We start from the raw sequence: 45,433 nt of genomic DNA, 5'->3' as shown, positions 1-45,433 counted from the left end.
TCGCCTACCTTATATTCCCGGTCATTGTCTGTTTCGCCTAGAATAAACTCCATACCTGTAGTTCCCAGCCGAAATACGCCTACACAGTAGGTAATACCTTCACGTTTCTTGCTCTTTTTGAGAGCTAAAAGATAAATTCCTTGTTTTTCTGAATCCATAAGATTACTCCTTTTTTATTTAGTTATTAATCAATTATTTCAAATGTTACTTTCACTTTTTTACAGCGAAAGCCTTTCTTATACACCTGTTTCCATGTCAAATTAGTTCCGTCCAGCCAGCACCTAACGCAATCTCTTCGGTAATATTTTTGAGTATTCATCACAAATGTACCATCTGGGTAGGTTATCATGTACATTATATCTTCACGCATATTAGCTCCTTTCTGTATTGGTTATTAGTTAATCTTTAAAAGTCAGTTCTCCATTCATGAGTAATGGTAGCATCGAATCTCTAAGTTCAGCGAGAAGTCTATTTTCTTCATCATTAAGATAATAGATGTGTTGTTTATACATATTCATAAAGAAAGGCATGATACTTGACAATATCTCCTTATCCGTATTCTCAATACAAAATACTTTAGAATTGGAAGATTGGATGTATTTATTCTCAATAATCTTTTCCTTTACATCGTAATTTTTGAAAGATGCAAAGCTTTCATTCATAGACTTCACGATTTCGTTAGACGCTTCACAATCCCTTATTACTTCTACAAGCCCAAGTCTTTCAGCCCATACTTTATTAACGGTAATTTTAATAACATTACGTTCACGGATAATACGGTTAATATCTGATATGATAGCGTTAAAGTCACGATGAATAGTTCCTTCGAATTCGATAGGAAGATACGGACCAATGGTCAGACAATATTCGTGTTGCTCCAACTCTTCCTGTGAAATTCTTTTGGAGAATGATTCTTGCTCTTTTGTCACAAGCTCACATATAGCAGCAATCTGTTCGTCAGAGAAAGTATTAAATTCTTTTTTATAAATACGGTTGTAATGAGAAGCGTCACCTTCTCCACGTTGCTCTCTCACCTCAACAGATTTCATCCCTTCCGCATCAATAACCATCACATCCTTACTTGTTTTCCTCTTATCAAACAAAAGTATGCAAGTCGCTACAGATGTAGATTCAAACATCTTTTCCGGTAAAGAAATAGCTGCTTGCAGCCATCCCTTTTCAACAAAGTATCTCCTGCACTCTTTCTCTTCCTTGCTTGTCAGGACACCTCTGGGAAGAATCAACGCACATCTTTCACTTCTTTGCAAGCAATGAGCCACAAAGGCAAAATTACAGGTATATTGGGAAGGTAAATCATTGGTTATTATTCCGGATACCGGAACCCTCAAATTAAAAGGAGGATTAGATACACCTACATCAGCTTTTAGCAATTCTGTTTCCGGGAACATCGAACGCTGTACAGTCCCATAAACCGATCCTCTAATGACTGTATATGAATTGATAATATCACCTGTGAGTATATCTTTATTTACTACAGTCGCTTCTATGTTTCGGATGCACAAGTTAAACAATAGAATAGGTATAACTCGTTCATCCAGTTCCTCGCATACAAATTTAAGGTCTGGATTTACACACCATTTTTGAATGGTCAGAGCACCGGACCCGCAACAACAATCATATACTACTTTCTCGCCAGGCATACAGCTAAGATAAGAAACGAGTTTTGCGAGAGAGATTGGCGTGTAATCCTGTTTTTTATTCTCACGATCCGCATGATAGAACTGATATACTCTTTGCAACCAGTCTACGGTCAAATCGGGGCACAATTCTTTGTATCTATCAAAATAAAGAATTGGATTTTGAGAAAGCAAAGCTAATGCAATCTTATCCGGGAACGTCTCAATACTGACACATCCGAACAGATCACATATCTTCGCTGTTAATTCTTTTAATTCCATTTGATTCCTTTCTGATTTGTAATGAATTAATTTATGCTGCCACTTTTCTCAATTCTCGTAGTTTCCTGCTGACAGCTTCGCAGAGAACCCGTGCCATCGTTACCTCTACTGCATTACCTATAAACTTCTTTTGGTCGGCTTGTGTGCCAATTAACTTATAATCTTCGGGGAACCCCATGATGCGCTTTAGCTCTGGAATCTTTAACATTCGCATCAGGATGTCAACCATTCCATACACAGCCATGAACTCCTTTATCTTCCGGGTCATGGGGCTATCCGTTTCGTACACCTCGATAACAACTTCTCCTTCTTTTGTACATACCAGATAAGGAGGCATCTTATCCATGCGTGCAATGAGTGTAAAGCATGGGTTGTCTATGTTGCCACCAGCAGACATAAATTGCGGATTCATCAGGTAGTGCCACTTTCGGTTAGCAGTGATAACTGGTGCGGGATCATCTATCTGGCTGCCGATATTTCCAAAGTTAGTATTCATCACCCACGGGCGACAGCTTACAAGATTATACTTTGGATTCGATGTCAAGGCTCCAAGAGGCTGATTAACTCCGGCAGGCTTACTTTGCCCGAACTGCTGATCCATGAATTGGCAAGAGACAAGACGTTGCTTTGGATTAGCAAGAATAGCCGGGGACGGTGGGTTTACATCCGAATGCTGACCGCCACCAGAATAGTAGTTCATAAAGAACGGACTTACCAGAGAAAGACGGTCTTTGGTGAGCAGTGTCGGGCACGGGGCGTCTATATCTTTACCAGCATCATTAAAGTTATACGAGCAAAGAAACTTCGGATTCACGTAGTTGAACCTGTCTTTAGTAGGAACTGTAGGGCATGGCTTATCTACCTGGCTGACATTATCTCCATTACCATAATATGCAGCTAGAAACTTAGCGTTTATCAACGAATGGTTATCCTTGCACTTGATGGTATGTGCCGGACCGTCCACGGGTATATTCTTACTTTCCGGATGTCCACTGAAATACTTGGATAGAAACTGGCAACCTACTTTAGCAAACCGATTATTAGTAGTAAGCACTCCACAAGGTTCGTCGACAGATTTACAAGTATCTTGCGGTCTGCAAGTATTGTACCTCGAAAGGAAGTGAGCCTGAACAACTCCTAGTCGTCCCTGACAGCTTACCGTTGGACATGGTTCGTCAATCCCAGGAGGAATATGTTTGCCTGTCTTTCCATTGCTGGAATTGTATTTCAGCAGCCATTTGTCTTTACCGCCTGCCACAAACTTGATTAGACCCGCATAGATGCGTTCTAGTGTTTTCTCTGATAAAGGTTTCTTGCGGGTGAAGATACTTGTACCCTCGTCCTCGAAGTCCAACACGTCCTTGACAGGTTTCCACTTAGCGAGACTGCTGAACATATCCTGCTTACCTTCCTTGCAGTGCGTTGACTCCGGGAACACGATAGGCAATCCATCTTTGGCAAATATACCGAAAAACCGTTTGCGGCTGGTATAGGCTCCATAATCAGCAGCATTCATAATCCGGTGGTCGAAATTATATCCATAAGATTTCACGTTGCTAACCCAACGAGTGTAATCTTCTCCTTTGTGCATGGAAATAGGTTTTCCGTTTTCGTCCATTGGTCCCCATGACATAAATTCCTCCACGTTCTCAATTTGAATGTAATCGGGGTTGATGGCTTCGATATAACGAAACAGATGCTCTGCAAGCGTCCGACTGTCTGCATCCCGGGGCTGGCCACCTTTAGCTTTTGAGAAGTTGGTACACTCCAAGGATGCCCAAAGAACTAGATGAGCTTCTGGATATTGTTGCTTCATTCGTTGTACATGCGCGATTAAAGGAGAAAGCTCCAGTGTGCGGATGTCCTCTGTGAAGTGCATCGCTTCTGGGTGATTGGCTGCATGGCTGGCAATGGCATTAGCATCGTGGTTCACGCAGGCAATAACCTTGGCGCATTGTTCACCATTTACCTTTGCTGATTCTACCCCGGTGGATGTTCCTCCGGCACCGCAGAATAAGTCAATGTATAGTAGGTTTATATTATTCATTTCTTCTTAGTTATGATTAAAATGGTAAATCATCTTTTGTATCATATTTATCCAAAAACGCCTGCGCATCCTTTACTTGCCTACCTGTATATTCATCAGGACTATTCACTATACGCAAGCTGTTTTCATACTCCTGAATACCAGCAGCTAGGAAGTCTTTACTGTCTACAAACTGCTTTGCCTTTTCAAGTACATCGACGGCTTTCTCACCGTCACCGACTTCCAACTCAATACCAACTACTTCATTCTGGTAATTGCCAAGATTGAAACATTTTTGATAATAAATCTTTGTTGCTTTCATTTTCTTTATTCTTCAGTTACTATCTGGGGATGCCATTCAACAGGAACTTTCGCCCACTTTCTATATACTTCATCAAATCCTTGTAAATCATCGAACATATCCATTTTACACTTATCAGCAGTAACTAATGAGGCAAACTCTTTAAAATATCGGTCCGCACACTTGACAAAGTCATTATGAAGTTTTTTAAGATTACCAAGTAATAACCCTTTAGCGATCATTACATCAGATGCTTCTTCAATCAAGTTGTTCGCTTCACAATTCAAGAGATGAGCGGCTGATAATAACATGTTCACTCTATCCATACTTCCATCCTTTATTGCTATATTTATTAAATCTTGCTTTGGTCTCATAATTATTTATCTACATTTTTATCTGTTCAATACGATGAGCTTTAACTTCATTATACCAGTTGTTTTTATATTCTCTAGCCTCAACAGTAAAAGCAACTTTTACCATATCTCCAATTTTAGGAGGATTCTCTATCGGTCCATCGAAACTATACATAGCAAAACGCATTTTACTGTGATATCTTTCATTGGTTTCCATAACAAACTCCCTCTTCTCCCACTCTTTCCCATTTTTAGTGTTCCCGCTGGTAGTTGGCAATTCTACCAATATTTTGCCTTCTGTTTCACATTTCATTATTGTATTGTTTAAAAAGGTTTATCCTCCGATGAGGCTGACGGATTAATATGTGGAATATCCAATAAGTCATAAAACTGTGTAGTTTCTGCATTGAATCCACATATGAATTTCCATGTCCCAATACTACGTCCCTTAGCTATGTCAATCATTGCTGTATTTTCTGTTGATACATTAGAAAAAGGTTCCGGGTACTTTTTGTCCCTTCCGTAATGCTCTGGGCGATATAAAAGCAGGACAACATCTGCAGCTTCTGTTATCTGTCCGCTTCCACGTATTCGACTTATAGACGGGGCTACATCGACTTTATCACGACTTAATTGAGATAAGGCTAGTATCCATATTCCAAGATCTTTTGCTATATTTTTCAATCTCCGCGCAAAGATGCCTAGTTGCATTTCGTCTCCTGAACCGCTATTACTATTTGCAGAAAGGATCTGTAAATAATCGACAATGGCTCCATCTATATCATATCGTTTTTTCATCATCCTTATACTGGATATTATTGAATCAATCGTAGAAGTGCTTTTTCCATCGAAATAAAGAGGAAGATTGTAAATAGGCGCAAGTCCTTTATCTACCATGGAGAATTCCTCTGCTGTCAATTGCGCACTTGCTATACGTACTCCATTCACTCCGCTTGTTTTACTCAATATACGCTGTGACAACTCAACCGGCGACATTTCCATTGTGTAAAACGCCTGTTTTGCACCTGCTATAGCTGCATTTACACAGAAGCTAGTTGCTAGAGATGTCTTGCCCTGTGAACTGTCGGCTGCTATCACTGTCAAATAACCAGGCTTTAATATCCCTTTTCTATCAAGTTCACGAAATCCGGTAGGAGTACCTGAAGAAGCATCAGGGTTATTTATATTATTCTGGATTATTTTGTAGGCTCCTTCAAGGGCTTCACGCAAAGTTATCACACCAGAAGTCTGATCTGAATATATACCATCCAGAGCATTTCTTACTTTTTCTATAATTTCGAAAGGATCCTCTGTGACACATGGTATCAAACTTAATGCATTTTTGAGATTGTCTTCAATTTGACGCCTGGCACTAGCATCTTTCAGTATAGCAGCATGCTCGTACAGGTTCGTATAAACTCTTTGACCCACGATTTCAAAAAACAAAGGAGTATCCTTCTCTTCATTTATTCTCCCCCTTAGCTCACGTTTTACTACCATGAAATCAAATTTCTTACCTTTCTTATCCAGCTCTTTTATAATCTTGAATATCTGTTTATGAAAGTCATGATAAAAACATGCCTCATCCAGAATACTACTGACTTCTACAAGCTTATCAGGGTCATTCAATAGCGTTCCAAGTACTAGGCGTTCTTCATCCAGATCGTAAAATGCTATTCTTTCATTCCGTTTCATTGTTGATTTTCGGTTTTAATCCAATTTAATACAGTCCTATACAGGCTAGAGTATTGCTTCCGCTTATCTTTCCTATTTTCGATTTGAGAAATAACATCAGCGATTTGTTTTTCTGTATAGGTTTCCATTAATCTATCGAGTTCCTTCTCCGTTATCTGGTTCATGTTCTTAGGATTGGCGCAATAAGGAGCATTATCCTTTATCCAAGCCTGAAAACTTAAAAATTTGGGAGAGAGAGTGGAGCCGTTAGGCTCGTTTTCTTTCTTATCCGCGTTAGCGGATTCTTTCTTATTATCATTTACATTAACATTATCATATACATTGGGTTCCACTTTGGTTTCCGCTTGGTTTTGCGATGGTTCTTTGGTGGTTTGATTTTGGTTATTATTTGGTTTCAAATTGGTTATTGTTTGGTTATTGTTTGGTTTTGAATTGGATTCATCTTGGTTCCCTTTTGGGGGCCTACCTCCCTTCAAACCATTCTCAAACTTTCTATTATTCGCATTTATTTGAGGTATAACCATAGCTAGCATGGCGTTCGTAATCGGCTTTAGTGATTCAGTCGTTTCTCCGTATAGACCATACTCAATTATGGCCGTGAGCACTTCTCCCTGCATCTCTCTCGGCAAATTCTTGATTGCCTCCAACCAGCTTTTATAAAAAACAAATGATTCTCTTTCCATAATCAGGCCACTACAAACACAACAGGAGTTTTATCAGGACGCAAATGCCCCATACAGAATTGACTCAACATACATTTCCTGGCACCTTGCCTTTTATCATAACTACACCCATTGCATCCACATACAGAGACCTTAGCCTGTAGAGACTTATTTCCATATAGAGTCAATGGAGCTCCCCCAACTTTCAACCATTTATAATCATTCTTGTCCATAATCATTTATTTATAAAGTGTGAGCATAATCGGATCCCAATAGACCTATTACATCCCCAAATAGGGCAATATACCATAAAGTTATTTTCCGGACCAGCACGCTTACAAGCGCGGCAATCACATTTGATTTTTGTCTGTATCTTCTTTACCATGACATTTCTTACTTCTTAATAAGGTTAGTTTAGTAATGATGGCTCTTGAGGTTGTTATTGTGCCTGCATCAGAACGATGAAGTAATGTGCTTTTCTTTATCCCTACTTCATCCTCTCCAAATAATCAAAAACAGCACTCAATGAGCCAAAAGCATAGCCTTTCTTTCGAAAGATTAAATACACATATATGATTTTCATAATTCAAATAGTTCCATATGTTACTTATTTGGAACTATGCGATGAATCTTCTTACGAATTTTATTGCATCTACGTATCAAGTCACGGGCTGGAGAACAGGGAGATGTACGCTTCTCTATTTCTCTGGAGCATTGACATAACAGTCGATCAATTGCTCGTATATCCGTTTTGCATAATTCCGGCATAATATCAATCCATGTTTTTTTCTTTCATTAGGCGTTTAGTCTCCTTACGATAATAATCAATCATCGCCTTATACTCAAAATCAGATATCTTGTTTATCTGGTTCTTCATAGACTCCAACATGAGTACAACAGACTCACCATACTTGGATATTAATCCACGTCGATACCCCTGTAAATTACCTTCGTCAAATCGATTACATGAACGACATTGAGCATTACAGTTCTTCTCATTGAACCGTGTAGCCATATGTTTTCTATTGATGTAATGTCCACAATCCGCTTGTTCATATGGAAGTATTCTATTACATGATATACAGATGAAAGTACCATCATTTCTCATATCACGCACTCGAATAAACTTGCTAAACACTATGTCCAGCTTAACCATGAGGCTATTTTTACTTGGTTTTGCCTTTTGTAACATTGGATTGGAGTATTTTGGAATATTGTTCTTCACTACGAAAACGGATAGCATACCGATACCATACCCCATTTTGGGCTTTATATGTACAGTCTGAATAATCAATGTCAGCCACTTTGGAGATTATAGCATCAGAGGAACCGGGATCCCAGAATATAGATAAATGACCTATAAGAGGTGTTTCTTCTATATGTTCGCTCTCTTGACAGAAAAACATATTGGGATTCTCTTTTGAAAAAGAAATAATCAGTTTATTGTCGGTAGCCTCAACCGAAACATAATTGCTTCCACTGGGAATGTTGAAAGATTGTTTACTCATGGTCTAATATTTTTTTGAATCATAATATTTTTGATTAGTGATGTACTCTTTTACTACATCTTCTTGAGAGGCACGACAACCTAGACTGTCGTGTATGTACTGATACTTCTCTGCGCTCATGCCGGATAATACATCATCATTATACTCTGTCCTTCCAGCATAGATGCAGCCTGCTATTGTCACTACTGCTACAGCTATTGTTAGCAAGTGCTTGCTGACTCTATTCATACTCGAGTGTAATTTTGGGGTATAGCATAACGTAATACATCAGAACCTTTACATTCCCACCGGCCATTCTTTTTGTCGGTAGTCTTTATGAAAGCGATCTTTTTTTCAGCGGCCAATCTCTCCAGCCTCCTTCTCCCTCCTACCAAAGCCGAGGACTGGTTTTTACTGAACGTTACATTTTCAGCGGCCATCATAATTTCTTGTAATCTATCCATGTCTTACACCTCCTTATTTAGTGTCGGAATTTTATTTAATCTTATATAGTCGTATAAAGTTTCGGCTATTTTTATGCGGTACTCTACGCTTTGATTAGGCATAGTGAGACCGATACAGAATTTACGTATTTCAGTGTCATCCCTAATAGAACTGACTGTGAGAGGTGATAAGCCTTGTTTTCCTTTGTTAAGCACTTTAATAAGTGCATCACGGTAGGCGCTTTCATTTGAACCTTTTTCCACGGGAAACTCTATGCGATGAAAATCAACAAAATCCATATCTAAATACGAAGATAATTTTGCCTGTTTCCACAAATCTTCATATGGAGTAGAGGTAGGCACATATTTCATGTCCGACGAAAGAATTATAGTATTATTATATTTGCCTTTTTTGGTAAATTGATTAAACGAATACATGATACTTGCTACAATCCCTATAATAGCAAATAAAAGTATAATACACACTATAATTGATGGGGCTGTTTCCATGACTTATTCCTCCTTGTTTTGAATCCAACATTCACAATCATTACGCAGATCAACGGTTACTTTACCATCTTTCAGGTAGGATATACTTTTACCTACTTTACACATCGGCCTACTGCTGTAAACATCACCCTCAAAGCAATTAGGCAAAACAGAATTATCAACCTTATAATGTTCTTTACCATAATTACCACATGTGGCACAAGCTTTTGTTACCGGGTTATGATAGCACTCTGATTCATGCCTCCTTATTACCGATTTTGATTTACTGTACTTTTTACAGTAGTCACATTGAAATGCTTCTATCTCTTTCATCGTATATCTCTCCTGATATTTAAAATGGGCACGTCTCCGAAGAGAAATCTAAACTGTCACATTTAAGAACTTTATCGTCAAAAATGGAGAACATGCCCGAGTTATTATTACTTTTGTAATGTCACATTTAAAATTTTATACTTATGATTACTCTTATTACCCCAAAACTAAAAGACGATCTTTTGGCTGATTTATTATCCGCCGGCAGTATGAATGTCCAAAATGATATTCATTCTTGCGCTAAAGAATTCAATACTACATCAGATATAGTTGAAGCTGTATATGATCAGTTTGAAGAAATGAGGCTGTTAAAGCAAACTAAATGTCTTGGCGGAACAATAATCTTCCAATTAACAGCTAGAGCACATGATCTTTACAGCCATGGCGGCTTTGCTGCTCAAGAAGAGATATTGAAAGCCAATATTCAGAAATTAAGTGATGAATTGGATTTTCTTGCAAAACAGCTTTCTCCAAATTTGTGCGAGAAAGCTGCCTCGCTTTCCACTATTGCGGCCAATATTGCGGCTGTCCTTGGACTCTTCAAGTCCTAAAAGAAAACATTCCAAATTTCTTATTGGGTCCTTTGATGCCATAAACATTCTAGGACTCATTTTATCATTATAGACTTCTTTTCCGTCTACAATAATAGACCTGGATACTGATAAGGGCTTTTTAGCCTTTCCGCTATCTATTCCTTCTGTTTCATAGCATATTGATATTTCAATATGACTGATACGTTGCATCTTTTTAAATTCCATATCCTTTTCTTCCTCCTAAAAGAAGAAAGCCCTATTCTTTCACTATCCTATTGTGGCTGTTAGATAGTTACTCAAATAGAGCTTTGTCCAATGTCTTTTTTCGGTAACAGCCACGAAACCTTTTAATTGTGTCGTAAAACATTCACATATCATTGGATAATTGAAAAGGACTGCCTATCTTTGCGCATGACTAAAGAACAGTGATAGGAATAGGGACGCTTCTCTAACAGCCCTTTTTGTATCCGTTTCTTTTTTGTGAACTGAATTACGAATGCAAAGATTCACAGTTTTGTGGATATATCAAAATATTAATCCATAAAACTGTGAATCTAAAACATTATTTAACTAATACATCATGAATAGCTGCGAAAGGAAAGCTGAAGAATTAATTCTATATGCCCACAAAAAAGGCGGGACTATTGAATTAGAAGAAGTGCTTAAAGAATTCGATAAGAGTTATATATCAGACGATGTAATGCTCGTGCTTGATATTTACGGAAAGACAGGTTCGGCTGTTTTAGACTCTGCTTACGGCTGGACTTGGTTTCAGTTATCAGAAAAGGGAATGCTGTTCGCGCGAAGAGGCTGCTTTACAGGAGAAGCCAGAAGAGATCAATTGGTTAAAATTGGAGCGATAGCCGCCATAATAGCAGCTATCGCTGGAATAATACAACTATTCCTTTGATTTAACAGCATCTTTTGGCAATTTACCAAACTTGATGTAGTCATAAAGAATAGCAGCGTTAGCGCTAAAATCGTTGAAATTCCGGTTGCCATTGCACCCAATGAAACACTGAATTGCAAGTTTAGCAACCTCTAATCGGATTTCTTCATTTGACATAACAATAAGTTTTTAATGGTTAATAAACTAATTCGATACAAATATAGATAAAATCCACAACGTTATGAATATTGGAGAAAAAATAACTTTGTTAAGAGAAAAATTTAGTGGTGGCAATAATTTAAAATTTGCCGAGTTAATGGAGGCCTCTCCAACAACAACTAGCAATTGGTGCAAAGCTGATAGTCTAGGGAAAGAGGTTATCGTAAAAATACTATCCAAACTCCCAAACGTTGACGCGAATTGGCTATTAATGGATAAAGGCTCTATGTTTATATCCGAAATCTCAACTTCAGCTTCTATCAACTCTGATAAATCACTATCTTATCGATTGGTTCCATTGCTTAATCTAGATGCAGTTGGTGGCATGCATAGTTTGAATACCGTATCCGGTGACTCTGAATATCCAGAAAAACTTATTCCGTTCACGGACGCCCAAGACGATGATATAGCATTAGTTGTTTCAGGCAATAGTATGGACCCTACTTGCCCAGCAGGCAGCAAGGTTTTAATAAGAGAGGTTGAAAACTGGAAAGAATATTTCGGATTTGGAAATATATTTGTTCTTCTTCTTACTGATGGAAGAAGAATCCTCAAGGAGGTTCAAAAGTACCCAGAAGATTCTAAGAACTATGTGTTGTGTAAATCACACAATGAGAAGTATCCGGAAGAGGAACTACCTAAAAGTATGATTAAGAGTGTTTGGAAAGTAGTTAAGATATTGAATGAAAGAGGATGGTAATGTAATTGTTGAACTTATAAAATACACACATGAGTAATACAGATTTTATAGCAGTAGATTTTGAAACAGCAACAAACTCAAGAATGGCTTGTCAAATAGGAATAGTCGTAGTAAGGAACGGAAATATTACAGAACGAATATCGAAATTAATACAGCCTCCTTTCAATGAATATGATTCAAATACCATAAGGGTACACCATATCACACCTGATAATACAAAGAACAGTGATACTTTTGATAAGATTTGGGACCAAATATCTCCCTATTTTATAAATAATACTATTGTTGCCCACAACGCTCAATTCGACGAAGATGTATTATATAAGAATCTCGCATATTATGGAATTTTGCCATTAGGAATTGAACCTTTTAAATGCACTTGCAACATATTTGGACGCATGGGATTACATGATTTATGCGAATGTTTCGGAATGAACACATCTGGACATCACGATGCTCTTTTCGATGCCGAATGTTGTGCCAACTTCTATCTTAAATATCTAAATGGAGAAGATCCTGATGCACTTCTAATTCCAAAGAAAAAAAAATCGCTTATTGAGAAACAAGCAGATAGGTTAAGTGGAGATATTTTGGTAAAGGATTTATCGAATGCCGATCCCAATAATCCATTCTATGATAGAAAGGTGGTTATCACTGGAGAGTTTGATATCGAACGAAAAGAGTTAGGGAAAATACTAAAATCAATGGGAGCCGACATAGACACTGGTATTACTAAAAAGACTAATTATGTATTAATCGGCGAATACCCTGGACCAAAAAAAATAGAAAAGTTAGATAAGCTAATTCATGATGGGTACAATATTCGAAGACTATATTTTACCGACATAAACGCAATTTTGGAAGGAGATTGGGAAGGGTATCATGCAGAGAAAGCAGTTAGAAAAGATTTAGATTTCACAATAGATCATTATAACAGTCACAATATTGTTTTCAAGGATCTTCGCAACATTATTGCTTCTAAAGAGCTATATTATGGTAAAGGCTTTGCGGGAAATTTTGATTTATTCAATCAAATAACGGGAAACCTAGGTGCCTTTGGAGATAATGACATCTACCCAGAAACAAATATCTGCGTTCTAAGTAATTCTACCATAGCTCAATTGGCAGAGGGGATAAAGGACGACACCATAGAATATATACAAAATTTCTACAATAGCAACAAAGCTATTACTTTTGATTTTCAATTTATATCAGAGCAGGAAATACTACGATATTGCAAAGAACGATGCGAGAAATATGAGGATGAAATAACTGCAGAATTATACAATAGATACTTGGATTCAATAGTATAACAAGCATGAAAATAATAAAATGCCATCAAAACAAAAGAAATAAAAACTATCTAAGGTAATATTAAGCAAATATAAAAGATGAAACAAATAATCCCCATAATAGCATTTTTACTAGTCATTGCAGGATGCTCAAACAAAAGGCCATTAACTGTAAGAGGCATAGCTATCTCTTTGATAGAAAAAGAATATCCTGAAAATGGAAGAAAATTGGAATACAGCCAAGTAGATAGTGCAGATGCTGAATTAAAAGGGTATTTTATTAATAGAATCTACATTGACACTGATGATTCAATAAGATGTGAGGTCTTCCATTTAAACTATGATAAAACTAAAGTGAAAATAAAAAAGGATGAGTCTTTCATTATTAATGCCGATTTATATAAGCTTCTATTAATTGGTGACAGCATTTACTCTAATGATTTACAGTACGATATAAAAAGAATCAACAGAGTAATGGCCAACTACTACGGTATAAATACCAATCGACAAGCCCATTATAAAGATAGTATAGATATTCTTATAAGAGAAGCAGATAGTATCGCAGCAGCAGAAGCATTAGCGGCAGAAATAGCAGCAGAAGCAGCAGGTTGGTAACATTGTGAAAGAAATAACTAACAATATTATCAACATGGAAAACAATGGATTTATAAATATGAATTAAAAAAAGTATGAACTAACATAATTATTAACCAAAGACACTGTAACAGTAGAAACAACGGTATCAAAGGAAAAAAAGGAAGTAGTTATAGTACGAATATAATCAGTTGATTAACAGTAGATTTTGAAAGTAGAGCATACCTTTTTAAAGTGTAAACTTCTAAGGCGTGGGTCAAGCGTTCGAATCGCTTCGGAATCACTTAAATAAAACGCTGATTATCAATAGATAATTAGCGTTTTGCTTTTCTAAAAAAGTTCATTTCTGAATTAAAAAAAACAATCTGCATAGACTCCCCATTCTAATCTGTATTTCACAAAAAAGATCGTTCTTACATCAAAACAGAACTATCTTATGACATAAGTATACTGCTGATTAATGTAAAATAGCCACTCAAAAAAAGAAGGGAGAGATTCTTTTTCACATAAAATTCATTTTAACTTGGTGCATTAAATTATAAAGTATATATGAAATATTCCTTTGATAATTTGGAGAAGGTTCTGAAAATGAAAAAGGAATAATTCCTGAAAATACAGTTCTAAGCTCAATTTGTTGGCGTAAAATTTGCTAATACGTGGTTTTGTGTGTTCCTTTGTACTATAATCAATAAATTAGACATGAAAAAACTTCTATTTTTAATTATGACTGCACTGATAGTAGTTGGATGTAATAAAAGTGATGAAGAAAAAAGTGACATTCAGGAAATTTGGCTAAATGGATACAAAGCTCTTACTCCAGAGTCTGATTACGAAAATATTTCCACCACATTTTTATTATTTAAGGCTGACAACAATGAGGAATTTGATGTGAAAAAGCAAACTTTTTCAGGGAATATACTTGATTATCAAAAAATACAAGATGAAACTTGGAATTTGCTGTCAAAATCAAAAATTAAAAAGAAAGATGGTAGCATAGTTAATGCTACTTATTCTATATTTGCCTCGTCAATAAAGGAAACATATACTTCCGCTAAAGTAAAGATTGGTAAATATTTTATGGTAGCAATATATAGCGACTCTAAAACAGGATATCATTGGCTATATTCAAATAAATATGCTTGTCAATATGTTGACATACCATATCGGTATAATCCATGGGACTATTCTGTAGTTTTCCCATGTGATTTGCATAATTATGGAAAGATAGAATGGGTTTCATGGAATCAAACTCCTTATCCATATGAGTTTGAATTTTCAAAATAGGTCCATCTGCCGAAAACATTTAAAATCAGCAATACTCATTTCAAATCGGACTCTCTATAAAATAGAGCAATTTCTCAAGCTCTGAAAATAAAATATAGATACCTCTAACACTTTACTGTATCTGTTTCAAATTGCTAATAATAAAGCGATGAATTCAAATTCATCGCTTTATTATTAGCCCTAGATGGAAATATTTCCTTTACTCTTTTGTATTCTCATCCCCCACTATACCTGATGAAGAATTATCAGGAGCCTGATCTATCAAATCCATAAACTGATCCAGTTTAGGAGTTATAATAATCTCGGTCCGGCGGTTACGAGCTTTTCCTTCTGCCGTATCATTAACGGCTACCGGATTAAATTCACCTCGACCGGCAGCAGTCAGGCGTTTGGGATTTATACCATAAATATTCTGTAATGCCTGAACAACAGATGAAGCACGCAACGCACTCAAATCCCAATTATTACGTATATTCGTACGAGATATCGGATCGGTATCTGTATTTCCTTCTACCAAAACATCATAATCTTTGTAGTCCTGAATGATTTTGGCTATTTTACTAAGCACAGCCTCTGCTTTATTGCTAATTTCATAACTTCCTGATTTATAAAGCATGTTATCTGCTAAGGAAATATATACAACACCTTTCAATACCTTAATATCCAAGTCACGCATCTCTTCACGGGTAAGCGAACGGGTAAGTTTATTGACCATTACGAGATTCAAAGAGTCTGATCTATTCTTTTCTTTAACCAAATGCTGGATGAAACGGTTTGAAGCATTGATCTCATCTATCAACTTCCCCATATTCATATTCCCTTGAGAGCTCTGTGTAAGACTCTTATTCAAGATGCTTTGCATATCGGACAAGCTCTTGCGTAACTCACTATTATTCCGCTGCGCTTCGGCAAGTCTCTCCTCAAGACTTGTTGAACGTGCCTGATTTTCTCTTAGCTGCAATTGACTTTCCTGATATTCTGTTTGCAACTTTGTATAATCAGTTTTTAAACCTTTAAATTGCTTCTGACTTACACAACTCGCCAATACTATACATCCTGTCAGTACTAACAACGGTCGAAAAAGATTCTTCATAACTCTATTATTTTAATTACTAACTTTTTAAGTGACCAACTGCAGCCGTTTCCACAACAATTGCGTAAATCGGTTGGTTATGAACACATTTATCGAGATAAAGCTCGAACGACCTTATAACATTTCAAAAGAACGAAAGGTTTAGTATGTAAATAAAATCTGTTTTTATCAGAGTTTGATCCATCCTGCCAAGTTATCCAACTTAATTTTATAAATTTGCACCATACTAAAACATTACTGCGTGAAAAACAAACGTTGGATTTATTTTGCAATTACTTTCGCAATTATAGTGTTAGGATTGGCTTCCCGAAAACATGGTGATATATTGCCCGAATTTATCGCAGAGTATTCAGGCGATACGCTTTGGGCAGCCATGGTATATTGTGGAATACGCTTTCTTTTCCCATCATTATCTATACTCAAGACCATTGTTATTTCCTTATTATTTTCTTATTGTATAGAAATTAGCCAACTATACCAAGCAGACTGGGCAAATACTGTACGAAACACCACACTTGGAGCATTAATCTTTGGACATGGTTTTCTATGGTCAGATATGATCTGTTATACTGTTGGAGTATCATTATCCGCTGTTATAGATTCAGGAAGGATTATTATCTCCCAAAAGAGAAACCCCTAGAAAAAAAGCACTGCAAACCTACTTTGTTTACAGTGCTCTTTCCGATTATCATTTAAACTACCTATCACAATCTACAATGAAAACTATCGCTCAAAGGTAACTTCTTATTAGTGGAAACAACCTTTATTTCATTTTCACCAGGTTCTAGTTCCACATTTTTCCATTCCAGAATAGCATACGAATCCGGTATTGCTTTACCATAACTCTTACCGTTTACAAACAATTCGGCTCCTGACAGATTCGTGAAAGCAGTAATTATTTGCAAACGTTGTGTACGTACTGTGTTACGTTTGCCTGTTAAATAAAGCATTGGTTCTTCCCTATTCCAGTTGGCCTTATAGAAGTAGAAAGCATCTTTACGAACTTTCCGGTCGAAGGTAACCAAACCTTTATCATTAATTCCGGGACGGTCTCCTTCAGTGCGATGTGCAGCGCCAAAATCAAACATATTCCAGACAAAGCTCCCCCATACATAAGGACGGGAAGAGATTGTTTTCCAGTTTTCAATGTGATAATACGTCTGCCAGTTTTCAGGATGCCACCAACTGGTTGGTACAGTTTTAACCAACGAATCTTGTTGATGGTAAATACTTGCACCGGCACCATATTCACTGATAGCGATACATATTTCCGGATGATCCTTATGCATTCGATCCAACCATTTCCCCAAATCAGCGGGAGTGCCACCATACCATCCATCATAACGGTTCCAAGCAATAGCATCCGTTATGAAATTCAAATCTCCCATTTGATTACTTGCGGAGGTCGTAGGCCGGGTAGGATCTTCCTGATGTGCCAACACATTTAATTCTTTGATGTACTCAACCGGATTATCTCCCAACTCCGTCAACTCATTAAACACTCCCCATACACAAATAGAAGGATGATTATAATGTTGACGAATCAGTTCTTTGAGCTGTTCCTTTCCGTTGGCACGGAAAGCTGGTAAATCCACAAAACCCTTATCATTATATCCACCAGGCCCCACAAAAGGTATTTCAGCCCATACAATAATACCATTCTTATCCATCAGATCATAGAAATAAGTAGCCTGCGGATAATGTGCCAGACGAACAGCATTCACTCCCATCTCCAACATCAATGCCGCATCTTCCTCATGGTGTTGTGGGCGCAGCGCATTGCCCACCTCACTCCTATCCTGATGACGGCAAACGCCTTGAAGAGGCAAGTGTTTTCCATTCAAGAAAAAACCTTTATCAGGGTCAATCCGGTAAAAACGAAGTCCCAACGGTTGTATGACACGATCTACCATCTGACCATTCCGGGAAAGAATCACTTCCGCCTGATAAAGGAAAGGATCTTGGCGACCATTCCACAAATGAGGTTGATCGATTTCAAATGTAAATTCCTGCTGCATTGCTGCGTTTCCAGAAAGATTCACTTTCTTTGTTCCTTCTTTCACCACCCTTTGACCATCTAACAGGCGTACATTAAGCTCTACTTCCCGATTACCACTACCTCCGTTTGATAAATCAACAACAGCACGCACCTTAGCATACTTATGGCTCACACTATCCTGTATCAGACGTACTCCGGGAGAAGCATAATTCAAAGGAGAAATACACGTCTCATCAATAATCAGTAAATGTACATCCCGATAAATACCTCCATAAAAATTAAAGTCACCGACCAAAGGCATAATATCCAACTGTTCACCATTATTCACTCGTACCAATATAGAATTTTCTTTTCCATATTCCACCTTTCCAGTGATCTCAAAGATAAAAGCCCCATATCCCCCACGATGCTCACCTATATGACGACGATTGACAAACACATCCGCAATGTTATTCACTCCTTCGAAACGAATAAAAAGACGTTTTCCTTTCCATTCGGAACGAATAAATAAATTCTTCTCATAATTGCCAATTCCCCGTTTATAGTCCATCTTACCGGACAAAGCATCCTGCGCATTCCAAGTATGAGGCAAATCAACTCTTACCTCTGTTCCCTTTTGTACCTGATGCGAAAACCGGAAATTCCAATCATTATTTAGCAAGATATCCTGTCGCTGGGCAAATATCGACATACCCCAAAGCATAAATAAAACAACCGATACCAAACGACTGGACTGTAAAAAAACTGTTCTCATATTATTTCTTTAATGATGACTTCTTTATTCTGATAAAAGAAGATAATGATTCGACCTTATTCTTATATTTTTTCTCATCTACCCGATTCTTGTTTTCCTTCTTATCAATCTGATGATCAAACAACATACTGGCTTTCTTCACGTCGCCTTTCATCCATTCCGCATAACTATAACGCCGGTCAACAGCATTATCTCCTCCTTCCCACTGAATATAGACTTCACCTTTCGTCTTAGCTTTCAGATTCTTGAAAACCCCGGCAAAGCTTTGCCCGCTTAACTGTTCAGCGGGAACAGGAAGTTTACAAAGTTCACATAAAGTCGGGTACAAATCAACAAATTCCACCATCGATTTTGTTTTTCCCTTTTTCATTCCCGGCACACGGACAATCAACGGTACATGAGTAGAAGTATCCATCAGATTATGTTTACCTATAAAATCATGTTCTCCCAGATTCCAGCCATGATCCCCCAACAAAACCACAATTGTATTATCCGATAATCCCAGTTCATCCAATGCATCCAATACCTTGCCGATCTGTGCATCCACATAACTCAAACAAGCATAATATCCATGTTTTACCTCTCGTTGGAAGTCAATATCACTCGTATCCGTAACCCGTGCATACGCATATATCTCGCTCGAATTACGAACCTGCTCCGGTAATCCTTCAGGCCGGAAACGATCGGTAGCCAAAGGTATTTCCTCTCGTTTATATAAATCCCAATATTTCTTTGGAGCATTGAACGGCAAATGAGGTTTCCAGAAACCACAAGCCAAGAAGAAAGGTTTGCCGGTCTCCTTCATCCTTTTCAAGTCACGAATAGCCCGGTTTGCAAGTTTTCCATCATCATAGGCAGTATCAGGAACATCAGCAGATTCACAGAAAGGTCCCCTCATCGTTTTCGGATTAATCGTTTTTCCCGATTCCGAATTCATCCAAAGTTCCCATTTATTATATTCCGCCCAATATACATCATATCCATCCGGATGATTCCGGTAAGGAGGCTCGCTCCACGAATCCGCATGATCGCTGATATGATGAAACACCTTGCCGTCCGAAATAGTATGATAACCATTCCGGGTGAACCATCCCGAAATAGGTATTGCTTCGGGACAATCTTTGCTGGCATAGGCGGAAAAACTAATAAAGCGATCGGGATAATGAGGATATACCCCCGTCAATAAACTAGCCCGGGATGCCCCACTCACAGGAATATTACAATACGCATTCTGAAACAAGACACCACTTGCCGCCAAACGGTCCATATTAGGAGTTTTCACTACATCCACCCCGTAACACCCCAGTTCGGGACGCATATCATCAGCCATTATAAAAAGGACATTCATTTGGGATGCATCCTGTTGTGCACGTAGTATAGATGAGATGCAGCAAGCTGTTCCACAAAAAAACGCATATTTTATTGATATTCTATTTTTCATTTTCTACCTTAAATTTTCAAGACCTGCAATATACTAAAATATTACAGGTCTTGTGCATCATTTCAATTTAAAATTACTTTGTCCATACCGGATTTTGTTCCAGATTCGTATTTAAAGCCAATTGCTTCAAAGGCAACGGATACAGATAATAATGTTCCTGCCATCCAAGCGGGGTATCAAAGAAATAAACATATCCTTCATCAGCACCTGCACCACCCGTTACTTTCAGATTCTTGGCCGAAGCCCCTGTCACATAAGCACCCAGCGGTTGTTTGTTAACATAGTCTCCTTTCTTCCATCTGCGCAAATCATCCAGACGGAAACCTTCGCCCATCAACTCAACTCGTCTCTCCCTACGCACTTCCCACAAGAGAGCAGGAACGGAAGGATCACGCTTCGGATCAAAAGCATCATTAATATCATTCACCACCATTTTCGCCACATTAGCTCTTGCCCGAAGTTTGTTAATAGACTTATCCGCAGCAGCCTGGTCTAGCTTATTCAATTCGCACATCGCTTCGGCATAATTTACCATTACCTCACCTATACGGAACAGCGGGGCATCTGTTGTATTCACCCCATTCGCGTTGGTAGCTACAGTATGTGTATTATAATATTTCCATACCCAGAATCCCATTTGGGAAGCATTCCAGCCCTGTCCCCAGTTCATATTCTTAAAGTGAGGTTGTCCTTGCACAGTGAATCCTTTAAAGTTGGAAGACGGCAAACGATGATAAGTTTCACCGGAAATCGTAGCCATTAAATCTATAAATTCTCTGTCCTGTGCATTATCCGTATATTTCCAATCAGCCGTACTAGGTCCGTTTTCTTTCTTCACCATATATGGAGGACAGATCGTCAAATACAACCGGTAATCACGATCACGGAATTGTCCATACATATTCTTATCACCCCCATAATGACTAGTTGTCGTGCTAACCGGTCGTCCATCCGTACAAAGATAACTGTCTACCGCGTCTTTCGTTGCCTCAATATAAGATTCACCTGTACGCACCATACGGGTCAAACCATGCATTAACTGTCCGGTTTCATAAGCCTTATACAGAAGAATACCTGTCACCCCATCCAGTGTTTCCGAATTAAACAACTCATCATATTTAGGATGCACATTCGGATATTGCTTAATCACCTCTTCAGAAGCACGGGCACATTCTTCCAGATAAGTATCTGCCCCCGACAAACCATGATATTTTCTCCAAGTTCCTTCAAATAAAGCAAAACGGGAAATAAGAGCTTTCACCACATACATATTAATTGTATTTTTCCCATCCGCTTCGATATTACTGCCAATATGTGTTTCCGCATATTTCAAATTAGACAGAATATTGGAAGCCACCAAATCACGACTATCACGTTTTCCATAAAGCTCGGGACTTTCCTCTGTCAAAGCATGCTCTACCCAGGGAATATCACCAAATTTGGAAAGCATCTGAAAGTATTTATAAGAACGGAAGAAATATCCCACACTTCTCCAATGCTCCCTCTCGGTCTCACTCATTTCTGAATGATCGATATTATCGAGCATCAGATTGACACGACGGATATAATCATAATCCCAATCTTTAGACTCATCTGTAGCCTTTGCTTTGCGATATGCCCACTGACCTTCATATCCATCCAATCCTTTTATCATGTTATCCGATTCAAAATCACCACGGAAAATCTCATCCGTTTGCCCTGTATCATACGTATATCCGAAGAACACGTTATACAATCCCCATGTATACGTTTTAAAGTTGTCATAGGTAGTAAAGACCGATGCTTCTGTTTGCTGTCCTTTGGGATAAACCTCCAGAAATTCGTCATTTAGACAAGACGACATCAACAAACAAAGACTAACGCTTACACATAGTATATATTTATTCATAATAATTACTCTTTAAGTTGTGAAACAATCAGAATGAAAGGTTTATACCGAACGAATACTGTCTCATATACGGATAGGTAAAACCACGTTGTCCTAAATCATCCGTGACAGAACGTTCCGGATCAAGTCCTTTCGGCAAGTGGTCGAACGTATAAAGATTCTCACCACTGAAGAACACAGCCAAATTATTAACTCCAATCTTACTCATCCACTTAGACGGAAAATTATAAGAAAGCGTTATATTACGAATACTTAAATACGATCCATCCTGTAGATAACGAGTTTGTACACGTGTATTGGCATCTGTATTTCCGGCCGCTTTCTCATAAATACGGGGGAAATAACTATTCGTATTTTCCGGAGTCCAATAATTCAACTGTGAATCATAAACGGTAGTCCAAGCATCATAATGCGGATAAAACAGATCGTTCATCACCCACAAATCTCGTTTACCAACTCCTTGCAGCAAGAATAACAGAGAAAAACCGTTCCAACTTGCACTACCATGAATACCATACTGATAACGCCGGGTATTATTACCAATGATTTTACGGTCTCCCGGATCTTTCGTTGTACTGGTACCACTGTTGATAATATCATTACCATCCAAGTCCTTATATAATATATCTCCCGGATTCGGATTATAACCTTCCACTTTAGCAATACCCGGTTTCAGTTTGCCATCTGCATCGAAATCATCCACTGTGTACAAACGATCGGTCACATACCCCCAAATTTCACCCAGTTCCATTCCTACGCGATATGTTTCATTATCGTTCTTGTCCTTGCCAAACAGTCCTGTTTCGTTGTTGTATTTAGTAATCTTTGTTTTCGCATCGTAAAGATTAAAGCCTATGCTATATTTCACTTTTCCGATCTGATCGTTCCAGTCAACCGAGATTTCCCAACCTTTAGAACGAAGGTCAGCCGTGTTCTGTAAAGGGGCACTTGCACCTAATACACCCGGAAGTTCAGAGCCCGGAGCAAGCATACCCTTAGTATCTCTACGATACCAGTCGAACACCATATTCAATCTGTTATCCAATAGCCCAAGATCGAATCCGACATCAATTGTCGTTACTTTTTCCCAAGTAAAGCTATTGCTAACCAAAGCAGCTGGTTTCAAAGTAGTAACTTTAATACCGGAAACAGTCCAATAAGCCTGTTCCGCATCCATACCGGGAATATATGCGTAAGGAGTGATGCTCTGATTTCCAATATTACCCCAAGAACCACGCAATTTCAAGTTCGAAAGAACAGAGTTCAAAGGTTTCATAAACGCTTCCTCGCTGATACGCCATCCGGCGGAAACCGAAGGGAAGAAACCGAAACGGCTATTCTTCGGGAATTTGGAAGAACCGTCATAACGTCCGTTCGTTTCAAGCAAATACTTGCCGGCAAACGAATAGTTAATGCGATAGAATAACCCTCTTACCGTATAACGTTCAAATTTGTCTTTAGCAAAATAATCACCTGTCGACTGCGAAATAGACGGCAGATCTTCATTAATCATATTCATACGCGACATCTCAGCATAACGATAATCACTACTCTCCTGATTGAAACCTCCCATCACCGTTACATCATGTTTGCCCCATGAGTTGTTATAGTTAGCATAGAAGTTCAATGCATTATAATCCGTAATACCATTGGAATATTCATACTTGGAATTGGCAGTGGAAACCTCTTTCACAAAGTTACCTCCATGTGCATAATAGAACTTCTTCTCAAATTTCGTTTTCTCGTTACTTAGATGATTGAATGTATACTCACCAATCAACTTCACATTCTTCAAAGGACTGATCGTAACCTTTCCGAAAATACGAAGATTATTCTTTTGAATAGTTGTCGGATATGCCAGATCAATCAAGTTACGAGGAGTATTGATCGGTAATTCTTCGCCGTCAATATTCATTGTTCCAGTAGGGAAATAAGAAGGGAATGCGACTGCTGCTCCCCATATACCATATCCTCCGGAAGTTTCCGGCAATGAAGAGTTAGAGTTCGTATATTTAATATCCAATTCCGGAGTAATCCATGAAAACACATCTGAACGGAGATAAGAAGACACATTGTAACGCTTGTACGTATCTTTATCCGAAGCCAGTACCCCATTTTCATTCACCATACCGAAGGAGAAACGATAAGAAATATCTTTCGTACCGCCACCTACCGAAATATTATGAGTTTGCTGGAAACCAGTCTCCATCATATCATCGAAAAGATCAGTTTCTGCCAAGCTATAACGCAGCCCGTCCACCATTGCATAACCATCCGGATATGCAGACGGATTAGCATTATATTCCTTCAAAAGTCCCAACCAGGTATCTACGTTCTGACCACTTTGATAATTTATTGTCCCCATGTCCTTATAAGCCTGTACCGTTTGGAGCGGAGTAGCCTTATGAGGCATATTGGCAGGTCTGCTAAAAGAGAAGTTATTTGAATAATTAATAGAGAGTTTAGTTGCATCCGAGCCTTTCTTTGTAGTAATCAAAATCACACCGAAAGCTGCCCGTGCTCCGTAAATAGCAGAAGATGCCGCATCCTTCAAAACAGTCACCGATTCAATATCGTTCGGATCGAGCATATTAATATCCATCTCCACGTTATCTACCAGCACCAGCGGTTTCCCATTCTTATCCAAACTGTTGACACCACGAATGTTGAAACTCATTTCTTCACCGGGTCTTCCTGAATTACCTGTAATCTGCAAGCCGGGCATTGCCCCTTTCAAAGCGTCACTCACAGACACCACCGGACGGTCACCTAAAACATCATCCATCTTCACACTGCTCACCGCACCTGTCAGGTTCGCTTTCTTTTGTACGCCGTAACCAACAACTACTACTTCGTCTATTAACCGAGTATCTTCTTTCAAAGTTACATTGAGAGGACGTTGATCTTTCACCACCACTTCCTGTGTGGCATAGCCGATATACGATATGGATAAACGGGCATTCGGAGTAACCATCAAAGAAAAATTGCCATCCATATCCGTAATGGTACCTTCCGTAGAATCGACCACTTTCACATTTGCCCCAATCACCCCTTCACCTGTAGGATCAGTGATTCTACCTTTTAAGACAAACGCTTTTTCCTGTTCTTTCTGCGGTGTCACTGCATGGAACATAATCACCCGGGGGCCGTTCACTTCATAACTGACGTCCGTACCGGCCAGCAATTGTCCCATCACATCATTAATAGTACCGTTATTTATATTCACAGAGACTTTCCTATTCAAATCAATGTCATTATTACGAATCAGGAAAGAGTAATTGCCTTGCTTCTTTATTACTTCAATGGCTTCTTTCAAAGTAATATTATCTACTTTCACACTGAATCGCTTACTTTGTTCCTGTGCCGATAGCTGGAAACCACCAGTCAAAACGTTTCCTACAGACAAAAGCAGAAGCATTAATAATATTCTTTTTACTATTAATCTCATATTTTTCACTATTAAAGGTTAACATAATATCTTTCTATACAACGCTGAACCACCGATATATCTATCGACTAAGTTCCCAATCATACTTTACTTTTTCTTATTTTACCTCCTTTTTCTTGTCAGTTATAAAGATAGTGTCTCCACTAACTTTCCATGTATATTGCTTCTCAACGTTGATTTCTCCCAATATATCATTGATACTTTGATTACTATTGAAACATCCGGAAAAGCGTTCCGCTTTCAGACGTTCACTCTCTAAACTGATCTTCACCTGGAATTTGCGCTCCAGACGGTGTGCGATGTCGGCAAACGGAGCATCTTCAAATGTCAGGCCACCATCCAACCAGTCACAGGCAGAACTAGCATTTGATTTCATTTTCTCCATGCGGCCCGTATTCTTATCGTAAAAAGCCTGTTCGCTAGGGAATAGTTTCATTACCGAACCGGACAAAGTGGCTAAATTGACACGACCTTCCAACAAAGATACCATTACATAATTATCGTCATCATAAGCGCGTACATTAAAAACAGTCCCTACCACCTTTACCTGTACACCATTCGTATTTACAAAGAAAGGAATCTTCTCATTTTTCGCCACCTTGAAATATCCTTCGCCATCAAGCGTAACATCACGTTCACGAATACCGAACCCACGGCAATAACGTAACACAGAACCCGCATTCAATGAAACCTCTGTTCCATCCGGAAGCACAATATTCGTCCGCGAACCAGCTGGCACTTTAATTTCATAAGGAGAATCCGCATTCGTATATACTTCCGTAAGATTTTCAGTATAAGTGTACCAGAAGTAATTACAGCCCAACAACAAAATAATTGCAGCAGCTACCTTCAGCCACACAGGAACTATCTTCCGCGAACGGACAGGTTTCATCTCAGCAGCGGCTATTTTTTCTTTTATCTGTGATAAATTAGCATCCTCTACTTTGGCAAATGCAGGCACAGAAGAAACAGCCCATACTGCGGACATCTCCCGGAAAATTTTAGCTGCATCTTCATTGGAAGCCAGATAAGCGAACAGAGCTTCTTTCTCCTCTTCGGTGCAGTTACCGGACAGATAGTTGCTTATCCGGATTTCCAATTCTTCTATATGATAAGAGTCATTCATAAACGTACTTTTTCTATGGGTGTATATAACTAGATACGCAATAAAAAAAGAAACGTTTAAAAGAAAAGCGATTTTTTTTAGAGAAACATCAAAATAGCTATCATATAAGGAGTACCCAGTGATTCGCGTAGCTTAGTCAATGCTATTTTCATCTGTACTCTTACAGTGGTCACATTAATATTCTGCTCCTCGGCAATTTCACTGTATGTCTTACCCTCATACAAACTTGCTTTAAATATGGCACGGCATTTGGCTGGCAATTCCTCCACCTTCTTCATGATGATGGTATTCATTTCGCTATGCTCCAATGCCTGCAAAGGATTATCGGAAGAAAGAATATGATTTTCGAGAAAAGCCCAGATTTCTTCCATCTGTTCCGTCATCTGTTTTTCGTTGAAGTAGGAAGAACGCAGATAACTAATACTTGCGTTTTGAATAGCACGCCGCAAGTACGGAAGAGCCGGGTGAGTGATATGGTGGCGATTCTGCCAAAAAGCGACAAAGACATCATTCACAATCTCCCCTGCCACCCTCTTGTCATGCACATAATAAACAGCTATCGCACACAAATAAAGGTAGTAGGTATGATAGATTTTATCAAATGCTTTTGTATTACCGTGATTTAACTGTTCAATTAGATTTTCAGAGATTTCTGGTAGATTCATTCGTTGTCTTTCTTTAAGGAACGGTGCAAATATAGCGATTAATTCAGAAAAACAAAATTCCAATCAGATAAACCGGAGCCCGGCAATCATTCCTTAACCCTACAATCCCATCGGTATTTTCAACAAATACCAAACGATAAACAGCAATGTCCAGACAACCAGGATGCCTAATGAATATCTCCAAGTATATTTCAGCAATGAACCATACGTAATCTGCTTATCATATTGCCGCATATAGGTAAGCACCAGAGGCATATAGAATAAGAAAGGAGTAATGGCATTCGTCGAACTATCTCCGATACGGAAAGCACATTGTGCTATATCCGGAGCAATTCCCATCTGTGCAAACATCGGGATAAAGATAAAAGACATAAAAGCCCATTTGGAGGTAGCAGATACCATAATCAGATTTATCAATGCCGTAAACAGAATAAACAGAACAAGAGCAGACAAAGGAGCCGGTTCAAACGAAGAAAGCAAGTCAGCCCCCATAATCGCCAGACATTTATCCAGATGGGAATATTCAAAACAGGCAAACATCTGCGCAGCGAAGAAAGCGATAACGAAATACACTCCAAGAAGTTTCATTGGCTGCGTAAGTCCTTCAATCACGTCATTGTCAGTGCGATACCGTCCGGAACTGAATCCATAAGCCATTCCCGTAATACCTGCTCCCAAAGAAAGCAAAAACAAAATACCGGCAATAAAAGGCGAATGCATCAAACCACCATTCACACCCCGCAAAATTCCATAAGAAGAAAAAGTAAGCCACAAGATAAGAGCCACATAGATAGCTGCCACAACAATGGAAATCATAATGGCACGCCGCTCTTTACGAGACAGAGGATGGTAAGCCACCACCTTCATACTGCCTTCATACTTACCTAACGTAGGAAGAAGCCATTTTTGAGTAATCCAATACACAATAGCCGTAATGGCCACCGTTGAAGCACTCATAAAAAAGTAATTGCAAAGAGGTTCTGTATTCCCCTGATAACCCGTTTGTGCCAGTGCAGCCTCTTGCGTGGTATGCGCCAACAACGGGTCCATCGTACTCAATACAATATTAGCACTATACCCGCACGCAACGGAAACATAAGCCGTAACAATCCCTGCAATCGGATGAAGCCCCACCCATTGAAACAGCATAGCAGCAATAGGCAATAAAATGATATATCCACCATCACCAATGGCATTCGACAACAAGCCAAGCACAATCACCCACAAGATGATCTTCCTCTTTTCCTGCCGGTTTCCCACCCCCATGCGGATACAAGCATCAATAAAACCGGAATGTTGTGCCACTCCCAATCCGAACATAGCAATAATCACCATGCCCAATGGAGCAAAACCTGTAAAGTTCTTAATAGCATTCCGCAACCACCAGCGGATTCCTTCCGGACTCAACAGGCTTTGTACACGGATGTCCTCACCTGTTTGTGGCAATGTCACTTTCAACCCATAGATATCGCATATCCATGAAAGAAAGACCACTGCCATTGTTAGCAGAAGGAACATCGTAGCGGGATGGGGCATACGCCATTTATTCTTCATCATTTTCCGACTAAGCAAGAAGCTACCGTTAATACTTAATTTACTCTTCGTCAGGCTCCAGATTATCCAGATCAATAATACGCAATTCCAATGCACGTACTGCCAACCGGGTAGCATTCACTCCCACCCGTTCTCCATTCGGGAAAAGACGTCCAATAAGATCATTCTGCCGTTTCTCCAATGATTTCACACCAAAAGGCATTCCTTTCAGATTGGCAATCATCTCTTTCGTATAACCCAAAGCCAGATGACGGAGAAAACGTTCATCGTATTCATCAATATCATAGCTGATGACAGCCTCCTGACGCTTAGCATCATTGGCTACAGATTTCTTGAAACGATCTACAATCTTTTCCAGAATCGGATAGTTAAATACCAATTTCTTTCCATCCATCACAGCCTGTACATCTGTTTTCGTCAGTAGCTCACCCGTTTTGAGGATGATTCCATCGGCACCGGCATTCAATACGTCCACCCACAACTTTTCGTTCAGAATCTCACCCGTGAAGATCAATACCCGAACTCCTTTGTAACGTTTGAATATATTCTTGCAAATATCAACACCAATGGTCGTAGAACCTCCTAGTCCTAAGTCCAACAATACCAGATCGGGAAGCTGGGCCTCCATCAACGGCCAAAACTCACTTTCCGTCATTGCCGTGCCGATTACTTCTGCATTCGGTATTTCATGACGGAATATTTCTTCTGTCCCTTTCAACTCCAGTTTTACATCCTCTACAATAATAACTTTAAACTTCTGTTCTTCCATGTTCCTTATCTAATAACTTTTATGTGTTTTCCTTTTATCGGCGCGGAATAGTGAAATAAACTGTAAACCCGCCGCCTTCAGCCGGCTCGGCATTGATACGGCATCCCCTACGTCCCGCAAATTCGTCGTGGTCGCGGATAATCTGCTTGCATACCAGATATTCCGTTCCCCTCAACTCCCCTTTTTCACCGGAAGTCATACGTGCCAGATTCGGATAAAATAGTTGATTCAACTCTTCCACACTCTTCTCACGTCTCGTATCCGTAAAGAGGAAACGAATATATTCATTATCCTTGCGCGCTTGCAGACGTATCACTCCATCTTCACGCACAGTCAATGCTTCATCAATCAAATTTTCCAATAGAAAACGCAACTGATTCACGTCTCCTATCACCTTCGCCTCCATCGACTCTATTTCCAATTCTATCCTCTCCGGCCGATTCTTCATCAACTTCTTGAAATATTTTCCGGCAGCATCCAAAAGTTCCTGCACCGGAATCACCGTACGCCGGAAAGTGACTTCCTCCAATTGACGAGAAGCGCACGAACTCAAAATCGTAAAAATTCCCTTATAATATTCGATCAATTCCGTCATAGTCTCCACTGCTTCACGCTCCTCCGTTTCCGAAAGCTTCTGCGTATTCAACCGCCCTACAATCTGTTTGATTTTATTCGGATAATAAATCGTCTCATGTTTAATAGTCGACAGACAGTTGTCAAGCACCATATTCTGAACATGCAACATGCTGTCTTCCCAGGAAGCCCGGCGTGTTTCTTCGTGTGCCGACTCGATATCCCGGTATTTTGTAGCCAGTTTCACCACTGCGTTAAACACAACAATAGCCACATAACGAGCTACCAGTTCAAAAAGCAGTCGATCCGTCTCCTGTTCCGTTCCTTCTCTGCGCTCCAGATAAAGCACACCAACACATTGATGCTCGCTCCCTGCTTCCACCATCAGCGGAATTGCCTGAAGATGCTGTTCAGAAAGATATTTCCCGGAACTAAAACACTGCTCTACCATCTCCGGCATTTCCTGTCCGGGACGAGAAGCATATTCCAGCCGATGTGTCGTTTCATTATAAACGGCAATTCCCATCCGGTCAATCGTCAGTAATTCATTTACCGAACCGAATGCTTCATCCACAATCCGCTGCGGAATTTCTTTAAGCATACTCTCTTCCCGTTGAAGCGCCTCTGCATTTTCCTGTTCCTGCGGTCTCACCAAAGATGCAGCAAACACCTTCTGGTTAATCTCAAGTACCTGTTCGAGATTCAAACGATTCTGCAAACGTTTTCTCATGTACAGAAAATAATATCCGACCAACGAAACAATCAATAAAACAAAGCATAAAATAATTCCTACCGTCTTATTGGTATTCGAACGCTCCAACTGCCGGCAATATGCTTCGAGAGTTTGATCCTCTCCCTGCAACTTATACAAATCCGTAAATGCCGAATTATTATAACTATATGCATCCAACTGTTTCAAAGCCAGAAAAGCAACTGACGCCTCATTCCTGATATCCAAAATTACATGATAATCCGAATCAAACAGTTCGTTCCACCAACTGATTTCAGCAGGCGTTCCCTCACCTACCAGCTTCATATACCGATGCGGGCGATCCGGACGCGCATATTTTTCATAATGCTCATTCAGAAAAAGCATCGCAGAATCTATATATTGCAAAGCCAACTCATAATTTTCATCCACATTAGCAAAATAGGCAGCATTCGCATAATCCGACGCTACATCCAGCAAATCCTCATACGCAGAATCCGTAACTACTACAATCGAATCGCCATCCTGCAACATGGGAGGAATCGGATCATGCAGACAAGAAACCATCCCCAACGGAAGCAACAAGCAAAGCAACAATACCCCCATCGCTTTACGCACTCCCGAAGGCAAACGAAAATAAAAACGGCTTCCCTTCCCCAGTTCACTCTCCACATCAAAAACGCATCCCCGGAATAAATCATTCGTTTTCTTATACTTCTCAATGATTCCCTTACAATTCATCAATCCGAAACCACTACCTTTGTTTTCTTTCAACACTTCCGGATCGGCTGCATTCTTCATTCCGATCACACGGGAATCATACACCTTCTCACCAATGATATACGCCACATCCTCTTCGGAAATACCTCTTCCGTTATCCTCCACAGAGATCTCGACATAGGCATCCTCCGTAGTGCGGGCATACACTTTAATGGTTCCTCCTTCCGGAGTATATTTACGGGCATTTTCTGCCAGCGTATTAATCATAAACAAAGTCAGTGCCCGGTCGGCCTTCACCATAACCGTAGTCGGTTCAATTTCCAACTTCTGATTTTTCATTTCAAAAGCACGTCTTCCCTTGCCTAGCAGCTCAAACAGTTCATTGAGACTGAAAGTTTCAATATTCAGGCTAAGCGTTCCTTGCTTCATCTTAATCCAAAGAGCCAGAATATCGTTGTACTCATTAATCGTAGTTACCAGTTCGTCAATGTATTGATACTTCTCTTTCTTAATCTTCGCATTATCAATATACCCCCGCTCCGTCAACTTATGCACCTCGTTCAAGATACGGTCGATATAAGGATTAATTCCATTGACAATAGCCAGACAAGCCTTCTTTATAAGATTCTGGCGTTTATTTCCTGCAATATGCTGTTCGTAAACATACCGTTGCTTTTCCAACTGCATCCGCTCGTCACTCAACGCTTCCACCATCTGCTCATTGTCCGCAGCCCAAACAATATACGGCTCAAGCACATGCACCAAAGCTTTTTCATCACGGTTCAACCGATGCAGAGGAACCAGTGCCGCTTTTCCTTCCTCCGGAATTTCCAGTTGAAGACGTCCTTTCCCAAATAATTGATCGATACCTTGTTGAATTAATGGAACATTCATCGGAATGGACGAAGTTATGTCCCGACAAAGAGTCAGAATCCGTTGCAGACGCTCCACGTCTACCTGATTCCTTATTTTAGACCGTTTATTGAAAAACCACCAAAGAATAACCACTAGTACAAGCCCGACAATAACCAAAGAAAGTACAAGCGTCATTTGTCGTGAATCGGCTTCCAATGAAAGATAGCGGCTCTCCAACTCCTTATCCTGACGGGTATAATTCAAAATATCCAAATATATATTCCGGTTGTAATCAGAAGCATACTTCATCCCGAGCCCCGCATACGACACACTCAATTGCTCCCGAATTCTTGAGATCCATTCAGGTACCGTTCTCACATCTTCCTGCATGATCCATGGAACCCCGGTATAAGTCGTATCTCCTTCTACAAAAACATGTAGTTTATCCAATGTATCCGCCGCATGGTGATAATAGAGCATGTGATGTTGATTCACACAATCCAACGCTTTTGCAAGCGTATCCAATGCCTCCGTATAACGTCCGTGCTCATTCATATATTTACCGATAGACACATACGCACCGGCAATCTGATACAAATCATTGTACTCACGAAATTTTTCAAGCGCACGCTGTGCCATTCGCAAAGGCAAAAGCGAATCTACGGGAAACCCAAACTGATCTAGCGCATATCCCCTTCTCGTCCGAAAAAGTTCGAAATTATTAGGTGAAACCATCAGATTAGCCAATCCTTGCAGACCATTTCCTTCGAAATAAGGATGATTAGTCTGAACAGCTGTCCGCCAGGTAATATAAAGTTGGTCGAACTCACGCATTTTCCGGTCTTCCGGCTTGGTTGCTTCCACCAACGAGGCCGAACCTTTAATATAATGATAATAAAGCAACTGATTAGTATCTGTCAAAGCTTCATCTTCCGGAATCCGGTTAAGAGATGTGATGGCCTCCTGCCGTTGCTGCAGATAGTAATAATAAATAGAAGAAACGATGAAAAATTCGGTGAATGCATAATCCAGCCGTAGTGCCTCGTGACGGTCGGCAAACAAATCACTCTCTTCACGAATACGTTTCATGCGCTTGAGCGCACTATTACGATAATCATAAAATTCTTTGTTCATAGCCGTCCGCTGACAGATTTTCATCAGTCCGATGTCGGCAATCAACAGTTCGAGTTCATTTTTAGTCAGTTTATATACTTCCTTATGCAACGCTTCCGCCCGGTCAAAGTCCATAGCCATAAAAGCACAGAACCCCAGGTTGTTGGATGCTTCCGCTTTCCCCGACTTGTAGAAATTCACCTGTCTATAGGCTTCATTGGCATATTTATAAGAAGAATCCAGGCTTCGATAACGATAAGCATACGCTTTCCCGTTTAATGAATCAATCAGGCGCACCTCTTTGGTCGGCACCATATCAGTGCACGAAAAAAAAGAGGCAAACAACACTATACCTATTATATATAAAGGAAAGCGTGAACTCATTTTTGACTATTAACTGTTTTCAGAAAGCAAATCTACAAATATTTCCGATAAGTTGGAGAGAAAAATATTTTTTATACAATAAGTCCTTCTAAATAATAAGAGAAATTCCTACCTTTGCAGGCAAATTAACAAATAGGTAACATCTATTACAAAATGAGCGAAAAAGCACCCTTTATGGTATTCTCGGGAACGAACTCGAGATATCTGGCAGAAAAAATCTGCGCAAGCCTGGATTGTCCTCTGGGAAATATGAACATTACCCATTTTGCCGATGGCGAATTTGCTGTTTCATATGAGGAGTCAATTCGTGGCGCACACGTATTCCTGGTTCAATCCACTTTCCCTAATTCAGACAACCTGATGGAACTTCTCTTGATGATCGATGCTGCAAAACGTGCGTCTGCAAAGAGTATTGTAGCTGTAGTCCCCTATTTCGGATGGGCACGTCAGGATAGAAAAGACAAACCCCGTGTATCTATCGGCGCTAAGTTGGTAGCCGACCTGCTGTCTGTTGCAGGTATCGACCGTCTGATTACGATGGACTTGCATGCAGACCAGATTCAGGGATTCTTCAATATCCCGGTAGATCACCTGTACGCATCAGCAGTATTCCTTCCTTATATCCAGTCATTGCAACTGGAAAATCTGGTTATTGCTACACCGGATGTAGGAGGTTCAAAACGTGCCAGTACTTTCTCCAAATACCTCGGTGTACCATTGGTACTCTGTAACAAATCACGTGAAAAAGCCAATGAAGTAGCATCTATGCAAATCATCGGTGACGTAGAAGGTAAAAACGTAGTATTGATTGACGATATCGTAGACACTGCAGGAACAATTACCAAAGCAGCCAACATCATGTTGGATGCCGGTGCCAAATCTGTACGCGCCATCGCCAGCCACTGCGTAATGTCTGATCCGGCTTCTTTCCGCGTGCAAGAGTCTGCCCTGACAGAAATGGTATTTACCGACAGCATCCCATACGCAAAGAAATGTCCGAAAGTAAAACAGTTGAGTATTGCCGATATGTTTGCTGAAACAATCAAACGAGTGATGAATAACGAATCTATCAGTTCACAATACATCATTTAATAGATGATAGGTGACAAATGCTAGTTGATAGTTGAAGTTACTTTCAACAGGAAATTATAAAATGGATAATGACCGCTTTGGGTTATTATCCATTTTTCTTTGTCCATACCAATTATCATTATTCCATCATCTGGTACATATATGCAAAAAAATAGGCCACGCAATGCGCAGCCCACTACCATTTATCATCTATTGAAGTCTTCCGAATTTATAGGTTCCTTTTTTAATCACCTTCCCATCTTTATCTGTTTCCACAAAAGGACCATTTTTCTTTCCTTGTTTGAAAAAGCCCTCGAAGCGATTACCATCTTTGTCGATTTGTACGCCCTGTCCATCTTCCAATCCGTCAACAAAGCCACCTTTATATTGCATCCCAGCAACGGTTTTCAGAGTACCCTGTCCATTGGGACGGTTGTCTTTCCAATCACCGTCATAAACATCGCCATTGCTCCATTTATAGACTCCTCTGCCATCACGTTTATTGTTTTTCCAGCTTCCTTCGTACACAGCACCATTCGCCCAGGTAAAAGTACCCTTTCCGTCTTGCATGCCATTTTTGAAATTACCTACATACTTGTCGCCGTTAGCATGATAATAAACTCCTTCACCGGTGCGTTCACCTAAGAGATAAGAACCTTCATAACGATCGCCCGTGTGAAAGTAGTAAGTACCTCTTCCGTGTTGAATATCATCCGCCCAGTCACCATCGTATTTATCTCCATTGGTATATTCAAATACCCCTTTTCCGTGACGGACATCATCTTTCCAATCTCCTTCATACTTACAGCCATCGTCCCAGTTCATGATACCTTTGCCGTTCTTCTTATCATTTTTCCAATGACCGGTATATTTGGCTCCATTCGCCCAAGTGTATGTACCTTCGCCTTCACGTTTATCATTCACCCAATGACCTACATATAAATCACCGTTATGATAATACATTGTTCCTTCACCATGCTGATAATCCTGATACCACATACCGTCGTAACGGTTGTTATTCATAAAATAATAGATACCTTTTCCATGCTGCTGATCCTGGAACCACTGTCCTTCGTACTTTTCTCCGTCAGGAAACATATAAATTCCATATCCTTCACGTTTCCCCTTCACATATTCACCTTCAAAGACATCACCGTTTTTAAAGACTGTTTTTCCTTTTCCATTCGGTTTTCGTCCTTTCATTTCTCCTGTATAGACACTGCCATCCTTAAAAGTATAGTTGCCAATCTTTATTTCAGTGGAGAATGTATCTTTAATTTTTCCGAAAAATCCGCCTTTTTTTCCTTCATTTTCTTGTGCCATCACTCCCTCTTGTGCAAGAAGAGCCAATAAAAGTGTAGTATATAGATATTTCCTCATTGGTTTTAGTCGTTACTCATTTTAGAATTACAATTTGGACAAAGATACAATTTCTATCCCAAACAGCCCACTTTCGGAAAGCAATTTATGACAACTTTTTACCTGCAATGACCTCTTTTAATGTCTCTTTGCACAAATAGCGCTGTGCCAAATCCTGTATTTCCATCGGAGTAACCTCATTCACAGCCAGCAGAGAACGTGAAAAGTAGTCATCATCCAGACCGGAAGTAGCTATGAAGATCCACGCATCCGAAAGTGAGAAAGGCGACTCATAACTACGGCACATTTCTCCCAACATATAGTTGCGTACAATAGTCAATTCTTCGGCTGACACAGGTTCCTGATGCAGGAGGTCTATTTCATGATACACTTCCTGTATCAACGGTTCCACATATTCATTATCCGTTTCTGTCGAGATAGCCAATAGTCCGCTATCCGGATAAAACATGATTCCTGCCGAAATACCATAAGTATATCCCTTCTCTTCACGAATATTAGACATCAGCCGACTACCGAAATAACCTCCGAATAAAGTCATCAATACCCGAAGTTTCAAATAATCAGGATGATTACGAGTAATGGTCGTATATCCCATCTTCACAGCACTCTGCATGGCGTCTTCACGCTCTGTAAAAATTCTCTTTCCGGGAACAGCAGTAAAAGGAAAACTTAATCTCGACACCTGCTGCTGATGCTGACCGAAAGAAGTGCCGAATGTATCTGTCACCCGGCTGATAATATCCTCCGTCACCTTACCGGACAAAAAGATAGAGCAATTACCCGAATGATAATACCGTTCATAAAATTCACGGAGCACTTCCGGAGTGATGGCATGATAATCTTCCTCCACCACTATTTTACCACATGGATGCTGTTCACCGTAAAGCGACTGCAACAGACTGCGGTGTGCCAGAAAATCAACTTTGGAAGTATTGACCTGGTATTGTTGGATATTGGTATCGAGAATGGTATGCAATTCCTTTTCCGGAAAAAGCGGTTCTCTAATCATGGATTCCACCACCTCCAATGTTTTCGCCAAATACTTATTCAACGAATAAACAGTGATATATGCATATTCCGACGAACTGGACAATTCGAGCCATGAGCCGTAGTAATCCAGTTTTTCGGCAATGGTGGCAGCCGTATATTTTTTTGTACCTTCACGCAGCATCCGGTTCGTAAACAGAGCTTGCAGTTTCTGCGACTGTTGCCAGCGTCCCCCGGCAAAAAGCACATCTATGCGTACCACTTCCTGTTCACCCGCATTAATAACAGTCAACGGAATACCGTTTGGCAACGTCATTCGAACGGGAGGAAGTATACGAAAATTTTTCAGGGTTTGTATTTCAGGTTGTATCGTACGATCCATAAGATTAGATTCTATTCTTCAAAAATTCTTCTGCCCGTTCCAAGTCTTGTGGAGTATCGATTCCAATAGTTTCCACCTCACTGATACCGACCTTTATTTTGTATCCGTTCTCCAGCCAGCGAAGCTGCTCCAAAGATTCGGCCAACTCCAAAGAAGACTGTGGAAGCATAGTAATCTCTTTCAGCACCTCTGTACGATAAGCATACAATCCGATGTGCTTGTAGTAGGTATGTCCCTTCAACCAGTCCTGTTTCTCGGCATTCCGCTGATAAGGAATGATAGAACGGCTAAAATAAAGTGCATTCCAGTTCTTGTTGACTACCACTTTCGGTGAATTCACGTTTTCCAGTACGGCAAACGGTTCATCAGCAGTAAAAGGCTTCACCAACGTAGCAATCTGCGTGGTTGCATCATCGAAACAAGCCTTTACCGCATCCAGTTGTGAAGGCTGAATAAAAGGTTCATCTCCTTGTATATTCACTACGACGTCAAAATCACCTCCAATCTTGGTACAGGCTTCATAACAACGATCCGTACCACTTTTGTGGTGAACGGAAGTCATCACAACCTTTCCCCCGAACGCCTTAACAGCAGCTTCAATGCGTTCATCATCCGTAGCTACATAAGCGTCATCCAAAACGCCTGCCACTTGTTCGTATACGCGTTGTATGACTGTTTTTCCGCCCAACATAGCCAACGGTTTCGCAGGAAAACGAGTGGATGCATAACGGGCAGGTATAATTCCAAGAAATTTCATCTACTTAATAAATAATGAAGAATGGAAAGCAGATAATGACTGTTGTATATATCCCCTTTGCCAATCCTCCGGTTTTAATATTTTGTTATCATATAAAAGCATGTCAATATCCAGACAAACCTTCTCCTCTTTCTTATCCTCCGGACGACGTCCGGACCTCCGTTCTATATCTTTCAGCGTTTTCCTCACCACCTCTTCATCCTTATCGGAAAAGAACAGAACCACTTGGTTGGAAAACAAGGCCGGATTCTTAAAAAACAAAGGTTTAGTTTCCAGTTCGGGAGCAAAACATATAGAAGAGAACGATTCTGTCAGCTTCTGCCTGGCAAAAGTCAAGTTCTCTTTCCTATTGTAATTACTCCCTATGCAAACAATATACTTGTGCACTTCTTTAATTGAACAGATCGTCCAGTCCTCTTTCTTCCACTTCGCCATCAGGAGTTTCCGAACCGGCACACGGGTCAAATCCTTCAGGAAGTTTGAATCTCTCCTGCTGGTCATATCCTAAAGTCGGGTCATCATATACTTTCTTCATATACATCGCCCAGATAGGCAAAGCTGCAGCAGCCCCCTGTCCATAGGTCATTCTACCGAAGTGAATATCACGTTCGTCCCCTCCTACCCAACAACCGGATACCAGTGAAGGAGTAAATCCCATAAACCAGGCATCGGAGTTATCATTGGTCGTTCCTGTTTTTCCACCCATATCGGCGGTAATTCCATATCGACGAACACGTCCACCCGTTCCCTCATTGATAACGGCACGCAGCATAACCAGCATCTTGTAAGTGCTCGACGCGCTTATCACTTCTTCCATTTGCGGTGCAAAAGTAGAAATGACATTGCCATCACTATCCTCAATGCGAGTAACGAACAATGGAGCCACCCGGATTCCCTTATTGGCAAAAGCCGTGTATGCGCTGACCATTTCACCGACAGAAATTTCACAAGGTCCCAGACAAAGTGAAACCACCGGATCAATTGCTTTATTGCGTACACCGAAACTATGGATCAAGCGTACCAAATCATACGGATTCAGCTTACCCATCAGGTATGCAGAAATCCAGTTATCGGAGTTTGCCAATCCCCATTTCAGAGTCACCATTTCTCCATAACGCTTATCATTTGCATTACGTGGTGTCCAGGGAGTCCCATTCTCATCAATCAAAGTTTGCTCTACGTGGCGTGCCTGGTCGCAAGGAGAAAATCCGTTCTCCATTGCCAATGTATATAAATACGGTTTAATAGTAGAACCTACCTGACGACGTCCCACCATCGCCATATCATACTGGAAGTATACATAATTCGGTCCACCCACATAAGCCTTCACGTGTCCGTTTGCCGGATCCATTGACATAAATCCTGTCCGCAAGAAAGATTTATAATAGCGGATTGAATCCATCGGTGTCATAATCGTATCTTTATCACCCTTCCAGGAAAAGACAGTCATTTCTTCCGGTGTATCGAACGCCTTACGAATCTGTTGTTCCGAAGCTCCCGCCTCTTTCATGAGGCGATAACGTTCCGTTTGTTTCATTGCTTTCGTCAACAACTCTTCCACTCGTTTTTCCGGCAGTGATCTTGCATACGGGGCATTCTTACTTCCCTCTTTTTCCTTGAAGAATACAGGTTGCAGATAATCACCCAAATGCTCTTTTACAGCATCTTCGGCATACTGCTGCATACGTGAATTGATAGTTGTATAAATCTTCAATCCATCTGTATAGATGTTATAATTTGTACCGTCTTTCTTCTTGTTTTTCGCACACCAGCCATATAACGGGTTAGTTTCCCAAGCGATAGAATCCTCATAGAATTTCTGCATTTGCCAACCACGATAATCACTTCTTACCGGTTTCGGTGCTGTCATGACGCCACGGAGATATTCGCGGAAATAAGTAGCCAGTCCCTCTTTGTGGTCAACACGGTTATATGTCAGTTTCAACGGAAGAGCCTGCAAAGAATCACATTCTGCATCTGTGATATATCCGGCTTTACGCATCTGCTCGAGCACCACATTACGACGGCCACGGGAACGTTCGTTGAAACGAACCGGATTGTAGAGTGACGGATTCTTACACATACCCACCAACGTAGCTGCTTCTTCAACCTTCAAGTCCTTCGGTTCACAGCCAAAATAGGTATATGCAGCAGTTTTGATACCAACAGCATTATTCAGAAAATCAAATTTATTGAGATACATACTCAATATTTCCTCTTTGGTGTAGTAACGTTCAAGTTTCACTGCAATCACCCATTCAATTGGTTTTTGAAAAAGACGCTGAAGTGTATTTCTCGCCACATTTTCCGTAAACAACTGTTTAGCTAACTGTTGCGACAAGGTACTACCCCCACCTGCATTTTTCTGAAACATCAAACCACGTTTCACAAACGCACGGAACAACGCTTTGGCATCAATCCCGGAATGCTCGACAAAACGAACATCTTCCGTTGCAATAAGAGCATTGATAATGCTGGGTGACAAATCCTTGTAAGCCGTGTACACCCGGTTTTCCTTGCTGTAAGACCATGTACCAAGCACTTTCTCATCTTCAGAAAAAATCTCCGTTGCAAATTTATAGCTCGGATTCTCAAGTTCCTCTACAGGAGGCATATAGCCAATCCAACCCTTTGAGATAGAGACAAAGATGACAACAATAGCCAACACAACGACTGCCAAAAATATCCAAAGAGCTTTTATTATTTTTCGAATCATGTTTTTTCTCGCTTAAAATAACGCATTTAATTAAGGTGCAAAGGTAGATAAAATCCGCTATTCAGCCAACGAGTTTGATTAGATTTTCTATTTTGTTAAAATATAGAGCGATACTCCTAACAAATAGCACGAAACAAAAAGAAAGAACGTTTGTTTGGGAAAATAGCGGAAAGAAAGTATCTTTGTATACACTTATTCAAAGTGCATTCATATAAAAGACATTAATTATGAAATATGTATCATCAGACAGGAAGTTGTTACCTTATGGTATGATGAACTTCGAGGACATCCGTTTGGATAATTATTATTACGTGGATAAAACCTCTTACATCCCCTTGATAGAGCAATCAGATCGTTTTTTCTTTTTTATCCGCCCGCGCCGATTCGGAAAAAGTCTGACTTTGAATATGCTTCAACATTATTATGATGTACGTGCCAAAGATAAGTTTGACGCTTTGTTTGGCGATCTTTATATTGGAAAGCATCCCACAAAGGATCGCAATAGCTATCTGGTAATAAAATTAAATTTCTCGGGAATAAGTGGAGATTTACACAGCTACCGCAAAGGTCTGGACGAACATTGCAGAATCGTATTTGACTATTTCTGTGATGTTTATGCTGACTACTTACCTGAAGGAATCAAAGAAAAAATGGACGAAAAAGACGGAGCCGTCAGCCAATTCGAATATCTGTTTACGGAGTGCGCCCGTGTCAATCAAAAGATTTATCTCTTCATTGATGAATACGACCATTTCACCAATACAATACTCTCTGATGTCGACAGCTTAAACCGTTACACTGATGAGACACACAAAGAAGGTTATTTACGTGCTTTCTTCAATAAAATAAAATCCGGCACAGACTCCAGCATTAAACGCTGTTTTATCACTGGTGTCAGTCCCGTGACAATGGATGACTTGACCAGCGGTTTCAATATCGGCACTAACTACTCATTGTCACCAAGATTCAACGAACTGATGGGATTCACAGAAAGTGAGGTTCGCGAAATGTTAACTTATTATTCTAATACAGGGCATTTCAATCATACCATCAATGAGTTGATAGAAATCATGAAACCATGGTATGACAATTACTGTTTTGCACAGGAATGCTATGGTAAAGATACGATGTACAATTCCAATATGGTGCTTTATTTCGTCAAAAATTATATAGAATATAACGGTGAAATACCGAAAGATATGGTAGAAGACAACATCCGTATTGACTACGAAAAATTGCGTATGCTCATCCGCAAAGACAAGGAGTTTGCGCACGATGCTTCCATCATACAGACTTTAGTAAGCCAAGGATACATCACTGGAGAAGTGAAAAAAGGATTCCCAGCCGCCAGTATTATTGATCCGGACAATTTCATAAGCCTACTCTATTATTTTGGCATGCTTACTATTAGTGGCACACATGAAGGAAAGTGCAAACTCACCATTCCCAATCAGGTAGTTCGCGAACAACTTTACACCTATTTGTTGAACACTTACAATGAAGCCAACTTAAGCTTCAGTAATTATGAGAAAAATGAATTATCCAGTTCGCTCGCTTATCGAGGTACCTGGAAAGCTTATTTTGACTACATAGCTGATTGCCTGAAACGCTACGCCTCCCAACGCGACAAGCAAAAGGGAGAATTTTTCGTGCATGGTTTCACGCTAGCCATGACTGCACAAAACCGGTTCTACCGCCCTATTTCGGAAGCAGATACACAAGAAGGATATGCTGACATCTTCTTATCTCCATTATTAGATATTTATCCGGATATGAAACACAGCTACATAATCGAGTTGAAATATGCTAAATACAAAGACCCCGAAAATCGTGTGGATGAATTACGATTAGAAGGTATCGCTCAAACCAACCGTTATGCTGATACAGATACAGTAAAAAATGCTATTGGCACCACACAGTTGCATAAGATTGTTGTAGTATATAAAGGAATGGAAATGAGAGTATGCGAAGAAGTGTAGCTCTCTTATTATATCTAAACACAAACAGGCGGGATTTCTCCCGCCTGTTATTCATTCATAAATATACCTATTTATAAGATAATCAATTACAACGTTGCTGCCTGCACACCAACCACTCCGGCAATCGCACCGGCAACAGCAATAATCACTTTCAAAATAATACTCCACGTTTTTTTCATAGACATTTCTTTTTTAAAATTAAACACTAAATGAACACTCTAACCGTCAACTATTAATTGTCAAGGCATTAAGCTGCGGGATCCGGTGCCTCTCCACCATCATCACCATCATCTCCACCATCTTCGCCTTCACCCGGTTTTTCAGGATTTGTGGGAGATACAGTAACACTAATTTTCTTCAGATATTCATCCAGACTGATCAGGTCTAACTTCTCATCTGCACGGGTAGCAGTTTTGGTGACACGCAACTCTTTATTGGCTTGGAAAAAGATGCGAACACTATCCACACTCTTAGCATTAACATCCTTCGCCAACTCCGCACCCTTGGAACGGGCAGTCAACATAAACACACCCAAACCTTCGATATTTATTGATTTACCTTCCAGCAACTGTTCCTTCATTTTTTCCACAAAATTCTGGATTACGCTCTTAATATCACCGACAGACAGCGAAGAACGATCCTGCATTTTCTGTGCAATATATTTCAGGTTGACGGACTGACCTAAAGTGATCAGATGCGGATAATATCTCTTAGGAGAATTGGGAACACGCGGATCTGTTGGCCGCGTAATGACTTTGTAAATTACACTCATACTACGTTTTTTTTAAAGATTTAAATTCAAGTTTATTTATTCACGTTTTGTTGATCAACAATGCAAAGGTGAAGCTTTTATTCCGGATAGAAAAGAAAAAAGCCCCTTACGGAGCTATTTTCATTTACCTAAGTATATAATAAACTATAAATCAACAACATAATCAGCATCCTATAATCTTCCAGTCCCCAATCGTACACCGTTCGCTATCAAAACTGACAGCCACCTTTACAACAGGCAATCCACATAAAGCAAAGCGTTCCGGATAATTCTTCAAATCAATTTGCTCCATCGCTTCACCCGCACTTTTATCCAGTTTCAGTTCCATCACATACAATGTAGTCTTCGTACGAAGCACTATATCTACCCGTCCACGAGGAGTACGAACTTCCACATCCACATAATACCCCAACAAACTGAATATGATATAAAAGACCTGCTGATAGTGTCCTTCGAACCTTGTATTGTCGCAGTAGGGAATCGTAGACAGAAATTCCTGCAAACGGTGTAAAGCAGCATCCATATCACCATTCTGAATATCATAAAAAAGATAAGCCACCATGGTAGTTGCTTCAGGTGTCTTGTTATTTACATAATAAGGAAGAAGGCTCTCCATAAGTCCCAGCCTTACTTCTTTATTGGGAATATCCAGCGTATAAAGGTCTAGCATCTTATTATAATCCTTAATAGTGATATACCCACTTTGGTACAATAAAGGCACTGCATCAGTCATCGTTTCAGTAGGAGCATCGAAAACTGAGGACTTCAGTTGTTTACATCCAATTTCGGAAGGTTTCACTCCGAATTTATTCAACATCTTAATCAGATATGTAGGAGTACCGCTACCAAACCAATAAGATCCAAATTTTCCATCAGCAAAAGCATTTAGCAAACTGAAAGGATTATATATATCGGGCGAAGGAGAAGTGAAATGATAACCATCATAATTTTCTTTCAATTTCATCAAAGCCTCTTCAGGTGTTATCTCCAATTTCTTTGCCAATCCTCCCAAATCATCCTTCATTTGCAAACGTATCTCATCTTCACTAATTCCACAGATAACAGCGTATGGCTCATCC

41 protein-coding genes are annotated in these 45,433 nt (G+C 39.8%); 9 read left to right on the top strand and 32 right to left on the bottom strand.

Annotated features, from left to right (window positions below; all coding sequences use genetic code 11):
• Nucleotides 1-398: 398 nt before the first annotated feature.
• From DXB58_RS24100 to DXB58_RS24030, 13 genes are all read right to left on the bottom strand, one after another.
• Nucleotides 399-1,919, bottom strand: a complete 1,521-nt coding sequence (locus DXB58_RS24100) for a class I SAM-dependent DNA methyltransferase (RefSeq protein WP_122138495.1) — start codon at nucleotides 1,917-1,919, stop codon at nucleotides 399-401.
• 31 nt (nucleotides 1,920-1,950) lie between these two features.
• Nucleotides 1,951-3,966, bottom strand: a complete 2,016-nt coding sequence (locus DXB58_RS24095; RefSeq protein ID WP_122138494.1) for a DNA cytosine methyltransferase — start codon at nucleotides 3,964-3,966, stop codon at nucleotides 1,951-1,953.
• Nucleotides 3,967-3,982: 16 nt separating this feature from the next.
• The gene (locus tag DXB58_RS24090; RefSeq protein WP_122138493.1) at nucleotides 3,983-4,267 is read right to left on the bottom strand and encodes a hypothetical protein; all 285 of its coding nucleotides are present in this window, start codon (nucleotides 4,265-4,267) and stop codon (nucleotides 3,983-3,985) included.
• Between the two features lie 5 nt (nucleotides 4,268-4,272).
• A complete protein-coding gene (locus DXB58_RS24085; protein ID WP_199487884.1) occupies nucleotides 4,273-4,620 on the bottom strand; it encodes a hypothetical protein in 348 nt (115 codons plus the stop codon).
• Between the two features lie 10 nt (nucleotides 4,621-4,630).
• Nucleotides 4,631-4,912 (bottom strand): DUF3127 domain-containing protein, encoded by a 282-nt coding sequence (locus DXB58_RS24080; RefSeq protein WP_122138491.1) that lies wholly within the window; start codon nucleotides 4,910-4,912, stop codon nucleotides 4,631-4,633.
• An 11-nt stretch (nucleotides 4,913-4,923) separates the two neighbouring features.
• Nucleotides 4,924-6,294, bottom strand: a complete 1,371-nt coding sequence (locus DXB58_RS24075; RefSeq protein ID WP_122138490.1) for a DnaB-like helicase C-terminal domain-containing protein — start codon at nucleotides 6,292-6,294, stop codon at nucleotides 4,924-4,926.
• Nucleotides 6,291-6,977, bottom strand: coding sequence for a DUF6291 domain-containing protein (locus tag DXB58_RS24070; protein WP_122138489.1), 687 nt, complete (start codon nucleotides 6,975-6,977; stop codon nucleotides 6,291-6,293). The genes DXB58_RS24075 and DXB58_RS24070 overlap by 4 nt, the downstream gene beginning before the upstream one ends.
• Nucleotides 6,978-6,979: 2 nt before the next feature.
• Nucleotides 6,980-7,189 carry a hypothetical protein gene (locus DXB58_RS24065; RefSeq protein WP_122138498.1) on the bottom strand — a complete coding sequence of 70 codons (210 nt, stop codon included), beginning with the start codon at nucleotides 7,187-7,189 and terminating at the stop codon, nucleotides 6,980-6,982.
• 539 nt (nucleotides 7,190-7,728) lie between these two features.
• Nucleotides 7,729-8,148, bottom strand: coding sequence for a recombination protein NinG (locus DXB58_RS24055; RefSeq protein ID WP_122138488.1), 420 nt, complete (start codon nucleotides 8,146-8,148; stop codon nucleotides 7,729-7,731).
• Nucleotides 8,123-8,464 carry a hypothetical protein gene (locus tag DXB58_RS24050; protein WP_122138487.1) on the bottom strand — a complete coding sequence of 114 codons (342 nt, stop codon included), beginning with the start codon at nucleotides 8,462-8,464 and terminating at the stop codon, nucleotides 8,123-8,125. The genes DXB58_RS24055 and DXB58_RS24050 overlap by 26 nt, the downstream gene beginning before the upstream one ends.
• A 3-nt stretch (nucleotides 8,465-8,467) precedes the next feature.
• Complete coding sequence (locus DXB58_RS24045; RefSeq protein WP_122138486.1) at nucleotides 8,468-8,692, bottom strand: hypothetical protein; 225 nt, start codon at nucleotides 8,690-8,692, stop codon at nucleotides 8,468-8,470.
• A 218-nt stretch (nucleotides 8,693-8,910) separates the two neighbouring features.
• Complete coding sequence (locus DXB58_RS24035) at nucleotides 8,911-9,396, bottom strand: hypothetical protein (protein ID WP_122138484.1); 486 nt, start codon at nucleotides 9,394-9,396, stop codon at nucleotides 8,911-8,913.
• A gap of 3 nt (nucleotides 9,397-9,399) precedes the next feature.
• Nucleotides 9,400-9,708, bottom strand: coding sequence for a hypothetical protein (locus tag DXB58_RS24030; protein ID WP_122138483.1), 309 nt, complete (start codon nucleotides 9,706-9,708; stop codon nucleotides 9,400-9,402).
• A gap of 143 nt (nucleotides 9,709-9,851) precedes the next feature.
• Between DXB58_RS24030 and DXB58_RS24025 the strand changes: the two genes are divergently transcribed.
• Nucleotides 9,852-10,259 carry a hypothetical protein gene (locus tag DXB58_RS24025; protein WP_122138482.1) on the top strand — a complete coding sequence of 136 codons (408 nt, stop codon included), beginning with the start codon at nucleotides 9,852-9,854 and terminating at the stop codon, nucleotides 10,257-10,259.
• 562 nt (nucleotides 10,260-10,821) lie between these two features.
• Nucleotides 10,822-11,151, top strand: a complete 330-nt coding sequence (locus DXB58_RS24020) for a hypothetical protein (RefSeq protein WP_008998340.1) — start codon at nucleotides 10,822-10,824, stop codon at nucleotides 11,149-11,151.
• On the opposite strand, the gene DXB58_RS27765 is transcribed toward DXB58_RS24020, so the two are convergent.
• On the bottom strand, nucleotides 11,140-11,307 hold the full coding sequence (locus tag DXB58_RS27765) for a hypothetical protein (RefSeq protein ID WP_158571583.1): 168 nt from the start codon (nucleotides 11,305-11,307) through the stop codon (nucleotides 11,140-11,142). The two genes, DXB58_RS24020 and DXB58_RS27765, sit on opposite strands and share 12 nt — an antisense overlap.
• 64 nt (nucleotides 11,308-11,371) lie before the next feature.
• Between DXB58_RS27765 and DXB58_RS24015 the strand changes: the two genes are divergently transcribed.
• From DXB58_RS24015 to DXB58_RS24000, 4 genes are all read left to right on the top strand, one after another.
• A complete protein-coding gene (locus DXB58_RS24015) occupies nucleotides 11,372-12,049 on the top strand; it encodes a helix-turn-helix transcriptional regulator (protein WP_122138481.1) in 678 nt (225 codons plus the stop codon).
• Between the two features lie 29 nt (nucleotides 12,050-12,078).
• Nucleotides 12,079-13,362 carry an exonuclease domain-containing protein gene (locus DXB58_RS24010; protein ID WP_122138480.1) on the top strand — a complete coding sequence of 428 codons (1,284 nt, stop codon included), beginning with the start codon at nucleotides 12,079-12,081 and terminating at the stop codon, nucleotides 13,360-13,362.
• 78 nt (nucleotides 13,363-13,440) lie between these two features.
• Nucleotides 13,441-13,956, top strand: a complete 516-nt coding sequence (locus DXB58_RS24005) for a hypothetical protein (protein ID WP_122138479.1) — start codon at nucleotides 13,441-13,443, stop codon at nucleotides 13,954-13,956.
• Nucleotides 13,957-14,634: 678 nt separating this feature from the next.
• A complete protein-coding gene (locus DXB58_RS24000) occupies nucleotides 14,635-15,219 on the top strand; it encodes a hypothetical protein (RefSeq protein ID WP_233527356.1) in 585 nt (194 codons plus the stop codon).
• A gap of 199 nt (nucleotides 15,220-15,418) precedes the next feature.
• Here the strand turns inward: DXB58_RS24000 and DXB58_RS23995 are convergent, their stop codons facing one another.
• Nucleotides 15,419-16,312, bottom strand: coding sequence for an OmpA family protein (locus DXB58_RS23995; RefSeq protein ID WP_122138478.1), 894 nt, complete (start codon nucleotides 16,310-16,312; stop codon nucleotides 15,419-15,421).
• Nucleotides 16,313-16,553: 241 nt separating this feature from the next.
• Here DXB58_RS23995 and DXB58_RS23990 point away from each other — a divergent pair, with 241 nt between their 5' ends.
• Nucleotides 16,554-16,952: a DUF2809 domain-containing protein gene (locus DXB58_RS23990; RefSeq protein WP_032853359.1), complete on the top strand. Its 399-nt coding sequence runs from the start codon at nucleotides 16,554-16,556 to the stop codon at nucleotides 16,950-16,952.
• Nucleotides 16,953-17,016: 64 nt separating this feature from the next.
• On the opposite strand, the gene DXB58_RS23985 is transcribed toward DXB58_RS23990, so the two are convergent.
• The 9 genes from DXB58_RS23985 to DXB58_RS23945 form a co-directional block, all read right to left on the bottom strand.
• Nucleotides 17,017-19,014: a glycoside hydrolase family 2 TIM barrel-domain containing protein gene (locus DXB58_RS23985; RefSeq protein WP_369907207.1), complete on the bottom strand. Its 1,998-nt coding sequence runs from the start codon at nucleotides 19,012-19,014 to the stop codon at nucleotides 17,017-17,019.
• 52 nt (nucleotides 19,015-19,066) lie between these two features.
• A complete protein-coding gene (locus DXB58_RS23980) occupies nucleotides 19,067-20,506 on the bottom strand; it encodes a sulfatase (RefSeq protein WP_199487885.1) in 1,440 nt (479 codons plus the stop codon).
• Between the two features lie 73 nt (nucleotides 20,507-20,579).
• Nucleotides 20,580-22,394 (bottom strand): RagB/SusD family nutrient uptake outer membrane protein, encoded by a 1,815-nt coding sequence (locus tag DXB58_RS23975; protein WP_122138476.1) that lies wholly within the window; start codon nucleotides 22,392-22,394, stop codon nucleotides 20,580-20,582.
• A gap of 28 nt (nucleotides 22,395-22,422) precedes the next feature.
• A complete protein-coding gene (locus DXB58_RS23970) occupies nucleotides 22,423-25,812 on the bottom strand; it encodes a TonB-dependent receptor (RefSeq protein ID WP_199487893.1) in 3,390 nt (1,129 codons plus the stop codon).
• A gap of 127 nt (nucleotides 25,813-25,939) precedes the next feature.
• Nucleotides 25,940-26,968, bottom strand: a complete 1,029-nt coding sequence (locus DXB58_RS23965; protein ID WP_004295831.1) for a FecR domain-containing protein — start codon at nucleotides 26,966-26,968, stop codon at nucleotides 25,940-25,942.
• 77 nt (nucleotides 26,969-27,045) lie between these two features.
• Nucleotides 27,046-27,633 carry an RNA polymerase sigma-70 factor gene (locus DXB58_RS23960; RefSeq protein WP_004308903.1) on the bottom strand — a complete coding sequence of 196 codons (588 nt, stop codon included), beginning with the start codon at nucleotides 27,631-27,633 and terminating at the stop codon, nucleotides 27,046-27,048.
• 99 nt (nucleotides 27,634-27,732) lie between these two features.
• Nucleotides 27,733-29,187: an AbgT family transporter gene (locus DXB58_RS23955; protein WP_008777020.1), complete on the bottom strand. Its 1,455-nt coding sequence runs from the start codon at nucleotides 29,185-29,187 to the stop codon at nucleotides 27,733-27,735.
• A 40-nt stretch (nucleotides 29,188-29,227) separates the two neighbouring features.
• Entirely contained in the window at nucleotides 29,228-29,956 is a 729-nt protein-coding gene (locus DXB58_RS23950; RefSeq protein WP_004295828.1) for a DUF5932 domain-containing protein, read from the bottom strand.
• A gap of 34 nt (nucleotides 29,957-29,990) precedes the next feature.
• Entirely contained in the window at nucleotides 29,991-34,310 is a 4,320-nt protein-coding gene (locus DXB58_RS23945; RefSeq protein ID WP_083793675.1) for a DUF5113 domain-containing protein, read from the bottom strand.
• A gap of 153 nt (nucleotides 34,311-34,463) precedes the next feature.
• Between DXB58_RS23945 and DXB58_RS23940 the strand changes: the two genes are divergently transcribed.
• A complete protein-coding gene (locus DXB58_RS23940) occupies nucleotides 34,464-35,402 on the top strand; it encodes a ribose-phosphate pyrophosphokinase (protein WP_008777022.1) in 939 nt (312 codons plus the stop codon).
• Nucleotides 35,403-35,591: 189 nt separating this feature from the next.
• Here the strand turns inward: DXB58_RS23940 and DXB58_RS23935 are convergent, their stop codons facing one another.
• From DXB58_RS23935 to DXB58_RS23915, 5 genes are all read right to left on the bottom strand, one after another.
• Nucleotides 35,592-36,761, bottom strand: coding sequence for a phosphatidylinositol-4-phosphate 5-kinase (locus DXB58_RS23935; RefSeq protein ID WP_008777023.1), 1,170 nt, complete (start codon nucleotides 36,759-36,761; stop codon nucleotides 35,592-35,594).
• Nucleotides 36,762-36,846: 85 nt separating this feature from the next.
• Nucleotides 36,847-38,130 (bottom strand): pitrilysin family protein, encoded by a 1,284-nt coding sequence (locus DXB58_RS23930; protein WP_008777024.1) that lies wholly within the window; start codon nucleotides 38,128-38,130, stop codon nucleotides 36,847-36,849.
• A gap of 4 nt (nucleotides 38,131-38,134) precedes the next feature.
• A complete protein-coding gene (kdsB, locus tag DXB58_RS23925; RefSeq protein WP_004303421.1) occupies nucleotides 38,135-38,887 on the bottom strand; it encodes a 3-deoxy-manno-octulosonate cytidylyltransferase in 753 nt (250 codons plus the stop codon).
• Nucleotides 38,888-39,274 carry a 2-amino-4-hydroxy-6-hydroxymethyldihydropteridine diphosphokinase gene (locus DXB58_RS23920; protein ID WP_004295821.1) on the bottom strand — a complete coding sequence of 129 codons (387 nt, stop codon included), beginning with the start codon at nucleotides 39,272-39,274 and terminating at the stop codon, nucleotides 38,888-38,890.
• Between the two features lie 4 nt (nucleotides 39,275-39,278).
• A complete protein-coding gene (locus DXB58_RS23915; RefSeq protein ID WP_122138474.1) occupies nucleotides 39,279-41,603 on the bottom strand; it encodes a transglycosylase domain-containing protein in 2,325 nt (774 codons plus the stop codon).
• 227 nt (nucleotides 41,604-41,830) lie between these two features.
• Here DXB58_RS23915 and DXB58_RS23910 point away from each other — a divergent pair, with 227 nt between their 5' ends.
• Nucleotides 41,831-43,582 carry an AAA family ATPase gene (locus DXB58_RS23910; protein ID WP_122138473.1) on the top strand — a complete coding sequence of 584 codons (1,752 nt, stop codon included), beginning with the start codon at nucleotides 41,831-41,833 and terminating at the stop codon, nucleotides 43,580-43,582.
• Nucleotides 43,583-43,668: 86 nt separating this feature from the next.
• On the opposite strand, the gene DXB58_RS27760 is transcribed toward DXB58_RS23910, so the two are convergent.
• The 3 genes from DXB58_RS27760 to DXB58_RS28285 form a co-directional block, all read right to left on the bottom strand.
• Nucleotides 43,669-43,761 (bottom strand): smalltalk protein, encoded by a 93-nt coding sequence (locus DXB58_RS27760; protein WP_004295819.1) that lies wholly within the window; start codon nucleotides 43,759-43,761, stop codon nucleotides 43,669-43,671.
• 68 nt (nucleotides 43,762-43,829) lie between these two features.
• Nucleotides 43,830-44,354: an HU family DNA-binding protein gene (locus DXB58_RS23905; RefSeq protein WP_122138472.1), complete on the bottom strand. Its 525-nt coding sequence runs from the start codon at nucleotides 44,352-44,354 to the stop codon at nucleotides 43,830-43,832.
• 163 nt (nucleotides 44,355-44,517) lie between these two features.
• Nucleotides 44,518-45,433, bottom strand: a 916-nt coding sequence (locus DXB58_RS28285; protein WP_233527355.1) for a PD-(D/E)XK nuclease domain-containing protein, incomplete at its 5' end; no start/stop codon positions are given.

It is taken from the genome of Bacteroides sp. OM05-10AA, from assembly GCF_003439055.1.
Classification (GTDB): domain Bacteria; phylum Bacteroidota; class Bacteroidia; order Bacteroidales; family Bacteroidaceae; genus Bacteroides; species Bacteroides intestinigallinarum.
Note: the sequence above shows the minus strand (reverse complement) of the source record. Positions and strands in the feature narration are given on the sequence as shown.

Excerpts from the sequence above, each read along its gene's own strand:
- DXB58_RS23955 (WP_008777020.1), bottom strand. The coding sequence starts at position 29,187 with ATGAAGAATAAATGGCGTATGCCCCATCCCGCTACGATGTTCCTTCTG.
- DXB58_RS23910 (WP_122138473.1), top strand. The coding sequence starts at position 41,831 with ATGAAATATGTATCATCAGACAGGAAGTTGTTACCTTATGGTATGATG.
- DXB58_RS23935 (WP_008777023.1), bottom strand. The coding sequence starts at position 36,761 with ATGAGGAAATATCTATATACTACACTTTTATTGGCTCTTCTTGCACAA.
- DXB58_RS24010 (WP_122138480.1), top strand. The coding sequence starts at position 12,079 with ATGAGTAATACAGATTTTATAGCAGTAGATTTTGAAACAGCAACAAAC.
- DXB58_RS24080 (WP_122138491.1), bottom strand. The coding sequence starts at position 4,912 with ATGAAATGTGAAACAGAAGGCAAAATATTGGTAGAATTGCCAACTACC.
- kdsB (WP_004303421.1), bottom strand. The coding sequence starts at position 38,887 with ATGAAATTTCTTGGAATTATACCTGCCCGTTATGCATCCACTCGTTTT.
- DXB58_RS24100 (WP_122138495.1), bottom strand. The coding sequence starts at position 1,919 with ATGGAATTAAAAGAATTAACAGCGAAGATATGTGATCTGTTCGGATGT.
- DXB58_RS24085 (WP_199487884.1), bottom strand. The coding sequence starts at position 4,620 with ATGAGACCAAAGCAAGATTTAATAAATATAGCAATAAAGGATGGAAGT.
- DXB58_RS24045 (WP_122138486.1), bottom strand. The coding sequence starts at position 8,692 with ATGAATAGAGTCAGCAAGCACTTGCTAACAATAGCTGTAGCAGTAGTG.
- DXB58_RS24030 (WP_122138483.1), bottom strand. The coding sequence starts at position 9,708 with ATGAAAGAGATAGAAGCATTTCAATGTGACTACTGTAAAAAGTACAGT.
- DXB58_RS23940 (WP_008777022.1), top strand. The coding sequence starts at position 34,464 with ATGAGCGAAAAAGCACCCTTTATGGTATTCTCGGGAACGAACTCGAGA.
- DXB58_RS24055 (WP_122138488.1), bottom strand. The coding sequence starts at position 8,148 with ATGTTACAAAAGGCAAAACCAAGTAAAAATAGCCTCATGGTTAAGCTG.
- DXB58_RS24015 (WP_122138481.1), top strand. The coding sequence starts at position 11,372 with ATGAATATTGGAGAAAAAATAACTTTGTTAAGAGAAAAATTTAGTGGT.
- DXB58_RS27760 (WP_004295819.1), bottom strand. The coding sequence starts at position 43,761 with ATGAAAAAAACGTGGAGTATTATTTTGAAAGTGATTATTGCTGTTGCC.
- DXB58_RS24035 (WP_122138484.1), bottom strand. The coding sequence starts at position 9,396 with ATGGAAACAGCCCCATCAATTATAGTGTGTATTATACTTTTATTTGCT.
- DXB58_RS23930 (WP_008777024.1), bottom strand. The coding sequence starts at position 38,130 with ATGGATCGTACGATACAACCTGAAATACAAACCCTGAAAAATTTTCGT.
- DXB58_RS27765 (WP_158571583.1), bottom strand. The coding sequence starts at position 11,307 with ATGTCAAATGAAGAAATCCGATTAGAGGTTGCTAAACTTGCAATTCAG.
- DXB58_RS24050 (WP_122138487.1), bottom strand. The coding sequence starts at position 8,464 with ATGAGTAAACAATCTTTCAACATTCCCAGTGGAAGCAATTATGTTTCG.
- DXB58_RS23975 (WP_122138476.1), bottom strand. The coding sequence starts at position 22,394 with ATGAATAAATATATACTATGTGTAAGCGTTAGTCTTTGTTTGTTGATG.
- DXB58_RS24070 (WP_122138489.1), bottom strand. The coding sequence starts at position 6,977 with ATGGAAAGAGAATCATTTGTTTTTTATAAAAGCTGGTTGGAGGCAATC.
- DXB58_RS23965 (WP_004295831.1), bottom strand. The coding sequence starts at position 26,968 with ATGAATGACTCTTATCATATAGAAGAATTGGAAATCCGGATAAGCAAC.
- DXB58_RS23970 (WP_199487893.1), bottom strand. The coding sequence starts at position 25,812 with ATGCTTCTGCTTTTGTCTGTAGGAAACGTTTTGACTGGTGGTTTCCAG.
- DXB58_RS24025 (WP_122138482.1), top strand. The coding sequence starts at position 9,852 with ATGATTACTCTTATTACCCCAAAACTAAAAGACGATCTTTTGGCTGAT.
- DXB58_RS23950 (WP_004295828.1), bottom strand. The coding sequence starts at position 29,956 with ATGGAAGAACAGAAGTTTAAAGTTATTATTGTAGAGGATGTAAAACTG.
- DXB58_RS23995 (WP_122138478.1), bottom strand. The coding sequence starts at position 16,312 with ATGAAGAATCTTTTTCGACCGTTGTTAGTACTGACAGGATGTATAGTA.
- DXB58_RS24090 (WP_122138493.1), bottom strand. The coding sequence starts at position 4,267 with ATGAAAGCAACAAAGATTTATTATCAAAAATGTTTCAATCTTGGCAAT.
- DXB58_RS24095 (WP_122138494.1), bottom strand. The coding sequence starts at position 3,966 with ATGAATAATATAAACCTACTATACATTGACTTATTCTGCGGTGCCGGA.
- DXB58_RS24065 (WP_122138498.1), bottom strand. The coding sequence starts at position 7,189 with ATGGACAAGAATGATTATAAATGGTTGAAAGTTGGGGGAGCTCCATTG.
- DXB58_RS23945 (WP_083793675.1), bottom strand. The coding sequence starts at position 34,310 with ATGAGTTCACGCTTTCCTTTATATATAATAGGTATAGTGTTGTTTGCC.
- DXB58_RS24075 (WP_122138490.1), bottom strand. The coding sequence starts at position 6,294 with ATGAAACGGAATGAAAGAATAGCATTTTACGATCTGGATGAAGAACGC.
- DXB58_RS23915 (WP_122138474.1), bottom strand. The coding sequence starts at position 41,603 with ATGATTCGAAAAATAATAAAAGCTCTTTGGATATTTTTGGCAGTCGTT.
- DXB58_RS23905 (WP_122138472.1), bottom strand. The coding sequence starts at position 44,354 with ATGAGTGTAATTTACAAAGTCATTACGCGGCCAACAGATCCGCGTGTT.
- DXB58_RS23985 (WP_369907207.1), bottom strand. The coding sequence starts at position 19,014 with ATGCTTTGGGGTATGTCGATATTTGCCCAGCGACAGGATATCTTGCTA.
- DXB58_RS24000 (WP_233527356.1), top strand. The coding sequence starts at position 14,635 with ATGAAAAAACTTCTATTTTTAATTATGACTGCACTGATAGTAGTTGGA.
- DXB58_RS23980 (WP_199487885.1), bottom strand. The coding sequence starts at position 20,506 with ATGAAAAATAGAATATCAATAAAATATGCGTTTTTTTGTGGAACAGCT.
- DXB58_RS23960 (WP_004308903.1), bottom strand. The coding sequence starts at position 27,633 with ATGAATCTACCAGAAATCTCTGAAAATCTAATTGAACAGTTAAATCAC.
- DXB58_RS24020 (WP_008998340.1), top strand. The coding sequence starts at position 10,822 with ATGAATAGCTGCGAAAGGAAAGCTGAAGAATTAATTCTATATGCCCAC.
- DXB58_RS24005 (WP_122138479.1), top strand. The coding sequence starts at position 13,441 with ATGAAACAAATAATCCCCATAATAGCATTTTTACTAGTCATTGCAGGA.